Raw genomic sequence first — 55253 nt, forward strand, 5'->3', positions numbered from 1 at the left:
TTTGACAACACGGACCATGCCCAAAATTTATTTGCGCTTAATGAGTTCGGCAATATTTACACCAGGATCATGAATCCGACAGTGGATGTGCTGGAGCAAAGGCTAGCTCTTTTAGAAGGCGGTGCCGCGGCAGTGGCTACGAGTTCCGGAATGTCGGCTATCGCATTTGCCATTTTAAATATCGCCCATGCCGGAGATGAAATCGTAGCAGCAGAAAACCTGTATGGAGGGACGTATAATCTCTTTGCGGTCACGCTTCCGAAATACGGAATTAAGGTGAAGTTTGTGGATGCAACAGACCCAGAGAATTTCCGGAACGCCATTACACCTAAAACAAAAGCATTGTTCGGGGAAATCATCGGTAATCCAAGTCTTCGGGTGCTTGATGTAGAGGCGGTAGCCAAAGTTGCCCATGATAATTCCATACCACTTATCATTGATAATACATTTGCTTCCCCCTACCTATGCAACCCGATTAAATGGGGAGCGGATATCGTGGTTCACTCTGCAACCAAGTGGATCGGAGGTCATGGAACGACTATCGGGGGAGTGGTAGTAGATGGTGGAAAGTTCAATTGGGATCACCCAAATTTTCCTGGATTTACAGAACCGGATGAGAGCTATAACGGTATTAAATATGCTCAGACCTTCGGAAATCTTGCATTTGCTGTGAAGCTCCGAGTTCAATTATTAAGAGATTTTGGAGCTTGCCTGAGTCCTCAGAATGCATTTTTATTATTGCAAGGACTTGAAACCTTGCATTTGAGAGTGGAAAAACATAATGAAAATGCTTTGGAATTGGCGAAATACCTACAGGATCACCCGGCGGTGGAGTGGGTTTCTTATCCTGGGCTCCATGATCATCCAGCCTATCCACTTGCCAGAAAGTATCTGGGTAAAGGAAATGGTTCCATCGTTAACTTTGGCATAAAAGGGGGAAGGGAAGCCGGGAGAAAAGCCATCGATAGCATTAAACTTTGGTCGCACGTTGCAAACGTAGGGGATGCTAAATCCCTTATTATCCACCCGGCTTCCACAACACATCAGCAGCTAACGGGAGACAATCTGAAAAAATCAGGGGTAACAGAGGATCTTATCCGTCTGTCAGTAGGAATTGAATCTTTGGATGATTTGAAAAAAGATCTTGATCAGGCTTTATTAATCGCTACCGGGAAGTCCAAAAATGCTGCAGTGAGTCAAAATTCATAGAAAAGAGTGGGAAACGTGAGGTGTCAAACAGATCAAATCAATATTAATAAAGTGTCCATAGGTGCACTATTATTAGAAAATGGGGAAGAACTCGGGGATGTGGAGATTGCTTATGAAAGGGTAGGTAATCCGGATGGAGAGGTAGTGGTGGTGTGCCATGCCCTTACTGGCAATCAGGAATCTGTTGGCGAAGAAAAAAGCCCAGGCTGGTGGAGCTCATTTATAGGACCAGATCTTTATATAGATACCAATAGATTTCAAGTGATTACCATGAATGTACTTGGAGGTTGCAACGGAAGTACAGGACCAACCAGCACTAATCCCGAAACAGGGAAGAAATATGGTGCGGCCTTTCCAGCCGTCACGATCAGGGACATGGTACATTCTCAATACCAAGCATTAAAGAAGCTTGGTATCGAAAGTGTGAAGGCTATTATCGGCGGCTCACTCGGAGGCATGCAAGTATTGGAATGGGGGACGCTTTATCCAAAGTATTCAAAGATTTTGATTCCAATGGCTGTCACTCCTTATTTTACGGATTACGCTCTTGCCTTTAACTCTATTGGAAGGCATGCCATACTTTCAGATCCAGCATGGGAGAATGGTAATTATTCGTTTGATGCAACGTTAAAAGGGTTGGAAACTGCCAGAATGGTTGGGTTGGTGACCTATCGTTCCCAATCATTATTCAACGATCGTTTTAACAGGGAGCGTAAGGAAAGTAAAGGCATTGAGTATCAGGTTGATTCCTATTTAAAATATCAAGGTGAGAAATTCTCCCGTCGATTTGATGCCAATAGCTATCTTGTTCTCCTGCAGGCAATGGATCAATTTGATATCGGTCATGAAAGGGGCGGCTGGAAACACGCTTTAGGAAAAGTGGAAGCAAACGTGTGTATGTTCAGCTTTACAGGTGACCTTCTCTACCCACCGCAACTCGCGAAAAGTACAATAAATCATTTGAGAAAAATCAATAAACAGTCAACCTATATAGAAGTGGATACAAAATTTGGGCATGATGGCTTCCTCGTGGAATTTGATAAATGGGGTCAGCATGTTAAAAGCTTACTAGAGAAAAAGGAAGTGACACGATGTCTTGCATAAATGTAGCGTTACTTGGATTTGGAACGGTAGGTAAGGGGGTATATCAATCCATTGCCTCCCATCAATCAAGGCTGGAACTGGTATTAGGGAAAAAGGTAAAGGTTGTCGGGATACTAGTAAAAAATCTAGAAAAACATCTGCAAACTAAAAAGGAAGGAGTATTGCTAACAGATAGATTCGAGTCAATCTTAGCCTTACCAGATTTACACATAGTGGTGGATGCCATTGTAGGCTGCGAACCTGGAAACACTTATTTGGAGAAGGCAATAAAAAAAGGGTGCCATGTGGTGACGGCCAATAAAGAAATGTTTGCAAATCACGGAGAGGAGCTACTCTCTTTGGCAAGAAAGAATGATGTTAGCATTGGGTTTGAAGCCACTGTCGGCGGTGGGATACCTGTCATTCAAACTATCAGGCAGCTGCTGCAGGTGAATCGATTCCAAAAGGTTGAAGCCATTTTAAATGGAACATCTAATTTCATCTTGACCAGTATGAGGAAGGATGGTCATTCGTTTAAGGAGACCTTAAAGAAAGCGCAGGAAAATGGCTATGCAGAAGCAGATCCAACAAATGATATTGAAGGGCATGATGCTTTTTACAAAGGTTTGGTACTTAGCCAGTTGATTTATGGCAAGGCACCTGATGAACAATCAAGCTCCAAAAAAGGAATTACAAGTATTACCGCCAATCATATTCAACGTGCAGGTGAGCTTGGACTACGCTTTAGGCATATTGTCACTCTTTTCAAGAAAAACGGAGAGATTCATTGTCAAGCAGAGCCGGCTCTAGTTTCAAATGAGCATCCGTTTTATCAGGTAGAAGGGGTTCAAAACGGTGTCTCCATTGATACCGACCTTGTTGGAAATATCCAGTTGAATGGACCTGGCGCTGGTATGTTCCCTACGGCAAGTGCCATCCTGGAGGACATCATTCAAATAAATCGTCCGATATCAGCAGTACCAGCCTACGAAGATGTCCGAGAAGAAACACAGGCTTCTTTTAAATGGGGGTTGTTCAGCGATAATGTTGATATAACACTTCCTTATGGCAGCAAGATTTTGGCGCATTTAGACACTAAAACAGTTGTTGTGGAAACGGAAAACATAGAAGAAGTCCTTACTGCTAATCCGTTAATCACATGTTTTCCATTAAAAGGGAAATATCTAAAAACACCTGAAAAAGTGACCATCTAGAAAAACGCTCTTCTTTCTAACCGGCTTGTCTCATATACATGTGACAAGCTGGTTTTTTTTAGAAGAGGGTGGGGAAAATCATGAAACGCAGCTGGATGAGTGCTTGTCAAATAGGGGCAGTCTATGTTGGAACCATTGTGGGAGCAGGGTTTGCTACTGGGAAAGAGATTGTCCAGTTTTTTACCCAATATGGCTGGATCGGCTTTTTTACAATATTAATAAGCGGCTTTCTTTTCATTTGGTTAGGAACAAAGATGATGTTGATTTCAAAACGAATCAAAGCCAATTCCTATAAAGAATTTAATGAATATTTATTTGGTGTCTCCGCAGGGACTGTAGTGAATATTTTTATGTTGATTATCTTAATATGTGTAGGGGCAGTCATGCTTTCAGGGGCAGGAGCAGTGTTTGAGGAACAGCTTGGATGGTCTTTTCAACTCGGCCTGCTGATTACGGTGGTCTTGTCAGTATGTGTGGTCCTGTTTGGTGTAAAAGGTTTGGTGGGGGTCAATGTTATTGTCGTGCCTGTCATGATTATTTTCAGCTTTATCATTGCCGGAAACGCCATATCAGAAAATGGGTTATCTTTTTTGAGCCTAGACCCGGTCCGTACAAGTATAAAGGGGTGGATTGCACCGTTCATGTATGTAGCTTTCAACCTTTCAATGGCTCAACCTGTGCTTGTACCTTTGGCGACAGAGGCAAGGGATGATTGGGTGATCAAGAGGGGAGGATTCATTGGTGGAGCAGGATTATGCTTTATTTTATTGACCTGCCACATTTCCATTTCTTCTCTTCCTGATTTTCAGACCTTTGAAATTCCTATGGCAGAAGTGGTGAAAATGAGCATGCTTTCCTTTTTCGGAATATATGTGTTTGTGATTTACGGGGAAATTTTCACATCTGTAGTAAGTGATATTTTTGGCCTGCAAAGACAATTGGAAAGTATGCTGAAGGTATCGAGGTATGTGATTACTTTCGTTTTAGTCAGCATCATCTACATGATCAGTCAAATCGGCTATGGCAGCTTGATCGAGCATTTATACCCCTTCTTCGGCTATGTGAGTATGGCGTTTCTTTTTCTACTGATTATTCGAAAATAAGAGACCAAAGTAATGAGACTCATGGAATTTTTGGTGTTTACCATTGAGGGGCGTAACAAATTCACTTTAAATCTGATAATGCAATAACCAAGTTGATTTTAGTGGAAGGCGCGCAGACTCCCGCGGGGGGATAGCGACAATCTTGAGACCCCGCAGGGCGTAAGCCCGAGGAGGCTCAAGATTGTCGCCCTTTGGATAAGCGAAGCCGTTTGCGGAAATCAACAGCGGTGTTAACCAGATTATTAAAATTCATTACTTTTCAGTTCCCTAGACGTAGCTCGGGGAGGCTCCCAGACCGCACGCAGGAAGGGAAGCGCCTGGAACGGTAATCAATGGTTAAATGTAACAACGTAACATAAAAAGGGGAAAACAGTTATCGAACAAAGGTCGCAACTACTGCCACTATTGGAATAGCAGTTATCAGGACATTACCCATAAGAAAAAATGTCATCAGTTTCTCTTTAAGATCTGGTGCCTGACTTTCCAATGCGGACTTCTTCATCAGGTTCATGATGAAATTAACAAGTACACTCGCACCTACAATAACTAACGGGATTATTACGCTAACAGTTGAATCCATTAAGTTTATAAAACCAAAAACAATAAGTATGATTGGCAATGCTTCAATAATCGCTACATAAATAAAAAACCTACTTTGTATCTGAGGCAAGGTCCCGGGTTCGAGAACAAGCTTTTCCATGCTGGATCTTAGTGCGATGGAAATACCAAAGCTTGCTATTACTGCAGCTAACACAAATAAATATAAAGCGTCCACGAAATCACCTCCTAAATCAAGTATCATAAGCTTCTATTTTATCTCATAATCACTTAAACGACAGCAATAATTAGAAATTTAATGGAAAAATAACCAAAAGCCATAAATCAAATACAAGATGCGAAATGATGATCAGGGCAAGTGATTTCTTCCAATCGTATAAACCTCCCCAAATGATTCCAGCGGTCAACGCTGCTGCAACGAGCATTGGATTGCCTGTCCATATATGGGCTAGTGCATACATGAATGCTGCGACCAGTACACCTTGAACCCTTCCTAATGCTTTTGTCATCCTTGGCTGTATATATCCTCTCCAAAATAACTCTTCACCAGGAATAATGATAAAAACGAGGGCGACATAATGCCACCAACTAGAAGGCCCAACAATTCTGTATAATTCCTCCACAAAAGGAAGAAGGGGCAAAGGTAGCACTTTCAATATGAGATATGTCAACAAAAATAAACCATATAAAATCGAGCCGGTAATAAAACCATAAATAATATTCTGAGATGTGAGGGGCATCCTTTTATGGGACTCGATCACTCCAGAACGTATACTGATGAGCGTAAGGATAAGTAGGGATATGGGAAACAGAATCCAGAAATGATCAGTAAGCTGAAAGCTTATTCCCAATAAAAGGTTCGCTACTATCCAAATTCCTATTATAATGCGTAATGGTTTCATTTGTTTTCCCCCGTGGTGTTTGTCTGTCCTTATTTTAACAGTTAAGACCAACCAGATAAACGAACATACTAATGAAGAAAGAATAATGATGAAAAATAAGGAGCTGTAATCATGACACAATCTAAAAGCCAGCAAGAAAGGCAGCGCAAAGTAAGAAAGCAGTCTCAGAATGAGCACGGGAAAGTAAAAAGCTTCGAGCAACTTGCAGATGAAGCCGGAAAGAATAAGTGATTGATTAGAGGAGGGGCCATCCAGTCAAAGAGGGATCGGCTCTTTCTCTGTATTGGAAAGTGTATATAGAAAGCTATTAGAAAGCATACTATGGGAAGATATTACAGAAAAAGGGGCATGCATTATGGGAAATCAACATGAAAAGAAAAGGTATGTTGCCATTATAAGCCCCTATACAACAAGTCTTCTACATTATAGAAAGCCATATGTCGTAGCTTGGTGGGGAGCGGCCTTTCCTGGATTCGGTCACTTCATGCTTTCGAAATATTTGACAGCGTTCATTCTCATATCTTGGGAAGTGGTTATCAATTCCTTATCACATTTGAATGAAGCGATCTACCTTTCAATGATTGGCAGGTATGAGGAAGGAATTGCCGTTTTGGACCAGCATTGGATCATCTTGTATGTCTGTATGTACGTCTTTTCCATTTGGGACAGCTACCGGCTGACCATTGAGATGAATAAGCATTATTCTTTGGCCTATCACGAAGACTTTCCATTCCTTGTCAAGAATACCTCCTCCATCGAAGTCAATGTGCTGGACAAAAAAAATCCGCTGCTTGCTGTTATATGGTCCTTTTTGACACCAGGGTTAGGGAATCTATACGTTACAAGGGTTCTGTCCGTTATATTTGTACTGACATGGTGGCTGATCATTACCTATCAAGCAAATGTCTTTCCTGCCATTCATATGACATTAGTCGGGGATTTTCAGGGGGCAAAGAATATATTAGTGCCTCAATGGTTCCTGTTCGTACCGTCCATCTATTGTTTTGCTGCCTATGATTCGTATGTTAGTGCAGTTGAGCTGAATAAATTTATTGATAAATATCTTGCAAGGGAATTGAAGAAAAAGTATCAGGATAGTCAGTTTAAAATGCCGATATAGAAAAGAGCTGGAAGGTAATGTACATTTTCGCGACATTCAAATACAACATGGAAATGGAACTTACTTTACGTGAACTAGAAGAGTTGGGTCTCACCAAAGACCAAATTCTTGTGATACCACTGGACAAGATAAAGTCTCAAACGAAAGTGATGGACTCCATGCACCGCTCTGATGGAAGAAGTTTGATTGATTTAGCGGCTATTTTCGGTATCATCTTCATGCTCTTGGGAGTTATATATGGATATATCTTTTATCTAGGACCCATTCTATGGGGGCTGTTCGGCTTAGTATTTGGTTCTATCCTGGGATTCCTGGTTGATTATTACTTTACTAAAAAAAATGAGCAATCCATTAGTAAACGAGGCTCTGATGCAGATCTTGTCATCATGATCCAATGCCCAAAAGAAAAACAGGAAAAGGTAGAGGATGTGTTGTGGAACAATATGGTGCTGGGGGTTGGGGTGCTTGATAGATAGGTTCTATATAACTTTATTATACATAAAATCTAGTGGTGCCACTCCTACCAATGGAGTGGCACTTGAGTTTGTAGACAAAGCAAATTTCATAACAGTTTCCAAGTTGATCGTAGTGGAAGGCGCGAAGATTCCCGCGGTAGGGAAGGGACAGGGAAGATCCCGCAAAGCGTAGCCAAGGCCACTGATAAACCTAATAACTTATCTTTTTTTTATGGTTTCTAGCTGTTGATTGGAGCAATTGGCGAAGACTCCCGCGGGGGGATTGCGACAATCTTGAGACCCCGCAGGACGTAGCCCGAGGAGGCTTCCGGTAGCACTGTTGATAATCGAAGCGTCTGGAACGAATTTCAACAAGTAAATGCAAATATAAAGATTAATGGGGTTTGTCAACCGTCCGAAGTGCCACTTTTCTTTACTGGATAAACAACTTTTGATATTCCTTTCCGTGACCAAGTGAAAAACAAAGCTCTTTCAGATTTCTATTCAACTTATCCTTTTCCAATTCATAATAGGTTTCTTCTTTTATGGATTCCAACGTATGTTTTGTGTACTTCCAGATCGCTTCTTTACGAAAGGTTAGAGAATGATCAGAAGTTATTTTCAGAACATGGATGATGGATGTTATGACGTCAATGTCCACTTTCCCGTAACGCAGTATCGGAGAAAATGCGATGTCAAGGTAATCAAAGAAGTCTGGTGTTTTGACAATCACACGGAGATTTCTATTTTTATCATTGAAATAGGGTTGAGGACCTTGCATCGATGTAAGCTTTGATAACAGGGTCCCGAGTTGTTCAATACAATGCACAGCAGTACTTGGATCGTTTATTCCTGAGGAGAGAGCCCTTACTCCAATTTCGGTCACTTTTCTTATTCCGAATTCCACGTCTTCCAACGGGGCCCGGGCAATGGAGACCGTGATCAATGAACGGAATGAATCTTTATCTATTTTTGGACCGGACCCCCATACAGAAAGGATTGGCGTATGTTCATTGATGTAATCCCCTTGCTGCCTCTCCACCCGGACAATACAGTCTGATTCATAGGCTTCTTTCACTAATGCTTCTACATCAATATACTGGACATACCCGGGCTCCTTACTCATGATGATAACAGGTTCTTTCGTGGTGATTTCTTGGCTCTCCCAATCATCCCATGGTGCATCGTGTATGGAGGCGTCACTTTCTTCAAATAATTCTTCCATACAATCCATTGTTTCAACTGTAATGTTATGGAGTAAATTGCTGACTTGGATCCAGGTGGTGACATGTTGGATGAAAAAGACGAATACAATTAAGCAAAGGATGGCAATTGCAACTGCAAAGGAAGGGACAAGAAAGAGCTGCTCTTCTGTCGTCTCTTTTAAAAAAAGAAGCAGTATGATGCAATAGATAAATCCTGCCGTAAAAATACCAAGCACTCTTTGAGTGGAGTGGTCGGTAATGAAATTCTGTAATGCCCTTGGTGAAAATTCCGATAGATAAGTGGTCAATACAACAAGAATGGTAGAGAAAGTAATAGTAGTCATGGTTAACAGAGAAGATGCAATCGAGCTGAGAATGGTTTGAGAAAGACTGATGTCGGAAAGGAAAATGGAAGGAATATGATTTTCCGCATCATGGATGGAAAGAATATAGTTATCAAGAAATAATGTACCTATAGCAAATAGAAATGCCAGTCCTCCATAAAATGATGGCAGATACCAAAAACTCGTTCGTAAGCGCAAAAGGGATGCTGATCTTGCCATATATAACACTTCCTTTGGATATTGGGAATTGTAATGGATTGCCTCACAAGAAATAGTAGAATCTTTTAGGTAAATATGTTATAGTAACAAAGTTAAATTGAATAAAGTCTTACGTCCACATGGGGCGTCAGGAGAGGTTCTAGCAAATACCCTCTATAAAAAACTAAGGACAGATACCAAACTATATTCCTTAGGATATAGTTTTTTTATTTTTTCTGATGTTATGCGCTAGCCTCCCTTATTTTTGGTTAGCGTTTTTTGTATGGATGATAGATCCGATATAGGTAAAGGAGTGATGACACGATGAAACAACAGGAGAAAGCAATGGTCGTGTTCAGTGGTGGTCAAGACAGTACCACTTGCCTTATATGGGCAATGAAGGAATTTGATGAAGTGGAGGCTGTCACTTTCCATTATGGTCAGCGGCATGAACTGGAAATTGAATGTGCAAAAAATATTGCAAAAGAACTTGGTGTAAAACACCGCATCCTCGATATGTCTTTATTGGGGCAATTGACTCCAAATGCATTAACAAGAGATGATATTGAGATTGAAGAAAAAGAGGGGGAATTGCCGAGCACGTTTGTAGATGGCAGAAACCTTCTCTTCCTATCTTTTGCAGCGGTTGCTGCTAAACAGATAGGAGCCAGACATATTGTGACGGGTGTATGTGAAACAGACTTCAGTGGCTATCCGGACTGTCGAGATGTATTCATCAAGTCGATGAATGTGACATTGAATCTTTCCATGGACTACCCATTTGTCATTCATACACCATTGATGTGGTTGAACAAGGAGGAAACATGGAAACTGGCCGATGAACTGGATTCCTTGAACTTTGTTAGATCGAAAACATTAACCTGTTATAACGGGGTAATTGCCGATGGATGTGGCGAGTGCCCTGCATGTAAACTCAGAAAACGTGGTTTGGATGATTACCTTGCCGCAAAAAATAAAGGAGTTGTATCCTCATGATGCAACAGATATACCCACAGGTTCAACATGATTATTGTTATGAACTGAATAAAGATATGCACATTGCAGCTGCACATTATGTCCCGACAGATGCTGCTGGTAAATGCAAACAGATTCACGGCCATACCTACTTCGTCAATGTGACGGTTGCGGGGGATGAACTGGATGAAGCAGGTTTTCTAGTCAACTTTCAAGCATTGAAAAAGCTTTTACATGATAAATTCGACCATACCATCCTGAACGACCATAAAGATGTCTTTAATGATCTAGACCCGAATTTTTTCCCAACAACGGAAGTGGTTGCGAGAACGATGTGGGAAACAATCGAAAACCATTTGAAGACGCTACCTTCCCACCCGACTTGCTTGCAGATCTTTGTAAGGGAGACACCAACAAGCTATTGCTTGTACCGTCCAAAGAAGGGGAAGAAATATGAGTAATACCATACCAGTGCTAGAAATATTCGGTCCGACCATTCAAGGGGAAGGAATGGTCATAGGTCAGAAGACGATGTTCGTACGGACAGCAGGTTGTGATTATCGTTGCTCCTGGTGTGATTCAGCCTTTACTTGGGATGGCAGTGCAAAAGATGATATTGTAATGATGTCTCCGGAAGAAGTTTTTAATCGGTTGCGTGAAACTGGTGGAACGGCCTTTAATCATGTAACCATTTCCGGCGGTAATCCAGCTCTTCTGAAGAATATTGGTGAGCTTGTACACATCCTCCATGCCAACGAAATTAAAGTGGCACTAGAAACTCAAGGAAGCAAATGGCAGGACTGCCTTCAGTCTATCGACGACCTGACCATTTCCCCGAAACCTCCAAGCTCAGGCATGAATACCGATTTCAACATGTTAGATAATGTTCTGGAAAGAGTGGATATCCGAAATGTGTCCTTGAAAGTGGTAGTGTTTGATGAGACAGATTTGGCTTATGCCAAAAAGGTCCACCAAAGGTATCCTGAAGTGGCTTTTTACGTACAAGTCGGCAATGAAGATACCACAACAGAAGAAGATGAAAAGCTGGTAAGTATATTATTAAATAAATATGAGTGGTTGATCGACCAGGTGATGATAGATAACGAAATGAATAACGTCCGCGTATTACCACAACTACACACATTGGTTTGGGGCAATAAACGCGGAGTATAGAGAAGGAGAGAATGAACATGTCAGGAAGAAAAGATTCAGAACTGGAAGGTGTAACCCTTCTAGGAAACCAGGGTACAAATTATTTATTCAACTACTCCCCGGATGTATTGGAAACCTTTGAAAACAAACATCCAAACAGAGATTATTTCGTTAAATTCAACTGTCCGGAATTTACAAGTCTTTGTCCGAAAACAAACCAACCAGATTTCGCGACCATTTACATCAGTTATATTCCAGGTGAATTGATGGTGGAGAGCAAATCATTGAAGCTATACCTGTTCAGCTTCCGTAACCACGGCGATTTCCATGAGGATTGCATGAACATCATCATGAACGATCTAATTAAATTAATGGATCCAAAATATATCGAGGTCTGGGGCAAATTCACTCCACGTGGAGGCATCTCGATAGACCCTTACACCAACTATGGAAAACCAGGAACGAAATATGAAGAGATGGCCGCGTATCGACTAATGAATCATGACTTGTATCCAGAAAAAATTGACAATAGATAATAAGGATATTTATTAAAAATGTGACGTGTCACAGTCATATTCGTTTAAATTACAGCATATTTTAGTAAGTTGTGTGACGTGAGTGTGACACCAAGTGTGACATAAAATTAAATTATTTTGCATTGAAATAAGTGTGACTAACTAAACCTTCCTTTTAAAAGGGGAGGTTTTTATTTTGTACAAAAAAAGAGCAGAAACAATAAAGTTTCCACTCAACATCGTCTGAATATACTACTAAACGAACGATTGTTCTCATTATATAAGATGATCAAGGGGATGTAAAGTTGGCGACATCGCCAAGTCTTTAAGACTCTAATTAAAATACATAATTTATTGGATGTTATGTTGGATAGGAGTCATTGTATTGGTTTTTAAAAACCACTTTAACCAGAAAAACATATGACAACAATTACCACAAATGGTAAAGTTAAAATAGATGCTTTTAGGAAGAGGGAATGACCTTCCGAATTTTAAGTGTTGTTTTAAACAAGGGGGAGAAACTAAAAATGGGTAAATCAATAACATACAGAGATTTAATTTATTTTAATGCAGATAAGGTACAATCTATTCTTGCTCAGATAAATAAGGGGTTAATAGAATCAACAATTGAATCGTCAGGATCACAACATGAAGTAGGAATTAAAGCCAAGACAAGTAAAATGCTAGAGTTGTTGGGAATTCCATTATCATTTGAAGGTGGATATCAATATAGTAGGTCAAAGGGACTTCAAGAAGAAAAATCATTGCACGATTTTGCACTTACACAGTTACTAGATACACTTCCTTACAATGATGTTTCTAATTTAGATAGAGATGCATTAAACAAGGAAAGAACTTTTGTAAGAGTTACAGGGAAAATTGGAATTTATGATTATCAGAATTTTGGTGATTTAATAGGAGACATCAATACAATTGATGATTTATTAGGTAGCAACAGGGGACAATCAACAGATGAGTTGGAGCAGTTTTCTCAATTTATATTAACTGGATACAAAGGGTTAACTACTACAGAAATTACAAACAAAAAAGGAATAAATTTTATAGGTGCTATCGAACCTAAATTTTTGAGAGAAACACCACGTAACATGGTATTTAAATATGGGGCTAATCCTAAAGGAGAATGGGAAATGCTTTGTCAAATAACTAAAATACCAAGCAATAATGCTACTTCAATTGAAGATGCATTCCAAAATTTTGGATCTTCAATTAATACAGAGAACCTTGGCAAAGAGAAATCTATGGCCAACTTCGTTAATTCAATGGTTAAGGAATTTTCTACTATTTATGATTTTTTCGCTTCAGTCGCTTATCCAAATATTTCTGTAGAACCTGTTGCGATATATAAAGAAATGGAACTTAAATAAAAGGAAAAATTTAAAGTATAGCAAGATGAGAAGGTGAGATACATCGTCTTCTTTTTTTTATTCTATAAAACTAAAAAAGATCACCCTCAAATTTGAAAGTAAGCAAAAAAAATCCTAATTTATGTATAGACAGACATTACCAATCTATGATAGGATGAAACTACCTATATAAGTAATTATAGCTCTAGCGATATTATCCTATATAATCAATCTTATATTTGTATTATACACGATAGTAAATAGATTACAAGAGAAATATCAATTTTTACAAAAGTTTTTTTAGGAAAAAGAAAATTCGTGAGAATTTTGGCTAAACTCAGCAATCTCTATACAATATGGCATAGACGATTCTGAGAGTCTTGATAATATATAACCGAAATTAATTTTTTGCTACTTGAAGGGAGGTGAGGAGAATGGAGAATTTCGAAAAAGACAGAGTGGTATTCAGTCAAAAGTTAGCCGGATATCTTATGATGAATGGGTGCAAGTTAAAAAATATTTCACTTTCCAAAAAGGATAACACTAAGTTTGTATATTTTTTTAATGACAATAAGCAAGTGAGTACATACATAGATCATTATTCACTTAAGCAATAAACCATTAATCAGCAAATAAAAATCAACGGAGGATCATGAATGAGAGTAAGTGAAAAGATAACATTTGACGAGGTTAGACAGTGGGAAAGTGGAGATATCATAACAATTAAAGCTGGCACTGGTGCAGGGAAAAGTCATTTCATTAAAAATCAGTTGTACGGTACAGCTAAAGAAAACAACAAGAAAATACTTATGCTTATACATAGAGTAAATTGTGTTAATCAGTTCCAAGATGAAATAGTCAAGGCTAAGAAAACTGACTCAATAGATATAAAAACATACCAATACATAGATGCAGTATATAAGAACAATAAAGAATTTGATTTTAGTCCTTATCAATATATAGTTTGCGATGAGTTTCATTACTTTATGTCTGATGCAAGCTTTAATAAAACTACCGACATGTCACTCACTGCAATACTAAAACAGAAAGATAAAATAAGAATATTCATGTCAGCAACTGGGGATTACATGGAAAGATACATAAGCGGATATAAAAAGTTGGAAACAAAAGGTTATGATATACCGATTAAATTCAACTTTATAAAAGATTTAAGATTCTTCAACAAAGATGAAACTGTTGAAGAATTCATTAAGGAAGCTATCAAGCACAAAAGGAAAGCGATATTTTTTATCCAGTCTGCCAAAAAGGCATTTGAGTTATACAGGAAGTATCAAGATTACGCTCTATTCAACTGTAGCAAGAATAATGATGAGTATTATAAATTTGTCGATGAAGTAAAAATTACAGATATGCTAAAAAATGAACGATTTGAAGAACTCGTATTAATTACCACTACAGCGATGGATGCTGGGGTAAATATTCGTGATAAAGAGTTACAACATATAGTCTGTGATGTAAAGGATATTAGGACTCTGATCCAATGTATAGGTAGGAAGAGACTTGAAGACAAGAAAGATGGAATATACCTTCACATTAAGACAATAACGAATCAGCAGCTTGGTGGCATAGAGACTCAACTTAGAAAAAAGATTGAAATGGCACAATACTTACGACAAAATTCCGTTCATGATTACATAAAGAAATATCCAAGAGAGTACGACAGATGGGCCATTGTATATAACGATATTGTGAATGATGATAAAAACATTTCTACTTTGAAGATTAATGATCTAATTTACTTTAAATGTCTAACTGACATGAACGATATTGAAAGCATGAAGAGACTAGGGGAATTTGGTTACTGTAAATTCTTAGCTAGAAGGTTCGGCTTTTATGATGGATTTGACGAATATACATACACGACAGTTGAAGAAAAACAAAAGCAACAGATACTAGAAGATTATTTAGAGAGCATGGTTGGAAAAGTTTTGTTAACTAAATCAGATAGGAAAGAATTAATTAAAACTGTAGATGTTAAGCAAAATGGAAAGTAACTTCAAAGCCTAGACAGTTTAAATTCAGCTCTTAGAGAACAAAACATTGATTATTACATAGTGCAATTTGAAACAAGTCGGATAGTTAATGCTAAAAAAGTAAAATACAAATCTGCTTGGAAAGTTATGAAATTAGTAGATAAATAATATTCGTACCCCCTTAAATGGGTGTGAACCTCTATAAAGAGCTTGTCACCCAAAAAGGGGGGTAAAAATAGAAAAGTAGATTAATATTCTCGCTGGGAGGGGTGTGGGGTGGTGCAGCGACTGAGGCATTTTTTATGAAGTGACGTAGGAACGGAATGGAAAATGACTGGGTAGCACCCCACGGTTTTAATTTATTATAAAACATTCACCCCTAGGACTAACTCACTAACGTTCGTGAGTCCGTCCCCTCAAGGGGAATCGTCTATATCTCTAAAGGTTAATATTAAGTGTGATTATATACTAAAATGTTCGTGTTTCGGTCGTATTTATTGTTTTTGATATTGACAACGTTCGTGTTTTAGTGTTATGATAAAGGTACACCAGTTGGGGAGCTGGTGATCAAATTAAGGAGGATAGAGGTTCACATTTCATAGGAAATTAGAAATTCAAAAGGGAGAGGAAAAACAAATGAACAGGGGATGTATTAATAATGAAATTGTATCAAGAAGGGTTAACAAATATTCAGGCAAAACTTAATGGGCAAAAGGATTTAGAAGTTAGTGAGCGTTTAGAGTTGATTAGTCAGTTGTTAGAATCACCAGTTACAGAAGATGAGCAATCAGATTTAGCAAGCATTAAGGATTTCTTTTCAAGTGAGCAATTTAAGTTTCAAATTAATCCTAAAAGCAAACATAAGCGTACAGAAGAACAGTATCACTCAATTGGGTTATCAAATATAGCTGATTACTTACTGGGTAAATGGGAGAGTTTTGAAGGTAAGAATGAGGAATTAAATGATAATTCAGTGTGGTCAAGGTATGAGATAGCAAGAGGAAGAAAAGACAGAGAAAATAAGAAGATTATTGGATTCAATTCAAGTTTTATTGATGAATTCTCAAACAATGGAACTCCAACAGAAGTAAGAAAAGGATATGCAATACATAGTGATAAAGTGGATCAGTTTAACTCAGAAGAAGTACATAAGGTTAGTGAGAAAGAAAAACTTAAACAACGTAAGCAGCAAGTATTAGACAATTTAGAAACTCATCCAGAACTTAAAGAGAATTTTGATGCTTGGAAAGAGATTGGATTACAATATGGATTTGATATAGAGGAATATACATCACAGGAACGCTTAGAAATACAAAATAAGTGGATAGAACAGTTTGAGCAAGAAGAACATTTATTCACACCTCAGAAACGCTTATATGACATCAGGAAGCATTATAACGATATGGGTTACAGTTTACATACTATATTAAAGAACGTGAAACAGACTGTTAGAGTGAAGAAGACAATTCAACCTCAGTCATGGATAGATTATGATGATGAGATTGGAGCTGAGTTTAACCTAAGTGAAAAGAAGCATGTTGCCGGACTGTTGAAGATTGACTATGACCAGAAGAATAAAGAATACTTACCGATTTATTACATACTACATAATGATTACAAAGATAAGATTGACAGTAGTGTATTTGGAATATTAAATAAGCTGGATGAAGTTTTGGGAGAGATTGAGTTCAGTGAGTTGGAAAAAGATATTCTAGACCTGTTGTTAGATCGACATAATGAATTAACCATCTATAATCAGGCTTGCACAGTCAATCCATATAAAGTTTTAACGAAATACATAAATGAAATACATAACTTGAAGAAGAGTAAAGGTCAGATCATTGATATCATAGAGAATAAGATTTCTGGCTTAATAGCAAGTACATATCATAACAAAACAATTGGCACGATAAAGATTAAATGTAACAAATGTGAGACTGAAAAGTTTGCTTCCTTAGAGAATTTTGGCATAGATACACGTAATAAAACCATGTTCAAATCAACATGTAAAAAGTGTTTAGCTGCTGCGGAACAGAATAGAAAAAAGTTAGCATAAAATTATACTAATATACCATATTTTACACCAATTTGTAAAGAAATAGAATACAAGTCTTTAATAGAAGTGTAGGGGTTAATCCTCTACACTTCTCCCTGTTGAACAGATTAATTTCTGTTCTATTTTTTTATTTAAGGGGAATAGATTATGTGCTATGAAAAATTAGATTTAGTTGAAAAATTGGCTATATATCAGGCTTTAAATAGGTTGAACCAGACTGAACTGGGGAGAAGATTAGATGTGTCTCAACCTGTAATAAGCAGAGTTTTAAAGAAGTCGATAAAGCCATCATTTGAGTTAGAACAAAAGATAAATAAATTAATAAATGGATAGGTTATATAGGGGTATTAAGGCGGTTCTGCGATTATGCGGAATCGTCTTTTTGTTTTATCAAAATAGAGAACAGAGGAGAAGATGGGGAAAATGAAGGTAGATGGGGTATATTTAACACCGATTTATTCGGAGAAAAGAACGTTTAGTAATTATTTGGTTGATACAATTAATGGCCGTGTCTGGTCAAAAAAGAGTGGTCGATTCATGACTACTACACCAAATAGCAATGGATATGTCTATAATCGTATTACTGATGATGATGGAGTATCCAGTGGCTATGGGACGCATAGAATTGTTGCCTGTTCTTATTTCGGATTACCAATTGAACAATTCTGTAGAGGTAAAATAGAAGTTGATCATTATCCTAATGAAGAAGAGAAATGGAATAACGGAATCAATAATCTTTTGATGTCCAGCCGAAAAGGTCAATATCGTGATTCTACTCGTGCGAAAATGGGTAAAGGTGAGCGATTAGATGATGAGGTTGTTTTGGATATCTATGAACAGCTTAAAGAGTGGCAGAAAGATGAAGATAATAAATTAAGTACATTTATCTGGATGATGTGTGATGATCATGATAGAGGATATCGTACTATGTGGAATATTGTTAATGGAATTACATACGGGAAACTTTATGATCAGGTATTTGGAGAGTAATAATATAAAACAACCCTTAAGTGGACAAATATTAATACATAATAAATACGGATGAATCACCCAGGTACAACAACTAATGGGCTTCATCCGTATTTTTCTTTAGAATCTAAGGTCACTTAAGTCTACATTTTCAAGGTGTCCTACTTTATCTTTTAGGGAATCGGACAATAGGCTTTGTAGTTTAACGATATCCGTAGATTCACAATAAGTAGCCAGAGCAAAGTATCTTGCGTAAAGTGTTTCAATATCAGTCACTTTTTTCATTTTCTCTGCTCTAATATGCAAATTCAATAATTCCATTGCAACATCATGCTTATTGCGTTGAATTGGAGTCGGATCAACTTTTACTTTTACTTGTTCTGCCATTTTTATCACCTCACTTTCTATCTTTTTACATTATTCTACAAAATTAGAGGGAATCCTCTTTTAATGGAGAATTTAGTAATTTGAGGAGGTGAGGAATGTGGTATTTGTATTTAAATTTAAGAATATTGAATACGAAATTAACTCAAATCAAGTAAATATTGAAGATGGAAATTTACTAAGATGGTTAGATGAAGGTGTAAAAGAAAATAGAGACTTTGATTTTCATAACCAAAAATTAAAATTTAGTGATATTGAATCTGTAGAAATTTTATTACACAAAACAATAAAATATAGTTAAATTGTCATTGAAGCAGTCCTTTTGGGGGCTGTTTTGTTATGTCGAAAACTTTGTCTATGTAATTTATATCCAAGAACAAATGTTTGTGGTAGGATTGTCTTATAACAAAATGGAGGTTATGAGATTATGAGCGAAGCAAGCGTTCTAGCAAAAATTGCATATAACGTTGTTGATGAAAGAGTTAAACTTACTGCATTGATAAGTATCTTAGAAGAAAAAGGTTTAATTACCAAAGAAGAATTTGAGAAAAAGTACAATGAAATTTCTATAAGTAGTAAAGAAAAATTTTCCGCTGAACTTTTAGGAATAGCAGAAGAACAATTTATTGAATATAACAAATGAGTACAGTCCTTCGGGGCTGTTTTTATTTACATTCTGTTAAAGCTTCCGATATATATTGTCGGGGGTGTATGAATGAAGTTGAAAGAAATTAATAGGCATATTACTCAAAGTTCTGACAAAGATTTATTAGAGTTCATTCGAGTTGAATTCTTACCGTCAAAAGATTCAAGTAATACTAATATAAGAAATAACTATAATACACTTAAGAAAGTTCCAAAAGACGTGGTAACTATAGGTATTGCAAGATTGAAAAATATTGAGGAAAATAATGATGTTCCTAAATCTGCACCACTGATTATACCACTAATATTATTAATTATTGCTTCCTATTCGAATATCTTACCAGAGGGAAGTTACATAGGTAGTGTATTAGTATTGCTTTTATCTTTAGCAATTTTTGTAATGTTAATACCAATTATAGCCAAAGCTAAATTGAATAAATCAAAAGCATTATATTTCAGAGAACTTTTGGAATCTGTTGAGAAGAAGGACAATCATTAATGGTTGTTCTTTTTTTATTTTGAAGGGAGAAGTGGTATCGATGGGAAATTTTAATGATTTAGACGTTAAAGTTACAACATTCTTTGAAAATCTCACATCTGGAAAATACGATAATACAATTGCTTTTTGGAAAGAGTTAGCAGAGCTATTAGTTAGTAAAGGAAAAATGAATAAAGAACAGGCAATGTGGTTTGTACAAAATTCTACAGGTGAAATTGTAGAGATTGTTGCAAGGTTTATTGAACGGGAGATGAAGAGATGAAAACATTTGAAATTATTTTAAACAACGGTACAGAGTTAATGGTAGAGAATGCTTATCTACCCCAAATTGATGAGGATAAGAATAGACTGTCTTTTTACAACGATAATGCCAGATTAGTAGCTATGTTTAATCTTGATGATATACAAGGGTTTTATAAGGTATGGGATGAGGATGAAGAACATCTTAAAGGTATGATTGAGAACAACAACTACCTTGCAGAAAGACTCAATACTATGCTTTATGGGTACAGTAAGGTGTTTGTGGATTAGTGTATGGCTAAGCAATATGCTAAGAAGTTCTATAGAAGTAAACAGTGGTTGAAATGTAGAGAGAGTTATATATCTACTGTGTTTGGTATGTGTGAGCACTGCGGCGAAGCTGGTTATATATGTGACCACATAGAAGAGATAACACCTGATAACATTAATGATCCTAATATCACATTGAATCATGAAAACCTACAGTATCTTTGTACTCCATGTCATAATCGAAAAACATTTGGAAAGTATGAACCAACAAGAGAAGATGTAATGTTCGATGAGAATGGTGAACTGGTGCAAGTAATCCCTCCGGGTCTGATTTTTAAATAGAACTATCTCAGGACCGTAGGGGAAGTTTAATTTTTATGCGTGTAAATGTTGCAGACACCCCTACCCAAAATACATAAAATTCGAGGTGAAATATATGCAGAAATCTGATGGGATATTGAAAGAAGAACGTATTTTAAAAGAGGAACGAAAACTAAAGAAGTTATACAAAGAATTACCAAAAGATAATAAAACATTAATTGACGGTCTTATTCAGAGGGCTGCATATATGCGTATCACCCTTGAAGACTATGAAAAAGATATTGATGAAAATGGCTATATAGAAATGTTCTCTCAATCTGAAAAGACAGAGCCTTATGAACGTGAAAGACCAGTTATCCGATTATATAATACGATGAACAAAAACTATCAAAGCATCATTAAACAACTTAGCGACCTATTACCAAAAGGGAATAAATTAAAAGAAGAAGATGAGCTGTTGAAATTCTTGGCTGGTGGTAAGAAATGATTGAAATTGAAGAGTATTTCACAGGTATATTAGATGGGAAAATTGTAGCCTGTGATAAAATGAAACGAATTTCTGAAATACTTATGAATGATTTTTATAACCCTAAAGAATTTCATTATGACCATGATATAGCGAGTAAACATACTGATTTCATTGAAAAGTTTTGTAAGTTGCCAAGCGGAAAAATTGGAACACCTTTAAAATTAGAACTGTTTCAAAAAGCTAGATTACAAGCGACATTTGGAATGGTTGATGATAATGACCTTCGACAGTACAACGAAGTATTAATCATCGAAGGGAGAAAAAACGGAAAAACTACAGAAATGGCCGCAGTAGAAGTTGATTTACTAATTAACGATAATGAAGGATCACCTCAGATATACAATGTTGCTACGATGCTTGAACAAGCGAAGTTAGGTTTTAATGCAGCGCATAAAATGATACAGCAATCTCCATTATTGAGTAAACATATTCGAAAAAGGTCAAATGATTTGTATTTTCCTTTGAATTTTGGCTTTATTAAAGCTCTAGCTAGTAATACAAATAGTTTAGATGGTTTAGATGTACATGGTGCAACCATTGATGAGCTGGCGGCAATTAAAAATCGTGACATTTATGATTTAGTAAAACAAGCAATGGGAGCTAGACAGCAGCCATTGCTTTTTTCTATTACTACAAATGGATTTGTTCGAGAAGGTATTTTCGATTCACAATATCAGTATGCGTCCGACCTTTTGTATGGAAAACTTTCAGGGACAAACAAGAGGTTTCTACCATTTATCTATGAACTAGATGACCGTGATGAATGGGACAAAGAAGAATCATGGATTAAAGCGAATCCGGGACTTGGCTCTGTGAAAAGCATAGATTATTTAAGACAAATGGTACAAAAAGCTAAAGATGATCCAAGCTTTAAGCCTACTGTCATGGTGAAAGATTTTAATTTAAAAGAAAATAGCTCAAGTGCATGGCTCACATGGAATGAAATAGAAAACAAGACAAAATTCGACTTTAGTAAAATGGGTTTTCGCTATGGAATTGGTGGATTTGATGCTGCTGATTCTGTGGATTTAAACTCGGCCAAAGCTTTATGTATGCGACCGAATGATCCTAACATTTACTTGAAATCAATGTACTGGATGCCAGAAGAAACTTTAAACCAAATGACTCAAGATGGAAACCGAAGGGAACGTGATAACGTTCCTTATTTGTTGTGGGAAAGACAAGGGTTGTTAAGAACTTATCCTGGAAACAAGGTAGACAAGAGAGTGTTTCTTGACTGGTTTAAAGAATTACGTGAGGAAGATGATCTATACATTACTCACATCGGTTATGACCCTTGGCATATAGATGATAGCTTACTTAGAGAGTTTAAATCTGAGTTTGGTAAAGACAGCATGATTCCAATAAGACAAGGGGTAGCTACTATGAGTCAACCATTGAAGGAATTGAAAGCTGATTTAGCAGGTAAAAGAATCATTCATAATGGTCATCCAATTGATATGTGGAATTTGAGTAATGCGGAAACTAAGTCGGATATCAATGGCAACATTCAACTAGTTAAGGGAAATGACAGCCGAAAAAGAATTGATGGTGTTGTCTCTTTAGCGTGTGGATACATAGTACTCAAAGACAAATGGGATGAGTATTCAAGTTTAATTTGAAGGGAGGTGTGATATTGGAGAAACGCAGTATTTTTCAGAAAATGTTTAGTAAAGCAGATAAAGCTATAACTAATAGCTATACACAATTCAAGCTAATGAATGGATACACTCCTGTATTTACTTCTTTTGGTGATAATGCTTATTCGAGTGACATTGTAAGGTCAACTATACATAGTATTGCCAGTAGTGCTGCTAAGCTAAAACCTAAGCATGTGAGAAGAAATAGTGGATCAATCGCCCATCAACAAAGTCACATAGAAAGACTTTTAAGTGTAAGACCAAACGCACACATGAATGCATATGACTTTTACTATAAAATCATAACTCAACTATACACCAAGAATAACTCATTTACTTTGATTCAATCAGATGCTACGGGAAATGTAGTGGGGTTTTATCCTATTAATTTTTCTAATGTTGAATTACTTGAACATAAAGATGAATTGTATGCAAGATTTAGATTCTCAAATGGACAAATGTTAACTGTACATTATGATGAAGTAATTCATTTAAGAAGATTTTATAATGAGAATGATATGTTTGGAGAGTCAAATAATGACGCTTTGTTGCCAACTTTAGAATTGATACATACAACAAATGAAGGAATAATTAATGCGGTTAAGTCATCTGCATTCTTACGGGGTCTACTGAAGTTCACTTCTCAATTGCGTCCAGAGGACATGAAACAACAAAGAGACGATTTTGTTAAAGATTACATGAGTATTAATAATAATGGTGGTATTGCAGCACTTGATCAACGTGCTGACTATATGGATCTCAAGAGTGACCCGAAAATGGTCGATGACAAGCAAATGGCAATCATTGAGAAGAAGGTATATAAATATTTCAATGTGAATGAAAACATTGTCATGTCTCAGTATTCTGAAGAAGAATGGGCTGCATTTTATGAAAGTGTTATTGAGCCTATAGCCATTCAAATGAGTCTTGAATTTACATCTAAGTTGTTTACGGATCGTGAAAAGGGTCATGGGAATGAGATTATTTTTGAAGCTAACAGATTGCAATATGCAAGTAATGAATCCAAAAGAAAAATAGTAGAAACGCTTATGCCACTCGGTATGTTAACTATTAATCAAGGCTTAGAGATATTTAATCTTGCCCCAATTGAAGGTGGAGAAAAGCGTCTTATGTCTTTGAACTATGTTGATGCTGACAAGGCTAATGAGTATCAAGGTGTAGGTAAACAGAAAGGAGTTGATGAGGATGAGTCAAGTCAAGAAGGAACATCGACTGATGGAAGTCAGGGCGATTCAGGAGAATGAAAATGAAGATATGATTGTTGAAGGATATGCTTTAACATTTAATGATCCAACCGTTTTGTATGAATATGACGGTGTTAAGTATTATGAGCAAATTTCAGCTAATGCTTTAGACAATGCTGATTTAAGTGATGTACCTTTTAAATACAATCATTCAGATAATCGACTGGTATTAGCCAGAACACGAAATAAGACTCTTTCTCTGACAATTGATGAGAAAGGTCTTTTTATTAGGGCAAATATTGCTCCAACCCAAGAAGGTAAAGATTTATACACCTTAATTAAGCGTGGAGATATTGACAAAATGTCGTTTGCTTTCACCATCGACTATGAAAACGAAGGTGAGACTTATGACAGAGGAACAAGAATGCGTACCATTACACGCATCAAAAAATTATGGGATGTAGCTGCGGTGGAGATTCCAGCTTATGATACCACTTCAATTTCAGCAAGGAGTTTCTTTGAACTGGAGAGAGAGAAGGAGCAGAAAGCGTTGGAGAATGCTGAATTGCGAAAGAAATTGAAACTAAAATTAAAACTAAACTATTAAAAAGAGGAGCTTATTAATTATGAACTTAAAATCCAGATTACAAGAAATTGAAACTAGAATGTCAGCTATCCAAACAGAAATTGACGCTGAAGGTGCAGATTTAGACGCACTAAACAATGAAATTGATCAACTATCTACTGAGAAAAGAGGAATTCAAATGAAACAAAAGGTAACTGAAGGATTAAATACTGGTGAAATTGAAGCACGTAATATCGCAAAACCTGTAGCAACTGTTGACAAGCAACCGACTGAGCAAGAAGTACGTACAAAACGTGGTGAGCAACTTAAGGAGCAACGTGCAGTTACAGTAGCAAGTGGTGATCTTGTTCTTCCTAAGCATACTGCATCTGATATTAAAGGTACATTCAATCAAGTTTCTACACTAGTTGATCGTGTTAAACACGTTCCTTTAAATGGTGGAGAAAGCTATGAGCGTGCATACGAAAAAGGTCATGGTGAAGGTGGCTATACTGTTGAGGGCGCAGATTACAATGAGTCTGATGTTCAATTTGGTTACGCTACAATTGGTAAAGCTAAAATTACTGCTTACAGTGAAGAGTCTGAAGAAACAGTAAAACTTCCTGCAGCTGACTATGATTCTCTTGTAGTTAATGGAGTTGGTAAAGCACTTCGTAAGAAAATCACTCGTGAAATCTTAGTAGGTACTGGTGGAACAAACCAACTTGTTGGTATTTTCTCTGCAAATGCAACTGCAATTGAACCAGCAACAGATTTAGAAGTATCTGCTGTTAATGCTGACACTCTTGACAATATTATTTTCTCCTTTGGTGGAAATGAAGATGTAGAAGATGCTGCTGTATTAATTCTAAGCAAGTCTGACGTAAAAGCATTTGCTATGTTACGTGATGGCAACGACAAAAAAGTTTATGATGTTAAATCTCAAGGTAATACAGGTACAATTGATGGAGTTCCTTACATCATAAACTCTGCTTGTAAACCACTTGCTCAAGCTGCAGAAGGTGAATTTGCTATGGCTTACGGGCCACTTTCTAACTATGAGTTAGCTACATTCTCTCCTACAGACATTCAACGTTCTACAGACTTTAAATTTAAGCAAGGTATGATTGCTCATAAAGGTTCTGTATTTGTTGGTGGTAACGTAGCTGCACACAATGGTTTCTTGCGTGTGAAGAAAGCTCCTGTAGCATAATAGGAGTTGATTAGAATGCTAAAACTTCAAGTAGTTAGAGCATTTCAAGACAAGTTTACAAGGAAGCATTATTCTATTGGAAACACGTTCGAGTCTCAGGATTTTGAGCGTGTTTCTTATTTAATTGAGAGAGGTTTTCTTGAGGATAAAAACCTTCCAAAAGCGGAAGTTAAAGAGCCAGTACATGTTGGAGCAGGATATTATGTGTTGCCAAATGGTGAAAAGGTAAGAGGTAAAACTAAAGCATTTATGAAGTGGAGTGATTTAAATGCTTAATGATATTAAAACTGCTTTAAGAATAAGTCAATCAAACACTGCTTTTGATACGGAAATTATCGACTTAATAGAAGCAGCAAGGCTTGATCTAATGATTTCAGGTATTTCACAGGAAAAGGCTTCATCAGATAAAGACCCACTAATTAAACGTGCCATTACAATATACTGCAAGGCCAACTACGGCTTCGACAATCCTGATTTTGACAGGCTGCAGAAATCATACGCCATGTTAAAACAACATCTTTCTCTTACAGGTGATTATCGTGTGGAGTGATGTGCTCGAATTAATCACTTATACCAGTAGCAAAAGTAGTACACGTGATGCTATAGATATTCCTGAATATCACCAAGTATATGTTAATAAAAAGTCTATAAGAATGTCTGAACATTATCAGAGTATGGCAACAGGCTTGCGTCCAGAGCTTTCGTTTGAAGTACTAGCGATTGAATACAATGGCGAACAAGAGATCAGATATAACAATAAACATTACAAAGTTATTCGAGTCTTTGAGAAAGACAGAAGGATTACTGAACTAATTTGTCAAGGTTTAGTAAATAAGGGAAGTGGTCAATAGTGCCTTTACCAAACACAAAGATGAAGATTAAGAAAGATGGAGTTATCTTTGAGAGTAATGTAAATGCTGTAGAGTACACTATGCGAGAACTTACTATAGCTGCAAATAGAGATGTGGGGAAGTTTATAAGGAAGCGTGTACTTGAAAAGCTTAAAAAGTTAAGAGGCATGAAAGGAAATAAGCGTTTGTGGAGCACAATGCAGTTTTGGGCTAGAAAGATTGATCTGGATGTACTTGTAGGCCACAAGCATAGTTCTTGGTATTCTTCATTGGGTGATCAGGGTCAGAAAGGGCAACCAAAACGAAATATTCTGCGTGAAACTGTATTTGAAAATATTTCAGAGATTAATAAGATTCAAGCGCAATATTTATCGGCATTAAATGATGAAAATCCAAGGGTAGAAGAAGCTCCTTTTGATGGTTTTAAATCCCCAATTGGTGAGGAGTAGAGATAACACTTGAATAAACTAAGGGAAGTTCTAGGAGATATGCTAGAGGAAATATCCGGACATGGAGTGTCGTATCAGGATGCAGATGATAAAGCCGTTTATCCTTACATAGTGTATAAATTTACAGACATGATAAAACAAGGTCATGTGCAAGTATTTAATTTAGATGTAGATATTTGGGATAACAAGCAGATTACAACTGAATTAGAAAGCTTAACTATGAAAATATGGAAAGCTTTAGACGAGACAAATTACATAGATGAAGATATGTCATTCAGTCTATATGCAAGCAACTGGCTAAATGACAATGATGAGGATACTAGACTAAAAAGAAGAAAATTAATTTTTGAATTACGTTATGTAAGCAGAAAATAGAAAAGGAATTGATAAAATGAAAATGTTTTCGGGGTTTACGAATAAGACGGCTGAAAATTTACTGATGCACGCAGGTGCATTCTTCAAAAACTTCGATGTAGAAAATGATACATTTGATAGTGCTGTTGAAGCTGGAAAACTACTTGGTGCTAGTCGAGGAGGCGGAGAATTTTCAGCGGTTCCTGAGCTTAGATCAATCGAGGTTGATGGAGTTCGAGGTAAGGCGAAAGGGTTGCAAGTTATCGACTCTTGGGAAGTTAAGCTAACGGCTAATATTATGGAAGTTACCACTTCTGTATTAGCAGATGCTTTAGCCGCAAGTGAGACTGATTCTACTACTAATGTAGATTATAACATTGTAAAAGGTAAGAACGTTATTAATCTAACTGATTACATTGATAATATCACATTTGTAGGAACTTTATCAGGAAGCGATAAGCCCGTGATAATTCAAGTATACAACGCTTTAAATAGCAATGGTCTAACGCTTACTACTGAAGATAAAAGTGAGTCAGTTATCACACTTGAATTTGAAGGGCATTTTGATGCTAACAAATTAGACGAACCACCATTTGCTATCTATTATCCAAAAGCAGCTTAATACATAAGAACAATGGAGTGGATTAATTCTACTCCATTTTTATTTTTTCAAATTTAGGAGTGATTAATATAATGGAAAAATTATCATCAACTGAAGTATTTAAAATATTGCCTTCAATCGGGCAAATATGGAAAAAGGCAAAAATAAAACAATATATCAGAGACAACAAATTGACATTAGAAGAAGATGAAGACTTTAGAGTTCTTATGATGACATCCATGTTAGATGTCATGATGCATGTATTGACCTATGCAGACAAAATCGAAAAAGATGTTCATAAAATTGTAAGCATTGTACAGGAAAAACCTTTAGAAGAAGTGGCAACACAAAATTTCTCAGATAATTTAGAAACGGTTATTGATGTGTTAAGCCAGGATAGCGTGGTCGGTTTTTTCAAGAAGTGGATGCAATAGGAATAGAAAAGTCTTTTCAACTATTGCATCAATATTATGATTTTCAATTTGTACTTACGTTTGACCTTGAAGAAATAAAGAATATGCTCATTGAAGCATTTAGAGTAGAACAAGAGAAAAAAGCTTGGGATTTGTACCAAATTAATTACAGCCGTATGGACAAAGATAACTTTGTTCCTTTCGACAAGTTCTATAATCCAGGTGGAACTGAATCTGATAAGACGGAAGATGAAATCCTGACAGAAGTTAGGGATATGCTGGTTAACTTCAACTTTGTGAGGAAGGAGGGTGACAAATGAACATATTTACGTTATCTGGAAAAATCCTCATAGATGACAAAAAAGCTGCTGATAGCTTACATAAGACGGAAGGTAAGGCTGGTAAGCTAGGCAAAGGCTTGCAAAAGATGGGTAAGTTTGCAGTTGGAGCCGGAGCACTCATAGGCGGTGCTGCTGTAGCAGGCGGGGCAGCAATGTTTGCGTTAGGAACTAAAGTTGCTCACAATGCAGACAGATTACTAGATTTGAATTCAGCTACTGGTATGAGTACAGATGAAATTCAAAGATGGGAAAAGGCAACCAGAATCGCAGGAGTTTCACAAGAAGCAGTAACCAATGCGTCTAAGAAATTAAACAAGAGTATGGAAACCTTAACTACAAGTGGTGGTAAAGGTGCAGACGCTATGGCGGCATTGGGAATTTCTGTGGATGACATTGCTAATATGGATGCAGACGAAAGAATGAACGTTTTAACTGAAGCATTATCAGGTGTTGAGGATAAAACGGATAGAGCGAAGCTAGGGGTCGATATTTTTGGAGGCTCATGGGAAGAACTAGCTCCAATTGTCGATCTCGGAGCTGAAGCCATGGAAAATGCCAAAAACTCGGCTAATATCATTAGCGAAGATGATCTGAAAAAGGCAAATGATTTTAGAATAAAAACAGAAGAAATGAAAGATAAATTAGACTTCTTTACTAATACGGTCGGATTAAAGGTAATTCCTGTCCTTAATACATTTATGGACTGGATTATGAAGCACATGCCAACTATTGAGAGTGTTTTTAAAACTGCAATAGATGTAATTGGTACTGTAATCGATTGGCTTATAGATAAATTCAAAAAGTATCTGATTCCTGTTTTTCAATCGCTTGCTGATTGGGTGAAGAAGAATCTTCCACAGATAAAGAAGTTCTTCACGGATAACTTCAAATTGATACAAGAGTTCATTGATGCCTTCGTAAAGTTTGTCATGAAATTATGGGGTATTTTTGGCGATGGTATCATGAAGCACACTCAGACCATTTTCAAAACGATTGTGGATGTTATAAAGGGTGCATTTAAGATATTACAAGGTCTCCTTGATTTCTTTATTGGACTCTTTACAGGCGACTGGAAACGTATGGGACAGGGGCTTGAAAAAATATGGGATGGAATCTGGAAAGTCATTAATTCTATTCTATCGGGTGCTTGGGGTATATTGTCCGGTACTTTCTCAGGACTAGGAAGAAAGATTTCTGATTGGTTTACTGGGTTGAAGAGGGATGCCGTAAACTGGGGTAAAAACTTGATCCAAGGTTTTATCGATGGAATAGCTGCTATGATTGGGAAAGTGAAAGATGCAGCCTCCAATGTGACGAAAGCAGTGAAAGGTTTTCTAGGCTTTAATTCTCCTTCAAAATATGGAGAAGGCCGTAACATAGTCAAATGGGGCAGAAATTTTATTGACGGCTTCCTAGATGGATCAGAAGAAAAGATACCAGAAGCCGAAATGATGATGAATAGGGTTGTGGGAGCAATGAAACCTACAAGTAAACCAGGTGAAGCATATCGGGTGATGGATAAATTAAATGTTAAACACAATGAGCCTACCCCTGTTTATAAACAACCTATAACCATACAAGCAGTCACTACAGACATGAAAGTTTTAGCGGAACATTTAGTTGATGATATTACGGATTTACAGGGATTCAATACATTTCGAATTAATCTTTTTGAAGGGAGGTAGCTTCATGTATACTTTCGCTTTTAATGGTATCAAAAAATCATATTTGTATTGTGAGCCAGGAAAGAGGCGTTCTATTATTGCACCACTTAATAGAGTGCTAGTTAGTTTACCGGGAATGCCTGGTGCTCATCACTCTGATACAGAAGTTGAAGTTAGGATAATCGATCAACCATTTTTTATTAAAGCTAGAGATAAAGAAGAACTTAGAAAGATGGAAGAGAACATGGCAAATTGGCTTGTTACAAAAGAAGCCAAGCCTTTAATATTTGATGATGAACCCGATCGCATCTATTATGCAATGATTCAAGGTGGGATTGACGTTGGTGATGTTGGGAAGGAGTTTGGACGAGGAACAATCACTTTTCTTTGTGCAGATCCTTTTAAATACGGATCCCAATTAACATTCAAAAAAAATGCCTCTACAGAAGATACCAATACTTTGGCCATAGCAAATCCAGGTACGGTGGAAGCTTATCCGGAATTTAAGTTTACGGTTAAGAAGTCTATCACACACCTGGACATCATCAATCGGGATGCCTATATGCGTATAGGAAGACCCGTAACCGTGGAAGATACCATTATTCAACCAAGAGAGACTATTCTGTCAGATGCGATGAACACACTAGTTGGTTGGTCTAATGCATCTCAGGTTGATGGCGGCGTAGTGGCAGGAAGTTTTATGGTTGGTAGTGATGGCTTCCAAGTAAACAGTTTTGGATCCGGAGAAGCTTGGCATGGTCCTTCCTTACAGAAATCCATTTCACAACCGTTACGGAACTTTCAAGTCGAGATGCGTTGTAAATTCTTCTCCATGTCACCTGTAGGTGTAGGAAGAATTGAACTATATTTACTAGATGCAAACGGGAACAAGTTCGCAAAATTAGCATTTAAGGACATTCATCGATATAACTACCTGCAACAAGGTGAAGTAAGGGTTGGCCCGCATGTTGGGGGTACGTTTATTATTGCTGGAACTCCTCCTGATCCGAAACAATGGGATTACTTCACAGGGATTCTAAGATTGTCTCGTATAAACGGGAAATGGGAAGCTTATATCGCAAATATAGACGGTGTCCATATCGGAGTAATGGAAGCAACCTATATTGATGAGAGCGTCAATGCGGATTTAACTGGAATACAAATTCATGCCGGTGTGAGTGGCACAAACAGTCCAGCAACCATGCGTATTCAACAAATAAGGGTGTATAAATTAAATGATGTGTCAGGGTCGGTAGTACCTTACATTGCCCAGCCAGGTGATGAAATCATTATCGATCATAAAAGTGATTCGATCCTCATAAATGGACAGGACATGAAAAAGCTCAAAGGCGATTTTATCTCTTCATACTTTCCTATCAACCCTGGAGATAATGCGCTAGTAATCTCTCCAGGTGATGCAGTGGACATTGAGGCAAAAGTAAGGGGGGCTTACCATTAGTCAGATGCATTTTTTAGATCACCAAACAGACGAAATTCTTTGCACATTGGAAAATAAGGTGAATACCCCTGCTTTTTTCAATGACACACATATTGAAAACATTAAGAATCTAGAAACGTATGACTTTAGTATGCTAGCAACCATACCTGCGGCTGCTAATGCCGCAAAACGTAACCGAGTTATAATTCCTGATGACGAAGGTCATTTACGAGAGTTTATCATCCTAGAGACGGCACAATTGAACAAAAAGAAACATGTGAAAACAGTCGCATCATACATTGAGTTGAAAAAAAGTAGACGTATCTCACCAATTGTTTTAGAAGGTCAAACCGTCAATATGGCAACGGATTGGACGCTAGCGGGTACTGGATGGCAACGTGGTATCACCGAGTACGCAGGAATCCGGAAAGTAACCATTGATGGTTATCAGGATCCTTATCAGACATTAAAACAACTTGCGAGTTTATTTGGTTTGGAACTTCGTTTCCGCATAGTAGTAGAAGGTAGCCGTATTGTAGGTAGATACGTTGATTTGATTAAAAAGCGGGGTGAGGACACCAAGAAAGAAACCAGAATAGGAAAAGACCTCATTGGTGTAGAGCGCATTGAAAACTCTGATATAGTTACTGCACTTCGGGTGCTGGGGCCGGAGCAAGAGGACGGCCAAAGGTTAATCGTAGAAGTAAAAAACGAAGATGCAAGGAAACGGTGGTCTCGAGATGGGAAACATCTTTGGGAAGATTATGAGCCATCTATCAGTGGAGACAATACAAATGCCGAGCGCCTCACAGAGCTTGGAGAGGCGCAGTTAACCAAGCGAATAAACACCACTGTCCAATATACAGCTGAAGCAGTAGCGATGGAAGAAGTTTTTGGCTACACGCATGAAAAGGTACGTCTCGGTGATACAAATCGGATCATTGATACATCCTATGTGCCCCCATTGTATTTAGAAGCAAGGGTTATCGAAATTCAACGTTCTATTGCAGCTGGTAAAATAAATCGGAAATATATCCTTGGCGATTTCATCGAGTACAACGAAGAAGATCTGATGAAAACCTTCTTGCAACTGCAAATCCTATATGGCCAAAAAGTAATCCGCAGAGACACCACTCCACCTAACCCACGTCAGGGAATGGTATGGGTAGATACTAGTGGAGAACTAGATGTTATCTTCACTTGGAACCACTATGCTCAAAAGTGGGAGAAAGCCACTCCTACGTTTGCTGAAGAAGTTGGAGCCTACGACAAAGAAACAGTAGATAACAAGGACAAGAGTGTCTTCGATGATGCAACATGGTACACAGACGTGGTATCCGAAGAGAAAAAGCAAGAGGTTATCGATTATACAAACAAGGAAGTTCAAAAGCGAGAACTTTCTATTCTCCGTCAGGATACGGAACCTTCTGGAACAAACTATACTTTAGACCAACTATGGCTTCGGACTACAGATGACGTGTATTTTAAGTGGACAGGTTCCGATTGGAAACAAATCACGCCTAGTCTCGCTGAAATGGGAGAAAAAGCCGGTCTAGAATACGTGGATGGACAATTGATATCCAAGGCGGAAAAAGCAGAAACCTATACTATGTTAGAAGTGGACAATGCTCTGAATTCGAAGGTTAGTTTGATTTCCTACACGACCGATCAAGAGGGAATCGTTCAACGTTTTACGAACGCTGAAACTCGCATAACGCAAACAGAAGAAGCAATCACGAGTAAAGTCTCCCAGATTTCATTTTATGAAGTGGAAGGAAGAGTCAGTTCAGCTGAGTCTACGATAATACAACACGCTTCCTTAATTGAAAGCAAGGTGAATGAATCCATTTATGAAACGGATCGTAATGGTATTATTTCGAGGTTAAATAATGCAGAATCCTCGATAACTCAAAATGCCAATGAAATAACTCAACGAGTGAGATCCGAGGAATATCTAATTGATCAGAATGCCTTAAAGTCAAGAGTTTCAACAGCAGAATCTACTATCACACAACATGCAAGTGCAATTGCCTTACGGGTAGAGAAGAACGGGGTAGTTGCAGCCATTAATCTAAGTACAGAGGGTACCAGGATACTTTCTTCCAAAATCCATATCGATGGGAATGTAACCTTTGCAAACGGATATGATCCGACAACCATTGAAGTTGGTGGCACTAATATTTTGTTTGCTTCGGACTTACCTTTTACGTGGGCGGTTTCCAATGCAACACGAGTTAATAACACGGATTCAAACGGTATTAATTCTATACGTGCGAACTTTTCAGGCTCTGCAACAAATTTCAATATACAGTCACCTACTATGGCTAGGAAAACAACGTTAAAACAAGGGAAAAAATATACACTATCATTTGAAATTCGTGGAAATATTAACACCATGACTTACAACTATCTGATGCGTACAGAGGGTGCAAATCGAGCTTTCCCTAGCCCACCAAACTTCTCTATTTCCACAACAAATTGGACAAAAATTTCAGTAACACAAGAATGTTTGTGGGATTCTGAAACGGGTTACGTATTAATCGGTACACAAGATACTGCAAGTGGTAAATGGTTTGAAATTCGAAAAGTCCAATTAGAAGAATCGGATAGAGCTTCCACGTGGGCACCTAATCCATTAGAACTGAAAGCTGATATAGATGGATGGAAGTTCGGAAACACCACTGAAATAGACGGTGGGAAGATAAGAACAAACACAATTACTGCTTCACAAATTAATGTAAGCTCTCTTTCTGCGTTAAGTGCGAATCTCGGAACAGTGATAGCTGGAAGTCTGTCTGGTGTAAGTATCTCTACTATTGGTAGTCAAGGCTCCGTTTCGCTATCTGGAGATAGAGTGGAATCCACAAATGCAAGTCGGATCGCACGCCTTTCCAATGGTGAAGGTCTTTTTTCTAGTAATTCTTTAGTAACGATGGTTACAGACAGTAATGGTATTCAATTACGTTCAGAAGAAAACGGATTACCTTGGTCTAGTTTGCAGTTTAGTAGAATAAATGCGAACACGCATGACGCTACTTTATACGCTTCAAGAGATATAGTCCTTTCAGGAGGACGTGATATCAACCTTACTCCTGGTGTCAGCAGAGGCATCAATGTGCAAGGAAATTTAAATATCAATAGATTAAGGGGATTAACTGATCCGGTGAAGTTCTTCCTAGGCATAGGAGATGCTCAAATAGATATGACAGGCGGGGACTTGCGTATTATGAGAGATAACAATAACTATGTCCGAATCAATAATGGCAGTATCCAATTCTATACCAATGGAACACTGAAACACACTATTTAATTAAGGAGGTAATCATGGCACCCATACTGAACTGGAAAAAAGAAGTTACGTATTCTTTTAGATTTCTTGAAACAGAGCATAAGGAATACATTTATGTGAATGGGATTGATGCTAAACGGTATCGTTTAGCCGATGACAACCCTGCTTTCGGGATGAATCCAACCAGCCATCCATCCACCGGAGAGGAACACGAGGTTATAGAAGCAGAATTGGTTGGTGAATATTTAAGGAGAGTGACACCCACACTCAAACGATACGAATTAGTCTACTCCCTTCCGGACATCGACAAATATGTTTTCCTTAACTATGAGGAAGAAATAAGCGATTATCCAGGGGAAAGTGGAAGTAGATTCTACTTCTTATCTGTCCCATTTTAATAAATGATTAAAACAGGCAAGGGATTGTTCCTTTGTCTGTTTTTATTGGAGGAAACCAAGATGAAAATTAAATTGAAATATGCATTTATCGGAGAAATTAGTACCTTCCTTCTCAATCTATCCTTGAAAGGCAAACAAAATAGACATCGTGTTAGATTCATTAATACGCTTCAAGGAAAATTAAAACAGGTTGCTGCAGAAGAAATGGAACTTATTAAAGAGTTTGCTGGTGTGGATGAAGAAGGGAATCCAAAAAGGTCTGAGAAGGGGTTTGACATCCAAGATGTCCAGGGTTTCAAACAGCAACAGAACGAGTTATTTGAGGAAGAATTTGTCCTTGAGGGTGGGGATAATCAAGGAATGTTGAAAACCCTAAAACCAATTGTATTGGATTATGACGGGGAAGTCAGTGGGCGAGAAGCTTTTGTATTTGACCACCTTTGCGAAGCCTTTGAAAATGCAGAACAGGGGAGTGACCAAGCATGATAATTTTAATTAGATCAACCAATGTGCAGTGGACAGATGAAGGAGAAGTAGGATCCGTACAGGTAGGGTTTAGTGGACACACGGCAGAGAGAAATGTCAATATCAATGGGACTATTCCTCTATCGGCAGAGGAATACAGTGGAAACGAGTCCATCTCTGCGTTAACCGGACTGGTAAAACAACACCTTAGAGATCAGATGGAAGCAGAACAGATATTAGCAACACCGCAGGACGCATAAAGTAGGTGAAGAATATGGATCAAGAATGTAACGCACACGTAGCATTAAAGGTGGAAATTGACCACATGAAGGAAGACATAAGCAACATCAAAGAAGATCAAAAAGAAGACCGAAAATTTTATAGAGAAACAATCGATGCGCTTAAAGAAAATGTAATCCAAATAACGGTACTCCAAAGAAAGTCAGATGAGCGTTTGGATAGTCTTAACAATAACAACAAGTGGGCATGGGGGTTTGTAATTGTCTTTGTGTTAGGTGTCTTAGGTGCAGCGATAAAATTATAAGGAGTGGTATAGATGGAAGCGTTAATGACAATTGATTTTACGGCTTATGTGGCAATTGCGGTAATACTTTATGCAATAAGAGAAGCCACTGGACTATCAAATAAATACATTCCAATTGTAGCAGTTGCACTAGGAGTCGCTTTCTCAACATTTGAAGGTGGCTTTTTTAATTTTGACGTGTTAATTGCAGGTCTACAGTATGCCTTGTATGGAGTAGGTTCAGTTGCTGCAATTAAATATTCGTTAGAAAAGAAAGGGGAAGATATATAATGTTTATTCGTCCAACAAAAGTTACTCGTATTACTAGTGGATTTCGTGTTCCAGAACGGAGAGATCATCATGGTGTAGATTACGCTCTTGGCGGTGTTCATGAAATCTATTCAATTGCCGATGGAATTGTATCGAAGTCCTACGTATCCTCATCTTATGGTGAGGTTATTTTTATTTTCCATAATATTGATGGTCAAACATACGAATCAGTGTATGCTCATCTTAGAACAGGATCTCGTAAGCATCGAGTAGGGGCTAGAGTTAAACAAGGTGAAATTATTGGAATCATGGGTAACACAGGTATTTCAACTGGCCAACATCTTCACTTCGAGCTGCATATTGGCAGATGGAATATTAATAAAACCAATGCTGTAAATGGTGAACTGTACGTAAATGGTAGTATGAAACAATATATCAACCTACATAAGCATATGGAAGAGTGGAATCATTACCCTGTTGATAAAGAGCCGATTAAAAAGTTGTATGCTCATGATATCCCATTAAATCCAAAGAAATTTGGTGGATTATCATATGAGGTACTACGTAAAGGTGCTGAACCTGATACTTATATAGTAAGAACTGGTCAATTTGGCGAACGAAAAATCTTTGTTCCTAAGGATAAAGATAGCAGCTTTACAAACGCTCCTTTGTATAAGTAAAAGTGTTGAAAGGAGGACTCGGACTTAAAACTGTGAGTCCCCTAAACATAATAAATTCCTGCTTTTAATTAATGCGAACATGTGTATTATTTTCACACAAATTGTTAACAATATGTTATAATCGAATAATACATAGTTAAAAATTCAGTAATATTATTTTACTTAGTTAGTTACTTTATGCACGCAAATATAAATATTTCATCTAGAAAAGGAGTGATTCTGATGGAAAGAGGACTTTATGATTCATTGAGGGTTGCTGAGTGGTTTGTTGCAAATACAGACAGAGAATCTGGTGCTTCCATTACGCATTTGAAATTACAAAAATTAATGTACTATGCTCAAGCATGGACAAAAGTATTATTAGGTAAAAAGCTTTTTGATTCTAGAATTGAAGCTTGGATGCATGGGCCTGTTGTAACAGAAGTCTATCACAGATACAAATCACATTCTTATCATGAGCTACCTATTCCTGACGAAGCTCCCGATTTAGATACAAACGTTGAATTTGTGCTTTCTGAAATCCTCCGTGTTTATGGAAAGTATGACGCAAAATATTTAGAGGAACTTACTCATCAAGAAGACCCATGGATTGAAGCACGAAACGGGCTCCCTCTTGAAGCTAGATGTGAGAATGAAATTCCATTAGAAAAAATGGAAGAATTTTATCGTAAAATGAATGAAGAAAATAGCTAATAATTATGAAGATTAATGCTAATACCAAAGTAAAAAAGACAAATGAGCAAAGCCACTTGTCATTAACTCATATAGAGTCTAAGTTGTTAGGACTCCAAAATGATAATCAGCAACAAGCATATGTTGCTCTAAAATATTTTGACAATCAACACCAATGTCTTTCTGAATGGAGCAAAGAAGAATTAAAGGCTTTTAGTGACTTCTGTAGAAAAGTAAATCAATTAACGTGGACTGATATTTACAGATCAGGTGGGAAAACAGGTAAAAATGGACTTGGCTACACAGTTCATACCAATAGAGACAAACTACCAGCAGGAAACATATTCAAGCAAATTAGCGAAGACATTACATTTTTCGAATTAAGAGTTTCACAGAAAGCTAGAGTTCATGGATTTAGAGCAAAGTCAACATTCTTCTTAGTGTGGCTGGATAAAGACCATGAAGTTTATAAAATGTGAAAAAGACTCTCTCTTCTTTTAGGCGAGAGTCTTTTTCATTATCTAAATTACTTGCGAATAGAAATAAGACTACCTGTTGAGTTGGGTAGTCTTATTTGTGTTTGTACGAATTAAAATGGGTTTTTTATCGATTGTAAAGACTCTCTACACGTTCCTTACTCAATACTTCCTCACCGTTTATTAACTGCTGTATAGCACCTTCAAGCCATTTCTCACTCAACTCATCGCTACCAGCTTCTATGTGGAATTTCTCTATCATGGTGTGATCAAACTTGCATAAGATTCTATCGTGAGTTAAATCTAATTCTCTGTAGCTAACTAAAGCAGGAATGAATAAATATTTCTTCATTCCATCTTGGGACTCTAAGAGGTAGTGTACTTTTGTCTGGTCATTCGTTAAGCAACAATGTGTGACTGCAGCTACAAACATAACTTCTTGAACGTCAAAACTAAAATTCATGAAAACACCTCCCACTAATATGGTAACAAATACCTAGTGAGAGGGGTAGAGTTATTTGTATATAAGTTCCAAGTAATCTCTAATTTTTTGCTCGATCACTTTTGCATCCGTTTTTCTATCGACATATATTTCAATATCACAATACTTACCTTTAAACGTTTCATAGTACTCACAGTCTTCTAATGATACTGTCATAGAATTTACTCCTTTTCATTAGTTAGATAAAGCTTCTCTAAATAGTTTCGTACTTTTTCCTTAAACTCTTTTTTGTCTACATTGTCATTTACGTATATTTCAACTTCACAGTATTTACCTTGATATGTTTCAATATATCTATATTGATCGGTTGACACCATTTTCATCACCTCCGAAACAAATCATAAGTCAATGAGAAGACCTTTTATACAGGTAAGTAGAGGGTGAGTTTCAACCAATTGGAAAAAGTTTACTGTGTAGTCAACTAATTAGATAAGCATCAAACCACCACTTATTAATACTAATGTAAAACCCAATTCAGCTAACCTTTTACTCATCATTCCAAGTAATGCCCATACACCTAATCCAACTGTTAGCAATATTGGTAAAGTTAGAATGAAATCTGCAATCCAATTATGAATTCCTGAATGAATAAAATCTCCAACCCATTCTTTAATTGAGGGAAAGGAGGGAAAGTGGGTATTCCCCACCGTCCCGTTATGGACAAATTTGTCCAAAAGTGATTGCTTACCTGACAAACTATCCAATTTAGAAACAAGTGGAGTTGGATCAATAAAGTTACCAGCCTGATCTTTAAGTCCAAAATGCAGATGAGCACCTGTTGAGTGACCTGTATTACCACTATATCCTAACGTTTCACCTTCCTTTAGTATCTGACCTACCTTCACTTTAATATCACTCATATGCCCATATATAGCTGTTGTGCCGTCTTCTAATCGAAGGATAACTCCTTTCCCAATATTCTCATTCCCATAATCTCCAACCCTTTCAACAATAGCTTCACCTATGCTTCTTAGCTCTGTATGCTCCGGCATTGCTAAATCTATTCCTGTATGTGGCTTTCCGTTTCTAATCTGCTCTAAAACACCATATTCTGAGGTTAGTTTAAATTTCATAAGACTACCTCCAATAGTAGGTTTTCATTTTCTGACGTTCGTTCCATATGCGAAATAGCAAGCTTACAATTATAATCGTCTTCATTTTAATCCTCCTAGACTGCTGATTTCATTGCCTCAACCAGAATATTTAATATCATAGGGGTGAGGGTAACAAGAACATACCCAAGGCCAGCAGAAGACATCATGCTGAATCCTTTTTCTCTGTTTCCAATCATGATAAATAATGCTCCTCCAAGTACAACAACCATTGCGATAGGGTAGGCTAGGGCTTGAACTAGAGTAATTAGGGGATCAAAAGCATGAAGCATATTGTCATACATTGCATTAGCGACTACGGATGAATTTACAGATACAACTTCGGTTGAGTCTGCAAAAGTTGGAGTTGCTTGTGCTAGTGGTGCTAATGAGAGAGGGAGAAGAGACATACCGAACGACAATCCAGCCGTTTTACCTTTTTGCATAGTGACTAATTCAGCTTCACAGATTTCATTTCTCTTCATGAAGTCTGGAATACTTCCGACAGTGTGAATTTTATTTTTATTGAACATGTGGTCAACCTCCTGATATTCAGATAAAATCTTGAATCGTAAATACCTTTACATCTAATCCCTCGCATAATTTTATAAGTTGTTTCCTTCTCAGCTCTGTTGTTGTAATCCAAATCAACTTTGGTGGTATGTCAAAAACGTTATAACTAAAAAGCTGCATATATCTTTCAATCTTTGACTTATTCTTGATCATCTTCTGTAAATGATCTACTTCTATAAGATGATATTGCTTTTTACGAATAAAATAAGCATCCGCAATTAATTTAACCTTGTTAGGCACTTCAAGTTTCATTTCATTCTTCCAAGATTGAGGGCATCCAGATTGAATGTACAATTCATTTCGCATAATGTAGTGGCGTGATTGAGTTGTTTTCTTGAGCACTCGTTTACTATTTACACGTTCTCTACCTTCTTTGTTAAGGTAGTAAATATTTTCACCATCCTTAAAACTAGATACATAAGGTGAAAGCTGTTGTAATACTCGTTGAGCGTTTCTATCGCTTCCTAAATCATGTAGACGTTGTAGTTGTGAACGATTAAGATAGTTCAGTTTCTTCAATGAGCAAAGTATGGCTTCTTCTCTCTGTTGACGTTCTATTTCCTTCTTCATTAACTTCCTTCCTTTCTCCACGAGCTTTAAAAGTGATATTTGGTTTGATTGTTTCGTCAATAAAGGAATTACTTATAAAAGGTGTCTGGACAATTTGTTTCTCAACTGTTCGGTAAATAGCTCTACCTCTTATTAATGGTAATGATTCAGCACCTTCTTCATCTAATACGGCTCTGCTTGCAGTACCAGTTTGTAATTTAAAGCACAATCGTGCATCACAATTTTGACGGACTTGAGAAGGTAAAACTTCATTCGTTGCGTACTGGGTACAGTAGACTAGCCTAAATCCAGCTCCTCGGCCTCGTCTTGATATGTCTTTTACTATTTCTACTGCATCCTTTTCATCGAACAAATCTGCAGCTTCATCTATAATCGTGAAATGACGTTCTTTTATTCCTGCCTCTTTCACATCTTCATAGCCATGTTGGAGAAGATACTCAATGGTATTATTCATTCTGTCTTGAACATCCCTGAGTGCTTCTAATGCTTCCTTAGGATTCTTAGCAACTGTTTCAACTTGTTCAAGTATTTTGAAGCGATTAAATGACAACCCACCTTTCAAATCCACGAGGCAGAGTTTAACGTCTTTAGTCTTATTAGCTACAAGAGTGGTAATGATGTTCTTTAACATTACAGATTTCCCATATCCCGGAGAACCTGCAACAATTAGATTATAAATCTCATCGAAATCATTAAATATTAGCTCACCAGTCTTAGATAATCCAATTGGTACTTTCCATCCCTTACACAATTTCAGCAATTCTTCATCATACAAAAACTGATCAGTTAAAGGCTTATCATAAATTTTAAACACAAGCATTCCATCAAAACTAATTTCAACTTCTTTCCTAACCTTTCTCGTCTGAATTAATATTACTCTGATTTGATTAAGCACGTTTTTATTCCAATTGATTAGTTTAAAGTCTTTAAGGCTTATATCAGGCATTGATTTCTTAATGTTTAATCCATCTTGGAAGTTATCTAATTTCTGGACAAACTGCTTGGAAGACAAGCCTTGTGGCATTTGGTATACAAACTCAGTATGAGATTGCTTTTTAGTCCGTCTGTAGATTCTAATTTCCTTACCTTCTGCATTTACAAGCCCACAGTTACGAGCTATCTTAACTATTTTCTGATGATCATCTGTTCCACCATTTGCTTTTTTATAATGCGCATAACCAGCAAGAGTTCCTGCAACTAATGATGAAGTTAATTCGAATATCATGGATGCGATCACCACCTTTTCTATACGGAATATAGTCCCTTTTCAAACGAAGTCTTAGTATTCTTGTTAAAGATTGAAGAATTAACATTTCACCTGTCGTTATGAGTTTCACCTCCCGATATGCTTAAAGAATGATGCTAACGAATATTGGTTGCGAAGTGGATTTCGTATTTTCTTTGGTATGTTATAACGATATACAGACTGCTTGATCATGTTTCCACTTTTTTGCCTTAGGTATAAAAAATTGAAAATTGGACGAGAATAGTACAAAAATTAATAAGAGGTGCTATTCATGTTCGGACTAGGGAAGGATAGAACTAAGTTTGGTAAATGGTTGGATCGTCAAGAGGATATAACTCAAAGTGACATTGCGAAGGCAGCTAGGGTTTCAAACGAGACAGTTTCTAAATTATGTAGAGATAAGGAGTACGTACCGAAATTTGAAACAGTAATGAAGATAAAGAAAGGACTAATGAAATTAGATAAAGAAGTACCAGATAGATATTTTGACATGTAAAAACCACCTTGACTTAGTTGTCATGGTGGTTTTCTTCTTTTAATATCTCAATTACATCTCCAATTTCACAATCTAAAACTGTACAAATGCTTTCTAGCGTTTCTGTACTAATTGATTTAACCCTTTTTTCTGGCTCAAGAGTGTTGTTATTAACCCATTGACTAATCGTATTAGGTCGAACTCCTGAAGCCTTAGAGAGGTGGTACATGGTCATTCCTTTTTCTTTAAGCAGTTCCTCTAATTTAAACCGGATCATAATTTTCCCCCGAATGTATTTTTTTAAATTATATCACAAATTAACGCTTGACGTTAATAACTATTTAAGTTAATATTAACTCAAGAAGTTAATAACTCATTAAGTTAATAAAGGGGGCCATTAAATAAGTGAACGACATAATCAAAGTAGATGATGACTTTTACTTAGGATTACTTGTAGATGAGACACATGCCCTATACGTTGAAAATACTGCAGTTTACTTTGTAAGTGTCAAAAGGAATAAGGATATACATGAGTATGATGGAAACTTGTTTGTGATTATGAATGCAGATGTGAAGAAGGAAGATCATGAGGAATATTTACAGAAAACTAAGCGTGACATAAAGGAAATTTCGTTTATGGAATTCCTTACAAAGTATTATAAAGGTGATACGCTGATTGATTTTGGTTATAGGTATCGAGGCGAATAAGGGTTAGGTTCAAGTTAGACCTGAGCTCAAAAGCGAGTTTCATGATGAAACTGGAATTAGCGAAGTTCATCGTGAACCTCACAATATTCAATAAGACGATGGTGCAAGATGAACCTGCGTCTACATAATAAAACAAAGGGAGAGATTTGGATGTATAACGTTAAAGTTAGCGATAAGAAAACAGTTGAGGTAAATGGTACATTGACACTGGATTTCACTTTGCAAGTGGAAAATAAGAAGGATTTAGAAGACAAATTAGCGTTGTTAAGCGGTCTCGGTATAGTTGATGCTTCTGTAATGTTAATGCACGTAGATGGAACTGTAAACACTCCTAGAATCACTAATGCAGAGTGTGAAGTTGCTTATATTGAGGATTATTGGGAGTAGGATACATAGAGACGAGTTTCTACTATATAAAGTGTGACTGAAAGAATATCACTATGATATACTTTCTACAGTCACACTTTTTCCTTTGCTCTTTAAGGAGTATGAAAATGACAACTATAAAAAAAGACCCTAAAACAGGGAAGTATGGATTTGTGTATTCTGGTGGCTTTCATCCTGTTACTAAAGAGAGAATACAAAAGAGAAGACAGGGAATAGCGTCCCTAAAGGAAGCAAAAGAGATTCTTAAACAGGTTATGCTTGAAGTTGAAGAAGAGAAGAAAATGTTTGATGTTTTCAAAGGTACTTTTAAAGATTACATTTTACATTGGTATGAAGCGAAGAAGGTAAGTTTAAGACCTAGCACATTGGTAAATTACAATGAGCAATTGAAATACAACATCTTACCTTACCTTGGAAAATTCAAGATGTCTGAACTAGATGAGACAATTCTCCAAAACTACATCAACCAACTTCATTCTGAAAGAAAACTTGCTCCTAAAACAATAAGAGCTGCTTATGGAATTGTCAGTGAAGTTTTGAAAAAGGCATCTAGGAAAAATGCTTTTGACATCTCAATTTTAACTGAACTAAGCATACCTAAAGAATCGAAAGTGATTAGAGCTTGGGAAAAAGAAGATATAAAGAAATTCTTGAATGCTCCTGATTTAATATTAAATCTAACTAGACATTTCATTGGATTTGAAATACAAATACAGACAGGTATTAGGATGGGTGAAGTGTTGGGCCTTAGGTGGTCTGATATTGACCTAGAAAGACGTATGCTATTAATTAGACAAACGCTTGCTAAAATCAATGAAAATGGGGAATATGGCATTGTAGATGCTGTTAAAACCAATTCCTCATACAGAACGATTGATCTACCAAAGAAGCTATGTCAAAGAATTGAGGAACATCAAAGAAGAGTTAACAAGGAAAAACAAATTCTCGGTGAGAAATACATTGATAATGATTTAGTGGTTTGTACAAAGAATGGTAATTGGGTACATCCTAATAATTTCAGAAGAGCTTTTAATGTTACACGAGATTATTTAAATCTACCTAAAATTAGGGCATATGACCTTAGGCATACTCATTCTACATTCTTAATCGGTGTATTAATGATTAATCCTAAGATAGTTTCAGAAAGATTAGGACATGCTCATATCAAAACTACTTTAGGCACATACAGTTTTGCATTGCCTTCTATGCAACAAGAAGCAGTTGATAAAATGGACAGATTCTTCGAGTAGTGTGATTTTTATGTGACATTTTAGAGTGTTGATTAAAAAAACACTTATCATGACTAGGCTTTTCACACGGCGATTTCCATGAGGATTGCATGAACATCATCATGAACGATCTAATTAAATTAATGGATCCAAAATATATCGAGGTCTGGGGCAAATTCACTCCACGTGGAGGCATCTCGATAGACCCTTACACCAACTATGGAAAACCAGGAACGAAATATGAAGAGATGGCCGCGTATCGACTAATGAATCATGACTTGTATCCAGAAAAAATTGACAATAGATAATAAAGAACACCATTACATTTGTTATAAGACTGTAGACAAACTCGGGAATATAAGAGTCTGCCTATAGTCTTTTTTATTGTTGAGCGGTTGTTCTGTCCAAGCACTTCACTATTCTATAGGAGTACTAAAAATACCTTCTATAAGAAATAATAAGCAAAAACAACATAGGAGGAGAGTGTTAAATGACTAATCATCATACAGAATTCACTTGTGCCGAAACCAGTACATTGTGGACTTTATATTTGAACAACTCCATGTCAGCGTGTGTGCTTAGGTATTTTTTGGAATGTGTAGAAGACAAAGAAATAAGAGAAGTGGTGGCAATGGCATATGATGTAGCATCCACTAATGAAAACGAATTGAAGTCCGTTTTCTGGAAGGAACAGTATCCTTTGCCAATTGGATTTTCGGAAAACGATGTTAACCTTCAGGCACCACGACTATTTTCTGACTCATTTAAGTTATCCTACATTCTTCAAATGGCGAAAATAGGATTGGTGACATATGGGGCAAGCCTTGGTGCTGTATCAAGAAAGGATATAAGAAAGCTTTATTCAACTTTTTTGCAGCGAACGGTTGAACTATTCGACGACTCAACAGAATTATTATTGAAAAGAGGATTATATACTAAAAAACCATATACCATCATTCCTGAAAAGGCAGAAATTGTAGATGATCAGAAATACTTCAGTGGAATAAACCCATTTGTAAATAAAAGGACATTAAACAACATTGAAGTGACCCACCTTAGCCTGAATATAGAGACCAATCAGATCGGCATGATGCTATGTACCGCTTTTTCTCAAACGGCAATACACAAAGAAGTCAGGGAGTTTATGATGACTGGAAAACAGTTGGCACACAGTCATATCAAGAAATTTATTGATATCTTGATGAAGGATGATATCCAAGCACCCATGTCTAGTGACTATTCCATCACGGATTCGAGGATTCCGCCTTTTTCTGATAAGCTGATGATGTTTCACAATAGCATGATGATTGCTGCCGGTATTGGGAATTATGCTACAGCTGCTTCTGCAAGCCAAAGGACAGACATTGCAATAAAATATGAAAAGCTTTCTTCTGAATCCGCGTTGCTTGCCAAAGCTGGCGCAGATATCATGGTGAACCATCGATGGATGGAGAAACCGCCTGCAACTGCAGATCGAAATGAACTCTCCAAAAAGCGGGAATAGTTGTAGAAATCGCCTGGATTTGGTATAAAGGAAGTAACAAAGGCAGAGGAGAACCTACGATGAACCCTAAAAAAAGTGCTTTAATAATTGGAGCAACTGGCCTGATAGGAGCACAATTGAAGGAAGAGATTTTGCAAAATTCAGATTACGAAACACTCAATATCATAGTAAGAAACAAACGCCAAGAGGAACACCAAAAATTGACCGAGGTGAAAGCTGATTTCGACAGGCTTTCCGACTGTAAGCAATATTTTCACGTGGATGATCTCTACATCTGCCTAGGGACAACAAGGAAAAAAGCTGGCTCCAAAGAGAATTTCCGTAAAGTTGATCATGATTATGTAGTAGAGGCCGCCAAACTTGCCAAGGAGTGTGGAGTCCAAAGGATAGCGATAGTTTCAGCTATTGGGGCTGATTCTAATTCTAGGTTCTTTTACAACCAGGTAAAAGGCGAGATGGAAAATGCGGTCGCTAATATTGGAATTTCGTCGACCTACTTTTTCAGGCCTTCCTTACTTCTAGGAAACAGAAAGGAATTCCGATTAGGGGAGAAAGTTGGAGAAGTATTAGGGAGTGCAATGAAGCCTTTTCTAAGAGGGAAGCTGGAGAGGTACAGATCTGTACAAGGGAAGGAAGTTGCCAAGGCTATGATTAAGTTTTTGAAAAATGGCAGAAGCGGTGTCCATGTGGTGGAGTCGGACCTTATTGCAAAAATAGGGAAGCTCTAAACAGACCCTTCAGTTATACACACTAAAACTTTCAGAGGAGTTTTCGTTTTCATTTCAACAAAGCAGGGAATAAGTATAAAAAAAACAGGAGTGTCCTCTATGAGCCAAACGAAAGAGTTTCGAAGAATTCGTAAATCTGGCCATTTAACCATTCCCAAGTCAATTCGCGAACAGCTGCAAATTTCCGATGGCGATGTATTAATGATCATGGAACAACCTTTAGGTTTAGTCATGAAACCAATTAAAGAAGAGCATATTTATAATGAATCAATTGTTTCCAACAACGGGAAGGTTAATATCCCCATTGAAATCAGGCGCAACTTGAACATAAGTGAGGAAACGCATTTTTCCGTCAAGCTGGATAAAGAAAGGGCAGCCGTCATACTGGAAATTTTAGAAGAGGATATCGGCTAGAAACAGAAAAAGGCCTCCCTAGGATATAGCAGCATCCGGGGAGTCCTTTTTAGATTGATTTGATGAGTATTCAAATTAAATCCTAAAATCTCTTACAAACCTTTTACAATCTTATAATTCTTATGGTTTACTACAGTCCGTTGTTCTAGTTCCAGGTCACGATAATTGTTCATATAGGTCAGATCAACGATAACAGAGTTCTCATTTACTTTTTCAACTACCCCTTGAAGACCTTCACGAAATTCTACGATATTACCGACTTCCGCTTTTTTCAACTATATCTCCCCCTAAATAAATGATTTCACCGACAACAGATGAAAGGGTTGTCTGGTTTTTTTATTTTTGTGAAATAGTGGATAAAAAGTATTACATACAGTTTGCATTATTTTCTTCATCTCGTAAATAGTTTCAATGTATTTTATCTAAATTTTCTTTTAATTCCTTTGATTTCGTTACACTTTGTAAGTTGTCACCGAATTGCTGAGGGTAACATATAGATAAGTAGGGCTTTTTAATGCCCCATTCATTTTATTCCTTATCCCCCATGGAATCCCTTCTGTTTATCGGAAGGGGTTTTTTATTGCAGTTTCCAGGATGCGTTTTATGTTCAGTTTGGACGAATGATGGTAAAATGAATGGTGGCAATATTTGAAGTTGGAGTGATGATGATGAATGAGGCGTTAGCTACAGAGATACTGGACAAGCTCAAGAATGGTGAACTACATGAGTATAGGATTCAAAAAGAGGAGTTTATGATATTCAGGAAAGTACTGGTTGCTAGGGAAGATTTCAAATACTACCGAGGAATTGCTAAGCATAAAGGTGAAGTGGTTTATCAATATATGCAGGATGCAAGAAGTTAAACAAGTAGCGGGGGGTGCGTTGAACAACCCTCGCTACCTGTAGTCATGATGTGTGATACTCTTTTCTTAACTTTTTCAAAGCTTCTCCCCGCCATGACTTGACGGCACTTATGGAAACCCCCTCTTGTTTGGCAATTTCCTCTATTCTTTTTCCGTTCCCGATAAATTCAATGAGCCATATTTTCTGCTTTTCGGTAAGTAGCCGTGTATATTTCTCCAATTGCTCCAATTCGCAGTAGGAAGTATCGCATGGCTGTTCTGGTAAATGTTCGACAAAAGTATGGATTTCAACCCATTTCACTTCTTTTTTTAGGTGGTTAAGCAATTTTCCCCTAATTGATGAATAAGCATAAGAGGTAAATGAACCTTTTCTATGATCCGTTGTCTGTAAGGTTTCCCAAAGAATGATAGTAGCTTCATGAAAATAACGATCTTTATCTTTATAGATATTCAATGAGTTAATGATATGGTGTATCATGGGAGTATACTGGTTTAATACTTCTTCAAAAGTTGATTCCATTTATCTTTCCTGACGAAAAGCCAGCTCTTCTTTATTCCCGGTAAGATAAATATAGTCAATGGTTCATAAGTTGACATGTATGAAAACGAGGCATAAACTGTGACATAGAAGTGCCGTACGGAGGATAAACCTATTTGTTATAAAGAGTATGGAGGTTACCTGTAGGGAAATATCGACGATAATGATAAAAAGGGGTAATTGCCATGGAACATAAAAAAGAAGATAAATTAGCGAATCAATCCATGTATCTATGGAAAAATGACGCAGATCGCACGGTTCAGGGGTTCTTATTGTATCCGGAGAATATACCGGATATTCAATATATAAAGAAATTATTGCGCCACATGTATATGGCAAAAGAAGTATTTAAAATGTCCATCTGGTTCGAAGGTGATGTGATCCAGATTACCGGAAGAATTCAATCCTTCCGCTATAAGGCGAATAAGCTTACCATAAAAGATATGGATAAGAATATTTACCATATTCGTATATTTGATGTGGTGGAGATAATAAGACGACCACAAAAGTAAGAGTCCTAATCGGGCTCTTTTTTTTATTTAGGTTTTGTTAAAGTTAGTTGTTGATTATGACCTATTTCTAGCTGGTGATTGGAGCAAAAGGCGTAGACTCAAGCGGGAGAGTAGCGACAATCTTGAGACCCCTCAAGTGAAACGAGAAGGCTCAAGGTAGCCCCGCGGAAAGCCAAGCCTAGTGCGGAAATCAACAGCGATGTTTAACAGATCCATTATTTAAGAAACATTCACATCTAGGAACATTTGGTATATAAACCAACTTTATAGGAAAAATAAGTGAAGGATTTTTATAGAATCATACATGAACAGAGGGGAGGGAAGCATAGTGAAAAACATTTTCAAAAAGCTGTTTACATCAGGTTCTAAATCGACTCCCAACAAAGTAGAAGATATGACGGTTACGGATTTGCTCCTTCAAATGGAGAAGTCTGTGGATTTTCTTCGATTCTCCAATTATACAGATGATGGCAGCAGGAAGGTTTGGATCAATTATTACTATACGTTAGTGGACACCGACTTTTTACATCGTGACATCCTCCATTGCATATCCACACGGCCATGGTCCAACCTGCAGGATTTAAAGAATATCCTCCCTATAGAAGTGATAACAATCAGTTCGGATCCCCAAGATATAAGAGAGAAGCTTTTAACAGGCTTCATTTTTATACAGATTGGGGAGAATGACAAGAAAGGACTCTTGGTCCGTTCCGAATTTGTCCAGACCCGTTCCGTATCCTTGCCGGAAGTGGAATTTAGTGTAATTGGGCCAAAAGAATCGTTTGTTGAGAATATTGATTCCAATATCAACCTGATACGTCGTAGATTAAGCACGCCAATGCTTACAATAGAACAAAAGACTCTTGGTGCAATATCACGGACTAAAGTAGCCGTGATGTACATGGACGGCATAGTCAATGCAGAAAATGTCCAAACCGTCCGGGATAGGCTGGATGACGTCCAATTTGATCATGTAAATGACAGTTCTTACGTCACCCAACTAATATCAGATAATGGGAACACTATCTTCCCCCTTTTACTGGATACGGAAAGGCCAGATCGTATCGTGTCAGCCCTGACTGAAGGAAAGGTAGTCATATTGGTGGATGGGTCCCCCCATGGCCTAATTGGGCCAACCACTTTAGTCGAATTCTTCTCTTCTTTTGAAGATTATTATCTAAGCTATTGGCTCGCATCCTTTTTCCGCCTTATTCGACTTTTTGGGGTTGGATTCTCTATATTGGTAACACCCGTTTATGTCGCAGTACTAAGCTATCATTATGAATTGATTCCTAAAGACTTACTGAGTACCCTGATAGCTTCAAGACGTGAGGTGCCTTTGCCTCCGATTTTGGAAGCGATATTTCTTGAATTGACGATTGAACTGCTAAGGGAAGCAGGAGCAAGGCTCCCGACAAAGGTAGGTCAGACAATCGGTATCGTGGGAGGGATCGTTATCGGGACGGCTTCGGTTGAGGCCGGATTGACCAGTAACGTCCTTTTAATTATTGTGGCCCTGGCTGCACTTGCATCCTTTACAACTCCCGTCTACAAAATGGGTAATACCATCCGTCTATTGAGATTTCCCTTTTTATTGTTTGCAGAATTATGGGGGCTGTTGGGAATAGTTTTCTGTTTCTGTATATTAGCTGCTCATCTTTTGAGATTGACATCCCTTGGAAGGCCATATTTAGAACCGATTTACCCTCCAAGAGTGAAGGACATGAAAGATGCGTTGTTAAGGCTTCCGTTTACCATGCAAGGAGAAAGGCCTGGACAACTTAGAACAAAGAATCCAAATAGAAGAACAAAGGTTAGACCTAAACGAAAAAAAGACATTGATGAATGATGATCATAGAAAGGGGGCAAGACATTGCAAAAGATTCCAAAGCAATTTCAGGTTTCACCATTTTTAGTGTTTTATTTGATACATAGTACACAGTTTGGAGTAGGTGCTTTTGGATTTCAGAGGGTCATTGCAATGTCTGCCGGCTATGACGCCTGGATGGGGATCATCTTATTCGGTTTTTTCACTCATATCGTGGTCTATATGATCTACAAAATTTGTGAAAAAAGTGATGGCGATCTTGCAAGTGCGCACCGAATGGCATTTGGGAAATGGATTGGCAAGCTTTTCACTGTTTTGTTTATCATATATTTTATTTTTACCACTGTAACCGTACTTCGCACCTACATTGAAGTTATACAAGTATGGCTATTTCCAGATCTTAGTACATGGTTTTTCTCCTCTGTTTTTTTATTACTCGTAATTTATATTATTACAGGTGGATTCAGGGTGATTACAGGAGTAGCATTTTTAGGAGTGGTACTCCCCTCCTATCTATTTTTAACGATGATCATTCCATTGGACTACGCCAATTTTAGAAATCTACTTCCAGTTTTCGATCATTCTCTTAAAGATATTTTCCTATCGGGGAAGGATATGACGTTAAGTATGCTGGGTTTTGAAACATTGCTCGTCTTCTATCCATTCTTAAAAAAACCGGGACAATCAAAGAAATGGGCTCATCTAGGAGTTTTTATAACATCATTTATTTACTTGTTCTTTGCACTGGTAACTTTTTCTTACTTTAGTGAAGGAAAGTTGGAAAAAAATATCTGGGCTACCTTATCGATATGGAAAATCATCGAGCTCCCTTTTGTTGAGAGGGTGGAGTATATAGGGATTGCAAACTGGTGCTTGATCATTTTGCCGAATGTTTGCATTTTTCTTTGGTGTGCAAGCAGGTTGGTTAAAAGGATGGCGAAAATTCGCCACAGAACCGCGTTGATGATCATCACAGCTTTAGTATTTATCTTAATGTTGCAGTTTGAAGACCGAAAATTGATTAATGAACTGAATTCATACTTGGGAAATGTCGGCTTTTATATGGGCTATGTTTATATCCCATTCCTTTTTTTGATTATCTCGTTTGTGCATTGGAGAAGGAGGAAGAAAGAAAATGCCGCACCATAAAATAGTTCTTTGTGTCATATTTTCCCTATTGCTTACCGGGTGCTTGGAAAAAGAGATTGTCGATGATATCAATATTGAGACTGTAGAGGGATTTGACCTAATTAAAGAAAGCGAAGAAGAAGTAATGGGTACGTTTTTGGTGCCCATCTACCAAGCAGACAAGACCATTGTGAATGAGACGTTCTCAGCGGTTTCCAATCTGAATAAAGACATACTTCGAAACGCACAAAAGGAATCATCTGCACCTATTGTTAATGGAAGTTTGGAACTTGTGATGTTTAACAAGCCTTTGGCTGAGAAAGGTATAATAAAATTGGTTGATGGACTCCAGCGTGATGCCAGTATCGGGACAGGCCTTTACCTGGCAATCGTGGATGGAGAGGCACATGACATATTAACGAAAGACTTGGGAACTCGTGGTACGGGTGATCATCTATTTAATCTCCTTAAGCATAATATCGAAAGAAGAGATGTCCCGAAAACAAATCTGCATATTTTTATATCCGATTATTTCCAGAAAGGAAAGGATCCTAGTCTCCCTTTATTGAAAAAAACAGAAGACAAAGTGGAGATAACGGGTGTAGTGGTTTTAAAAGGAGATAAATACGAGATGTCGATACCGAACGAAAATTTATTCTATTTTAAGACTTTGGTGGATGAGTATTCTGATGGGAGTATTATTATAGAAGATCCGGAAAAAGGTGAGTATGTATCCGTTAGGAGCATTGAAACTGATAAGGATGTTGAAGTCAGCTGGAACAAAGATATCCCATCTATAAAAGTAAAGATTCGGGTGGATGGTGTGTTAAAAGAGTTTTCTGGACTTAAAGCTTCTCCGAAAAAAGTTGAGGAGATTCAGAAATTATTTGAGGACAAAATCATAAATGTGTCAGAATCCATGATTAAAGAATTCCAAGAAAGAGGAGTGGACCCTATTGGTTTCGGTTTTGAAGTGAAATCCAGGAAACGGGGTTTTGACTTTAAAAAGTGGGAAGAACAAACATATCCGACTGTGAAAATTGATGTGGAAGCAGAAGTAAGAATTATCAGTACTGGAATATCCGAATAGGAAAGTTGGGATAGTTTAGGAATATAATTAACTAATGCCCTATGAAGGAGGAATCCCATGCCTCAAAAGGTCTTATTATATTGTGACCCTGGTATTGATGATTCATTGGCCATCATTTATGCACTGTTGAATCCAGAGATTGAATTGGTCGGAATCGTGACAAGTTACGGTAATGTCGATCAAGAACAAGCAACCCAAAATGTTGCTTATTTGCTTGAACTTGCAGATAGAAAAGATGTGATATTAATTGGAGGAGCGAAAACACCGCTTTCAGGTGAGTTCACCCCATTCTATCCGGAAATTCACGGTGAGCAGGGGCTAGGTCCTATTAAGCCCCCACCGACCATCAAAGGGGAACTTCTAAACTTTGATGCAATTTTTAAGGTGATTGAAGAATATGGGGAAGAATTGATTATTGTGGATGTGGGTCGAGCCACTTCCTTGGCTATTTCTTTTAATCTTGCAGGTGAGGAGACGATGAATACGGTAAAAGGCTTCTATTTAATGGGTGGTGCCTTTCTCACACCAGGAAATGTGACGGCAGGAGCGGAAGCGAATTTTTACGGAGATCCCATTGCAGCTAGTTTAGTGATGGAAAAGGTGAAACAGGGCGTATTATATCCGTTGAATGTCACGAATGAGGCAATCATCACACCAGAGATGATTGATCAAATCATGCAAGGAGAGAATAATCCTTTTCAAGTCCTCATCAAAGAGATTTTTGACTATTATTATGAAGCGTACCAAAAGCTCGTTCCAGGTATAGAAGGAAGTCCCTTGCATGATGTGATGACTCTTTTTGCTGTGACCACCCCTCAAGCATTTAAATATGTGGAAAAGGTGGTGACTGTAGGATTGGACGAGGGGAACCTTCGTGGCGTCAGCATGGCTGATTTTCGACCAATACCAGATGAAGAAGGCAATAAGCTTACCATTGCCTTGGAAGTGGATTATCCCTCTTTTTCGGAAAATTTTGTAAAGGTCATGTCTAATTCTTTATCAAGACAAACATGAATTTGGTAGTGTGGAAATAAGGAAGGACCCAGTTCTAAAGAC

Annotated in this window: 72 protein-coding genes, 1 pseudogene and 1 riboswitch (1 of these 74 running past the window's edge); of the genes and pseudogenes, 60 read left to right on the forward strand and 13 right to left on the reverse strand. The window is 37.3% G+C overall.

Translation table 11 applies throughout. From position 1 onward, the window contains the following. The 4 genes from MKY77_RS08505 to MKY77_RS08520 all read left to right on the forward strand — a co-directional run. Window positions 1-1209: the 3' portion of an O-acetylhomoserine aminocarboxypropyltransferase/cysteine synthase family protein gene (locus tag MKY77_RS08505; protein WP_339145415.1), read on the forward strand. Its footprint begins 111 nt before the window's first position; 1209 of the gene's 1320 nt are visible here — the last part of the coding sequence; the start codon falls outside the window, past its left edge; it ends in the stop codon at window positions 1207-1209. A gap of 15 nt (window positions 1210-1224) precedes the next feature. Continuing rightward, the gene (locus MKY77_RS08510; RefSeq protein WP_339145416.1) at window positions 1225-2313 is read left to right on the forward strand and encodes a homoserine O-acetyltransferase; all 1089 of its coding nucleotides are present in this window, start codon (window positions 1225-1227) and stop codon (window positions 2311-2313) included. After that, window positions 2301-3506: a homoserine dehydrogenase gene (locus tag MKY77_RS08515; protein ID WP_339145417.1), complete on the forward strand. Its 1206-nt coding sequence runs from the start codon at window positions 2301-2303 to the stop codon at window positions 3504-3506. Before MKY77_RS08510 ends, MKY77_RS08515 begins: the two co-directional genes overlap by 13 nt. An 80-nt stretch (window positions 3507-3586) precedes the next feature. Beyond that, window positions 3587-4609, forward strand: a complete 1023-nt coding sequence (locus MKY77_RS08520; RefSeq protein ID WP_339145418.1) for a hypothetical protein — start codon at window positions 3587-3589, stop codon at window positions 4607-4609. 373 nt (window positions 4610-4982) lie between these two features. Here MKY77_RS08520 and MKY77_RS08525 read toward each other — a convergent pair whose 3' ends face one another. Further along, window positions 4983-5384, reverse strand: a complete 402-nt coding sequence (locus MKY77_RS08525) for a hypothetical protein (RefSeq protein WP_339145419.1) — start codon at window positions 5382-5384, stop codon at window positions 4983-4985. A 70-nt stretch (window positions 5385-5454) separates the two neighbouring features. Next, window positions 5455-6069 carry a type II CAAX endopeptidase family protein gene (locus MKY77_RS08530; RefSeq protein ID WP_339145420.1) on the reverse strand — a complete coding sequence of 205 codons (615 nt, stop codon included), beginning with the start codon at window positions 6067-6069 and terminating at the stop codon, window positions 5455-5457. A gap of 111 nt (window positions 6070-6180) precedes the next feature. Here MKY77_RS08530 and MKY77_RS08535 point away from each other — a divergent pair, with 111 nt between their 5' ends. The 3 genes from MKY77_RS08535 (at window position 6181) to MKY77_RS08545 (ending at window position 7665) form a co-directional block, all read left to right on the forward strand. Next, window positions 6181-6300 (forward strand): DUF6254 family protein, encoded by a 120-nt coding sequence (locus tag MKY77_RS08535; RefSeq protein WP_010193219.1) that lies wholly within the window; start codon window positions 6181-6183, stop codon window positions 6298-6300. A 124-nt stretch (window positions 6301-6424) separates the two neighbouring features. Continuing rightward, entirely contained in the window at window positions 6425-7189 is a 765-nt protein-coding gene (locus tag MKY77_RS08540) for a hypothetical protein (RefSeq protein WP_339145421.1), read from the forward strand. A 47-nt stretch (window positions 7190-7236) separates the two neighbouring features. Beyond that, window positions 7237-7665, forward strand: coding sequence for a hypothetical protein (locus MKY77_RS08545; protein WP_342515694.1), 429 nt, complete (start codon window positions 7237-7239; stop codon window positions 7663-7665). Between the two features lie 412 nt (window positions 7666-8077). Here the strand turns inward: MKY77_RS08545 and MKY77_RS08550 are convergent, their stop codons facing one another. Then, complete coding sequence (locus MKY77_RS08550) at window positions 8078-9412, reverse strand: DUF2254 domain-containing protein (RefSeq protein ID WP_339145423.1); 1335 nt, start codon at window positions 9410-9412, stop codon at window positions 8078-8080. Between the two features lie 127 nt (window positions 9413-9539). Further along, window positions 9540-9585: riboswitch (PreQ1 riboswitch) on the forward strand. 130 nt (window positions 9586-9715) lie between these two features. On the opposite strand from MKY77_RS08550, the gene queC reads away from it, so the two are divergent. The 9 genes from queC (at window position 9716) to MKY77_RS08595 (ending at window position 18437) form a co-directional block, all read left to right on the forward strand. Then, window positions 9716-10387: a 7-cyano-7-deazaguanine synthase QueC gene (gene queC, locus MKY77_RS08555; RefSeq protein WP_339145424.1), complete on the forward strand. Its 672-nt coding sequence runs from the start codon at window positions 9716-9718 to the stop codon at window positions 10385-10387. Then, window positions 10384-10827, forward strand: coding sequence for a 6-carboxytetrahydropterin synthase QueD (gene queD, locus MKY77_RS08560; RefSeq protein ID WP_339145425.1), 444 nt, complete (start codon window positions 10384-10386; stop codon window positions 10825-10827). Before queC ends, queD begins: the two co-directional genes overlap by 4 nt. Next, a complete protein-coding gene (queE, locus tag MKY77_RS08565; RefSeq protein ID WP_339145426.1) occupies window positions 10820-11539 on the forward strand; it encodes a 7-carboxy-7-deazaguanine synthase QueE in 720 nt (239 codons plus the stop codon). The genes queD and queE overlap by 8 nt, the downstream gene beginning before the upstream one ends. A gap of 17 nt (window positions 11540-11556) precedes the next feature. Continuing rightward, entirely contained in the window at window positions 11557-12054 is a 498-nt protein-coding gene (queF, locus tag MKY77_RS08570) for a preQ(1) synthase (RefSeq protein ID WP_339145427.1), read from the forward strand. 506 nt (window positions 12055-12560) lie between these two features. Next, the gene (locus tag MKY77_RS08575) at window positions 12561-13418 is read left to right on the forward strand and encodes a hypothetical protein (protein ID WP_339145428.1); all 858 of its coding nucleotides are present in this window, start codon (window positions 12561-12563) and stop codon (window positions 13416-13418) included. Between the two features lie 635 nt (window positions 13419-14053). Next, window positions 14054-15412 carry a DEAD/DEAH box helicase family protein gene (locus MKY77_RS08580; RefSeq protein WP_342515695.1) on the forward strand — a complete coding sequence of 453 codons (1359 nt, stop codon included), beginning with the start codon at window positions 14054-14056 and terminating at the stop codon, window positions 15410-15412. Window positions 15413-16049: 637 nt separating this feature from the next. Next, window positions 16050-17447, forward strand: coding sequence for a hypothetical protein (locus tag MKY77_RS08585; protein ID WP_339145430.1), 1398 nt, complete (start codon window positions 16050-16052; stop codon window positions 17445-17447). Between the two features lie 147 nt (window positions 17448-17594). Continuing rightward, entirely contained in the window at window positions 17595-17780 is a 186-nt protein-coding gene (locus tag MKY77_RS08590) for a hypothetical protein (RefSeq protein ID WP_339145431.1), read from the forward strand. An 81-nt stretch (window positions 17781-17861) separates the two neighbouring features. Then, window positions 17862-18437: a hypothetical protein gene (locus MKY77_RS08595; RefSeq protein WP_342515696.1), complete on the forward strand. Its 576-nt coding sequence runs from the start codon at window positions 17862-17864 to the stop codon at window positions 18435-18437. A gap of 99 nt (window positions 18438-18536) precedes the next feature. On the opposite strand, the gene MKY77_RS08600 is transcribed toward MKY77_RS08595, so the two are convergent. After that, window positions 18537-18803: a hypothetical protein gene (locus tag MKY77_RS08600; RefSeq protein ID WP_339145433.1), complete on the reverse strand. Its 267-nt coding sequence runs from the start codon at window positions 18801-18803 to the stop codon at window positions 18537-18539. A gap of 97 nt (window positions 18804-18900) precedes the next feature. Between MKY77_RS08600 and MKY77_RS08605 the strand changes: the two genes are divergently transcribed. The 30 genes from MKY77_RS08605 (at window position 18901) to MKY77_RS08750 (ending at window position 38814) form a co-directional block, all read left to right on the forward strand. Next, the gene (locus MKY77_RS08605) at window positions 18901-19101 is read left to right on the forward strand and encodes a hypothetical protein (RefSeq protein WP_339145434.1); all 201 of its coding nucleotides are present in this window, start codon (window positions 18901-18903) and stop codon (window positions 19099-19101) included. Between the two features lie 126 nt (window positions 19102-19227). After that, window positions 19228-19443: a hypothetical protein gene (locus MKY77_RS08610; RefSeq protein ID WP_339145435.1), complete on the forward strand. Its 216-nt coding sequence runs from the start codon at window positions 19228-19230 to the stop codon at window positions 19441-19443. Between the two features lie 72 nt (window positions 19444-19515). After that, window positions 19516-19944: a hypothetical protein gene (locus MKY77_RS08615; RefSeq protein WP_339145436.1), complete on the forward strand. Its 429-nt coding sequence runs from the start codon at window positions 19516-19518 to the stop codon at window positions 19942-19944. A 19-nt stretch (window positions 19945-19963) separates the two neighbouring features. Continuing rightward, on the forward strand, window positions 19964-20206 hold the full coding sequence (locus MKY77_RS08620) for a hypothetical protein (RefSeq protein ID WP_342515697.1): 243 nt from the start codon (window positions 19964-19966) through the stop codon (window positions 20204-20206). After that, complete coding sequence (locus MKY77_RS08625; protein ID WP_339145438.1) at window positions 20203-20475, forward strand: hypothetical protein; 273 nt, start codon at window positions 20203-20205, stop codon at window positions 20473-20475. Before MKY77_RS08620 ends, MKY77_RS08625 begins: the two co-directional genes overlap by 4 nt. A 3-nt stretch (window positions 20476-20478) precedes the next feature. Further along, the gene (locus MKY77_RS08630) at window positions 20479-20796 is read left to right on the forward strand and encodes an HNH endonuclease signature motif containing protein (protein WP_339145439.1); all 318 of its coding nucleotides are present in this window, start codon (window positions 20479-20481) and stop codon (window positions 20794-20796) included. Window positions 20797-20890: 94 nt separating this feature from the next. Next, window positions 20891-21262, forward strand: coding sequence for a hypothetical protein (locus tag MKY77_RS08635; RefSeq protein WP_339145440.1), 372 nt, complete (start codon window positions 20891-20893; stop codon window positions 21260-21262). Further along, entirely contained in the window at window positions 21259-22926 is a 1668-nt protein-coding gene (locus tag MKY77_RS08640) for a terminase TerL endonuclease subunit (protein ID WP_339145441.1), read from the forward strand. Before MKY77_RS08635 ends, MKY77_RS08640 begins: the two co-directional genes overlap by 4 nt. Before the next feature lie 14 nt (window positions 22927-22940). Further along, on the forward strand, window positions 22941-24209 hold the full coding sequence (locus MKY77_RS08645) for a phage portal protein (RefSeq protein WP_339145442.1): 1269 nt from the start codon (window positions 22941-22943) through the stop codon (window positions 24207-24209). Then, on the forward strand, window positions 24151-24756 hold the full coding sequence (locus tag MKY77_RS08650; protein WP_339145443.1) for an HK97 family phage prohead protease: 606 nt from the start codon (window positions 24151-24153) through the stop codon (window positions 24754-24756). The genes MKY77_RS08645 and MKY77_RS08650 overlap by 59 nt, the downstream gene beginning before the upstream one ends. Before the next feature lie 19 nt (window positions 24757-24775). After that, window positions 24776-25927 (forward strand): phage major capsid protein, encoded by a 1152-nt coding sequence (locus tag MKY77_RS08655; protein ID WP_339145444.1) that lies wholly within the window; start codon window positions 24776-24778, stop codon window positions 25925-25927. A 15-nt stretch (window positions 25928-25942) separates the two neighbouring features. Beyond that, window positions 25943-26203 carry a hypothetical protein gene (locus MKY77_RS08660; protein ID WP_339145445.1) on the forward strand — a complete coding sequence of 87 codons (261 nt, stop codon included), beginning with the start codon at window positions 25943-25945 and terminating at the stop codon, window positions 26201-26203. Next, window positions 26196-26477, forward strand: coding sequence for a head-tail connector protein (locus tag MKY77_RS08665; protein ID WP_339145446.1), 282 nt, complete (start codon window positions 26196-26198; stop codon window positions 26475-26477). The genes MKY77_RS08660 and MKY77_RS08665 overlap by 8 nt, the downstream gene beginning before the upstream one ends. Continuing rightward, window positions 26467-26778, forward strand: a complete 312-nt coding sequence (locus MKY77_RS08670; protein WP_339145447.1) for a hypothetical protein — start codon at window positions 26467-26469, stop codon at window positions 26776-26778. The genes MKY77_RS08665 and MKY77_RS08670 overlap by 11 nt, the downstream gene beginning before the upstream one ends. A 20-nt stretch (window positions 26779-26798) precedes the next feature. After that, window positions 26799-27227 (forward strand): hypothetical protein, encoded by a 429-nt coding sequence (locus tag MKY77_RS08675; RefSeq protein WP_342515698.1) that lies wholly within the window; start codon window positions 26799-26801, stop codon window positions 27225-27227. A 9-nt stretch (window positions 27228-27236) separates the two neighbouring features. After that, window positions 27237-27602, forward strand: a complete 366-nt coding sequence (locus MKY77_RS08680; protein ID WP_339145449.1) for a hypothetical protein — start codon at window positions 27237-27239, stop codon at window positions 27600-27602. Window positions 27603-27618: 16 nt separating this feature from the next. Further along, a complete protein-coding gene (locus tag MKY77_RS08685) occupies window positions 27619-28203 on the forward strand; it encodes a hypothetical protein (protein WP_339145450.1) in 585 nt (194 codons plus the stop codon). 71 nt (window positions 28204-28274) lie between these two features. Beyond that, window positions 28275-28616 (forward strand): hypothetical protein, encoded by a 342-nt coding sequence (locus MKY77_RS08690; RefSeq protein WP_339145451.1) that lies wholly within the window; start codon window positions 28275-28277, stop codon window positions 28614-28616. Window positions 28617-28639: 23 nt separating this feature from the next. Beyond that, window positions 28640-28915 (forward strand): hypothetical protein, encoded by a 276-nt coding sequence (locus MKY77_RS08695; protein ID WP_342515699.1) that lies wholly within the window; start codon window positions 28640-28642, stop codon window positions 28913-28915. Continuing rightward, window positions 28912-30621: a hypothetical protein gene (locus tag MKY77_RS08700; protein WP_339145453.1), complete on the forward strand. Its 1710-nt coding sequence runs from the start codon at window positions 28912-28914 to the stop codon at window positions 30619-30621. Before MKY77_RS08695 ends, MKY77_RS08700 begins: the two co-directional genes overlap by 4 nt. 4 nt (window positions 30622-30625) lie before the next feature. Continuing rightward, window positions 30626-32059, forward strand: a complete 1434-nt coding sequence (locus MKY77_RS08705; RefSeq protein ID WP_339145454.1) for a distal tail protein Dit — start codon at window positions 30626-30628, stop codon at window positions 32057-32059. A 4-nt stretch (window positions 32060-32063) separates the two neighbouring features. Next, on the forward strand, window positions 32064-35348 hold the full coding sequence (locus MKY77_RS08710; protein WP_339145455.1) for a phage tail spike protein: 3285 nt from the start codon (window positions 32064-32066) through the stop codon (window positions 35346-35348). Window positions 35349-35362: 14 nt separating this feature from the next. Further along, a complete protein-coding gene (locus MKY77_RS08715; RefSeq protein WP_339145456.1) occupies window positions 35363-35725 on the forward strand; it encodes a hypothetical protein in 363 nt (120 codons plus the stop codon). 60 nt (window positions 35726-35785) lie between these two features. Further along, a complete protein-coding gene (locus MKY77_RS08720; RefSeq protein WP_339145457.1) occupies window positions 35786-36211 on the forward strand; it encodes a DUF1617 family protein in 426 nt (141 codons plus the stop codon). Next, the gene (locus MKY77_RS08725) at window positions 36208-36450 is read left to right on the forward strand and encodes a hypothetical protein (protein ID WP_339145458.1); all 243 of its coding nucleotides are present in this window, start codon (window positions 36208-36210) and stop codon (window positions 36448-36450) included. Before MKY77_RS08720 ends, MKY77_RS08725 begins: the two co-directional genes overlap by 4 nt. A gap of 14 nt (window positions 36451-36464) precedes the next feature. Further along, complete coding sequence (locus tag MKY77_RS08730) at window positions 36465-36734, forward strand: hypothetical protein (protein ID WP_339145459.1); 270 nt, start codon at window positions 36465-36467, stop codon at window positions 36732-36734. A gap of 12 nt (window positions 36735-36746) precedes the next feature. Continuing rightward, window positions 36747-37004: a hypothetical protein gene (locus MKY77_RS08735; protein ID WP_339145460.1), complete on the forward strand. Its 258-nt coding sequence runs from the start codon at window positions 36747-36749 to the stop codon at window positions 37002-37004. Beyond that, window positions 37004-37663, forward strand: coding sequence for a M23 family metallopeptidase (locus MKY77_RS08740; RefSeq protein WP_339145461.1), 660 nt, complete (start codon window positions 37004-37006; stop codon window positions 37661-37663). The genes MKY77_RS08735 and MKY77_RS08740 overlap by 1 nt, the downstream gene beginning before the upstream one ends. 222 nt (window positions 37664-37885) lie before the next feature. After that, window positions 37886-38356 (forward strand): type II toxin-antitoxin system antitoxin SocA domain-containing protein, encoded by a 471-nt coding sequence (locus tag MKY77_RS08745; RefSeq protein ID WP_339145462.1) that lies wholly within the window; start codon window positions 37886-37888, stop codon window positions 38354-38356. A 5-nt stretch (window positions 38357-38361) separates the two neighbouring features. Beyond that, a complete protein-coding gene (locus MKY77_RS08750) occupies window positions 38362-38814 on the forward strand; it encodes a hypothetical protein (protein WP_339145463.1) in 453 nt (150 codons plus the stop codon). 124 nt (window positions 38815-38938) lie between these two features. Here MKY77_RS08750 and MKY77_RS08755 read toward each other — a convergent pair whose 3' ends face one another. The 6 genes from MKY77_RS08755 to MKY77_RS08780 form a co-directional block, all read right to left on the reverse strand. Then, window positions 38939-39274 carry a hypothetical protein gene (locus MKY77_RS08755; RefSeq protein ID WP_339145464.1) on the reverse strand — a complete coding sequence of 112 codons (336 nt, stop codon included), beginning with the start codon at window positions 39272-39274 and terminating at the stop codon, window positions 38939-38941. Between the two features lie 51 nt (window positions 39275-39325). Beyond that, window positions 39326-39469 (reverse strand): hypothetical protein, encoded by a 144-nt coding sequence (locus MKY77_RS08760; RefSeq protein WP_339145465.1) that lies wholly within the window; start codon window positions 39467-39469, stop codon window positions 39326-39328. 269 nt (window positions 39470-39738) lie between these two features. Further along, a complete protein-coding gene (locus MKY77_RS08765) occupies window positions 39739-40386 on the reverse strand; it encodes a M23 family metallopeptidase (protein ID WP_339145466.1) in 648 nt (215 codons plus the stop codon). A 95-nt stretch (window positions 40387-40481) separates the two neighbouring features. Continuing rightward, window positions 40482-40937 carry a hypothetical protein gene (locus MKY77_RS08770; RefSeq protein WP_339145467.1) on the reverse strand — a complete coding sequence of 152 codons (456 nt, stop codon included), beginning with the start codon at window positions 40935-40937 and terminating at the stop codon, window positions 40482-40484. Window positions 40938-40956: 19 nt separating this feature from the next. Next, entirely contained in the window at window positions 40957-41547 is a 591-nt protein-coding gene (locus tag MKY77_RS08775; RefSeq protein WP_339145468.1) for a replication-relaxation family protein, read from the reverse strand. Beyond that, on the reverse strand, window positions 41474-42772 hold the full coding sequence (locus MKY77_RS08780) for an FtsK/SpoIIIE domain-containing protein (protein ID WP_339145469.1): 1299 nt from the start codon (window positions 42770-42772) through the stop codon (window positions 41474-41476). Before MKY77_RS08780 ends, MKY77_RS08775 begins: the two co-directional genes overlap by 74 nt. 292 nt (window positions 42773-43064) lie before the next feature. Between MKY77_RS08780 and MKY77_RS08785 the strand changes: the two genes are divergently transcribed. Then, window positions 43065-43289, forward strand: a complete 225-nt coding sequence (locus tag MKY77_RS08785; protein ID WP_339145470.1) for a helix-turn-helix transcriptional regulator — start codon at window positions 43065-43067, stop codon at window positions 43287-43289. Window positions 43290-43302: 13 nt separating this feature from the next. On the opposite strand, the gene MKY77_RS08790 is transcribed toward MKY77_RS08785, so the two are convergent. Then, a complete protein-coding gene (locus MKY77_RS08790) occupies window positions 43303-43545 on the reverse strand; it encodes a helix-turn-helix transcriptional regulator (RefSeq protein WP_339145471.1) in 243 nt (80 codons plus the stop codon). A gap of 128 nt (window positions 43546-43673) precedes the next feature. Here MKY77_RS08790 and MKY77_RS08795 point away from each other — a divergent pair, with 128 nt between their 5' ends. The 7 genes and pseudogenes from MKY77_RS08795 to MKY77_RS08825 all read left to right on the forward strand — a co-directional run bounded on the left by MKY77_RS08795 (window position 43674) and on the right by MKY77_RS08825 (window position 48238). Continuing rightward, complete coding sequence (locus tag MKY77_RS08795) at window positions 43674-43976, forward strand: hypothetical protein (RefSeq protein ID WP_339145472.1); 303 nt, start codon at window positions 43674-43676, stop codon at window positions 43974-43976. Between the two features lie 150 nt (window positions 43977-44126). Next, window positions 44127-44363 carry a hypothetical protein gene (locus tag MKY77_RS08800; protein WP_339145473.1) on the forward strand — a complete coding sequence of 79 codons (237 nt, stop codon included), beginning with the start codon at window positions 44127-44129 and terminating at the stop codon, window positions 44361-44363. A 107-nt stretch (window positions 44364-44470) separates the two neighbouring features. Continuing rightward, window positions 44471-45613 (forward strand): tyrosine-type recombinase/integrase, encoded by a 1143-nt coding sequence (locus MKY77_RS08805; RefSeq protein WP_339145474.1) that lies wholly within the window; start codon window positions 44471-44473, stop codon window positions 45611-45613. A gap of 62 nt (window positions 45614-45675) precedes the next feature. Next, window positions 45676-45900, forward strand: a pseudogene (locus MKY77_RS08810) (NADPH-dependent 7-cyano-7-deazaguanine reductase QueF); the annotation flags it as partial. Window positions 45901-46082: 182 nt separating this feature from the next. Beyond that, window positions 46083-47096 carry a DUF3231 family protein gene (locus MKY77_RS08815; protein WP_339145475.1) on the forward strand — a complete coding sequence of 338 codons (1014 nt, stop codon included), beginning with the start codon at window positions 46083-46085 and terminating at the stop codon, window positions 47094-47096. A gap of 59 nt (window positions 47097-47155) precedes the next feature. Further along, window positions 47156-47824 (forward strand): oxidoreductase, encoded by a 669-nt coding sequence (locus MKY77_RS08820; protein WP_339145476.1) that lies wholly within the window; start codon window positions 47156-47158, stop codon window positions 47822-47824. A 99-nt stretch (window positions 47825-47923) separates the two neighbouring features. Continuing rightward, window positions 47924-48238: an AbrB/MazE/SpoVT family DNA-binding domain-containing protein gene (locus tag MKY77_RS08825; RefSeq protein ID WP_339145477.1), complete on the forward strand. Its 315-nt coding sequence runs from the start codon at window positions 47924-47926 to the stop codon at window positions 48236-48238. A 92-nt stretch (window positions 48239-48330) separates the two neighbouring features. On the opposite strand, the gene MKY77_RS08830 is transcribed toward MKY77_RS08825, so the two are convergent. After that, window positions 48331-48513 carry a DUF2187 family protein gene (locus MKY77_RS08830; RefSeq protein WP_339145478.1) on the reverse strand — a complete coding sequence of 61 codons (183 nt, stop codon included), beginning with the start codon at window positions 48511-48513 and terminating at the stop codon, window positions 48331-48333. A gap of 360 nt (window positions 48514-48873) precedes the next feature. Here MKY77_RS08830 and MKY77_RS08835 point away from each other — a divergent pair, with 360 nt between their 5' ends. Then, window positions 48874-49101, forward strand: coding sequence for a hypothetical protein (locus MKY77_RS08835; protein ID WP_339145479.1), 228 nt, complete (start codon window positions 48874-48876; stop codon window positions 49099-49101). Between the two features lie 43 nt (window positions 49102-49144). On the opposite strand, the gene MKY77_RS08840 is transcribed toward MKY77_RS08835, so the two are convergent. Further along, window positions 49145-49621 carry a sigma-70 family RNA polymerase sigma factor gene (locus MKY77_RS08840; protein ID WP_339145480.1) on the reverse strand — a complete coding sequence of 159 codons (477 nt, stop codon included), beginning with the start codon at window positions 49619-49621 and terminating at the stop codon, window positions 49145-49147. 203 nt (window positions 49622-49824) lie between these two features. On the opposite strand from MKY77_RS08840, the gene MKY77_RS08845 reads away from it, so the two are divergent. The 5 genes from MKY77_RS08845 to MKY77_RS08865 all read left to right on the forward strand — a co-directional run bounded on the left by MKY77_RS08845 (window position 49825) and on the right by MKY77_RS08865 (window position 55211). Then, window positions 49825-50151 (forward strand): hypothetical protein, encoded by a 327-nt coding sequence (locus tag MKY77_RS08845; protein WP_339145481.1) that lies wholly within the window; start codon window positions 49825-49827, stop codon window positions 50149-50151. Between the two features lie 328 nt (window positions 50152-50479). Beyond that, a complete protein-coding gene (locus MKY77_RS08850; RefSeq protein ID WP_339145482.1) occupies window positions 50480-52000 on the forward strand; it encodes a spore germination protein in 1521 nt (506 codons plus the stop codon). Between the two features lie 24 nt (window positions 52001-52024). Beyond that, on the forward strand, window positions 52025-53128 hold the full coding sequence (locus tag MKY77_RS08855; RefSeq protein WP_339145483.1) for a GerAB/ArcD/ProY family transporter: 1104 nt from the start codon (window positions 52025-52027) through the stop codon (window positions 53126-53128). After that, complete coding sequence (locus MKY77_RS08860; protein ID WP_339145484.1) at window positions 53115-54197, forward strand: Ger(x)C family spore germination protein; 1083 nt, start codon at window positions 53115-53117, stop codon at window positions 54195-54197. The genes MKY77_RS08855 and MKY77_RS08860 overlap by 14 nt, the downstream gene beginning before the upstream one ends. A gap of 57 nt (window positions 54198-54254) precedes the next feature. Beyond that, entirely contained in the window at window positions 54255-55211 is a 957-nt protein-coding gene (locus tag MKY77_RS08865) for a nucleoside hydrolase (RefSeq protein ID WP_339145485.1), read from the forward strand. Window positions 55212-55253: the final 42 nt, after the last annotated feature.

The organism is Sutcliffiella sp. FSL R7-0096, assembly GCF_038595065.1.
GTDB lineage: Bacteria > Bacillota > Bacilli > Bacillales > Bacillaceae_I > Sutcliffiella_A.

Excerpts from the sequence above, each read along its gene's own strand:
- queC (WP_339145424.1), top strand. The coding sequence starts at position 9,716 with ATGAAACAACAGGAGAAAGCAATGGTCGTGTTCAGTGGTGGTCAAGAC.
- MKY77_RS08775 (WP_339145468.1), bottom strand. The coding sequence starts at position 41,547 with ATGAAGAAGGAAATAGAACGTCAACAGAGAGAAGAAGCCATACTTTGC.
- MKY77_RS08725 (WP_339145458.1), top strand. The coding sequence starts at position 36,208 with ATGATAATTTTAATTAGATCAACCAATGTGCAGTGGACAGATGAAGGA.
- MKY77_RS08535 (WP_010193219.1), top strand. The coding sequence starts at position 6,181 with ATGACACAATCTAAAAGCCAGCAAGAAAGGCAGCGCAAAGTAAGAAAG.
- MKY77_RS08710 (WP_339145455.1), top strand. The coding sequence starts at position 32,064 with ATGCATTTTTTAGATCACCAAACAGACGAAATTCTTTGCACATTGGAA.
- MKY77_RS08715 (WP_339145456.1), top strand. The coding sequence starts at position 35,363 with ATGGCACCCATACTGAACTGGAAAAAAGAAGTTACGTATTCTTTTAGA.
- MKY77_RS08845 (WP_339145481.1), top strand. The coding sequence starts at position 49,825 with ATGGAACATAAAAAAGAAGATAAATTAGCGAATCAATCCATGTATCTA.
- MKY77_RS08755 (WP_339145464.1), bottom strand. The coding sequence starts at position 39,274 with ATGAATTTTAGTTTTGACGTTCAAGAAGTTATGTTTGTAGCTGCAGTC.
- MKY77_RS08825 (WP_339145477.1), top strand. The coding sequence starts at position 47,924 with ATGAGCCAAACGAAAGAGTTTCGAAGAATTCGTAAATCTGGCCATTTA.
- MKY77_RS08550 (WP_339145423.1), bottom strand. The coding sequence starts at position 9,412 with ATGGCAAGATCAGCATCCCTTTTGCGCTTACGAACGAGTTTTTGGTAT.
- MKY77_RS08745 (WP_339145462.1), top strand. The coding sequence starts at position 37,886 with ATGGAAAGAGGACTTTATGATTCATTGAGGGTTGCTGAGTGGTTTGTT.
- MKY77_RS08750 (WP_339145463.1), top strand. The coding sequence starts at position 38,362 with ATGAAGATTAATGCTAATACCAAAGTAAAAAAGACAAATGAGCAAAGC.
- MKY77_RS08820 (WP_339145476.1), top strand. The coding sequence starts at position 47,156 with ATGAACCCTAAAAAAAGTGCTTTAATAATTGGAGCAACTGGCCTGATA.
- MKY77_RS08770 (WP_339145467.1), bottom strand. The coding sequence starts at position 40,937 with ATGTTCAATAAAAATAAAATTCACACTGTCGGAAGTATTCCAGACTTC.
- MKY77_RS08730 (WP_339145459.1), top strand. The coding sequence starts at position 36,465 with ATGGATCAAGAATGTAACGCACACGTAGCATTAAAGGTGGAAATTGAC.
- MKY77_RS08690 (WP_339145451.1), top strand. The coding sequence starts at position 28,275 with ATGGAAAAATTATCATCAACTGAAGTATTTAAAATATTGCCTTCAATC.
- MKY77_RS08545 (WP_342515694.1), top strand. The coding sequence starts at position 7,237 with ATGGAAATGGAACTTACTTTACGTGAACTAGAAGAGTTGGGTCTCACC.
- MKY77_RS08780 (WP_339145469.1), bottom strand. The coding sequence starts at position 42,772 with ATGATATTCGAATTAACTTCATCATTAGTTGCAGGAACTCTTGCTGGT.
- MKY77_RS08805 (WP_339145474.1), top strand. The coding sequence starts at position 44,471 with ATGACAACTATAAAAAAAGACCCTAAAACAGGGAAGTATGGATTTGTG.
- MKY77_RS08650 (WP_339145443.1), top strand. The coding sequence starts at position 24,151 with ATGAGTCAAGTCAAGAAGGAACATCGACTGATGGAAGTCAGGGCGATT.
- MKY77_RS08840 (WP_339145480.1), bottom strand. The coding sequence starts at position 49,621 with ATGGAATCAACTTTTGAAGAAGTATTAAACCAGTATACTCCCATGATA.
- MKY77_RS08835 (WP_339145479.1), top strand. The coding sequence starts at position 48,874 with ATGGTGGCAATATTTGAAGTTGGAGTGATGATGATGAATGAGGCGTTA.
- MKY77_RS08610 (WP_339145435.1), top strand. The coding sequence starts at position 19,228 with ATGAGCGAAGCAAGCGTTCTAGCAAAAATTGCATATAACGTTGTTGAT.
- MKY77_RS08530 (WP_339145420.1), bottom strand. The coding sequence starts at position 6,069 with ATGAAACCATTACGCATTATAATAGGAATTTGGATAGTAGCGAACCTT.
- MKY77_RS08665 (WP_339145446.1), top strand. The coding sequence starts at position 26,196 with ATGCTTAATGATATTAAAACTGCTTTAAGAATAAGTCAATCAAACACT.
- MKY77_RS08790 (WP_339145471.1), bottom strand. The coding sequence starts at position 43,545 with ATGATCCGGTTTAAATTAGAGGAACTGCTTAAAGAAAAAGGAATGACC.
- MKY77_RS08660 (WP_339145445.1), top strand. The coding sequence starts at position 25,943 with ATGCTAAAACTTCAAGTAGTTAGAGCATTTCAAGACAAGTTTACAAGG.
- MKY77_RS08705 (WP_339145454.1), top strand. The coding sequence starts at position 30,626 with ATGTATACTTTCGCTTTTAATGGTATCAAAAAATCATATTTGTATTGT.
- MKY77_RS08595 (WP_342515696.1), top strand. The coding sequence starts at position 17,862 with ATGGGGAAAATGAAGGTAGATGGGGTATATTTAACACCGATTTATTCG.
- MKY77_RS08785 (WP_339145470.1), top strand. The coding sequence starts at position 43,065 with ATGTTCGGACTAGGGAAGGATAGAACTAAGTTTGGTAAATGGTTGGAT.
- MKY77_RS08515 (WP_339145417.1), top strand. The coding sequence starts at position 2,301 with ATGTCTTGCATAAATGTAGCGTTACTTGGATTTGGAACGGTAGGTAAG.
- MKY77_RS08590 (WP_339145431.1), top strand. The coding sequence starts at position 17,595 with ATGTGCTATGAAAAATTAGATTTAGTTGAAAAATTGGCTATATATCAG.
- MKY77_RS08740 (WP_339145461.1), top strand. The coding sequence starts at position 37,004 with ATGTTTATTCGTCCAACAAAAGTTACTCGTATTACTAGTGGATTTCGT.
- queD (WP_339145425.1), top strand. The coding sequence starts at position 10,384 with ATGATGCAACAGATATACCCACAGGTTCAACATGATTATTGTTATGAA.
- MKY77_RS08630 (WP_339145439.1), top strand. The coding sequence starts at position 20,479 with ATGGCTAAGCAATATGCTAAGAAGTTCTATAGAAGTAAACAGTGGTTG.
- MKY77_RS08685 (WP_339145450.1), top strand. The coding sequence starts at position 27,619 with ATGAAAATGTTTTCGGGGTTTACGAATAAGACGGCTGAAAATTTACTG.
- MKY77_RS08640 (WP_339145441.1), top strand. The coding sequence starts at position 21,259 with ATGATTGAAATTGAAGAGTATTTCACAGGTATATTAGATGGGAAAATT.
- MKY77_RS08760 (WP_339145465.1), bottom strand. The coding sequence starts at position 39,469 with ATGACAGTATCATTAGAAGACTGTGAGTACTATGAAACGTTTAAAGGT.
- MKY77_RS08615 (WP_339145436.1), top strand. The coding sequence starts at position 19,516 with ATGAAGTTGAAAGAAATTAATAGGCATATTACTCAAAGTTCTGACAAA.
- MKY77_RS08585 (WP_339145430.1), top strand. The coding sequence starts at position 16,050 with ATGAAATTGTATCAAGAAGGGTTAACAAATATTCAGGCAAAACTTAAT.
- MKY77_RS08625 (WP_339145438.1), top strand. The coding sequence starts at position 20,203 with ATGAAAACATTTGAAATTATTTTAAACAACGGTACAGAGTTAATGGTA.
- queF (WP_339145427.1), top strand. The coding sequence starts at position 11,557 with ATGTCAGGAAGAAAAGATTCAGAACTGGAAGGTGTAACCCTTCTAGGA.
- MKY77_RS08655 (WP_339145444.1), top strand. The coding sequence starts at position 24,776 with ATGAACTTAAAATCCAGATTACAAGAAATTGAAACTAGAATGTCAGCT.
- MKY77_RS08720 (WP_339145457.1), top strand. The coding sequence starts at position 35,786 with ATGAAAATTAAATTGAAATATGCATTTATCGGAGAAATTAGTACCTTC.
- MKY77_RS08520 (WP_339145418.1), top strand. The coding sequence starts at position 3,587 with ATGAAACGCAGCTGGATGAGTGCTTGTCAAATAGGGGCAGTCTATGTT.
- MKY77_RS08540 (WP_339145421.1), top strand. The coding sequence starts at position 6,425 with ATGGGAAATCAACATGAAAAGAAAAGGTATGTTGCCATTATAAGCCCC.
- MKY77_RS08815 (WP_339145475.1), top strand. The coding sequence starts at position 46,083 with ATGACTAATCATCATACAGAATTCACTTGTGCCGAAACCAGTACATTG.
- MKY77_RS08700 (WP_339145453.1), top strand. The coding sequence starts at position 28,912 with ATGAACATATTTACGTTATCTGGAAAAATCCTCATAGATGACAAAAAA.
- MKY77_RS08635 (WP_339145440.1), top strand. The coding sequence starts at position 20,891 with ATGCAGAAATCTGATGGGATATTGAAAGAAGAACGTATTTTAAAAGAG.
- MKY77_RS08860 (WP_339145484.1), top strand. The coding sequence starts at position 53,115 with ATGCCGCACCATAAAATAGTTCTTTGTGTCATATTTTCCCTATTGCTT.
- MKY77_RS08580 (WP_342515695.1), top strand. The coding sequence starts at position 14,054 with ATGAGAGTAAGTGAAAAGATAACATTTGACGAGGTTAGACAGTGGGAA.
- MKY77_RS08800 (WP_339145473.1), top strand. The coding sequence starts at position 44,127 with ATGTATAACGTTAAAGTTAGCGATAAGAAAACAGTTGAGGTAAATGGT.
- MKY77_RS08735 (WP_339145460.1), top strand. The coding sequence starts at position 36,747 with ATGGAAGCGTTAATGACAATTGATTTTACGGCTTATGTGGCAATTGCG.
- MKY77_RS08765 (WP_339145466.1), bottom strand. The coding sequence starts at position 40,386 with ATGAAATTTAAACTAACCTCAGAATATGGTGTTTTAGAGCAGATTAGA.
- MKY77_RS08865 (WP_339145485.1), top strand. The coding sequence starts at position 54,255 with ATGCCTCAAAAGGTCTTATTATATTGTGACCCTGGTATTGATGATTCA.
- MKY77_RS08600 (WP_339145433.1), bottom strand. The coding sequence starts at position 18,803 with ATGGCAGAACAAGTAAAAGTAAAAGTTGATCCGACTCCAATTCAACGC.
- MKY77_RS08575 (WP_339145428.1), top strand. The coding sequence starts at position 12,561 with ATGGGTAAATCAATAACATACAGAGATTTAATTTATTTTAATGCAGAT.
- queE (WP_339145426.1), top strand. The coding sequence starts at position 10,820 with ATGAGTAATACCATACCAGTGCTAGAAATATTCGGTCCGACCATTCAA.
- MKY77_RS08675 (WP_342515698.1), top strand. The coding sequence starts at position 26,799 with ATGAAGATTAAGAAAGATGGAGTTATCTTTGAGAGTAATGTAAATGCT.